General features: G+C 72.7%; 48 protein-coding genes and 1 pseudogene (1 of these 49 cut by a window edge). 28 read left to right on the forward strand and 21 right to left on the reverse strand.

The window, feature by feature from the left end; translation table 11 throughout:
• Positions 1–197: 197 nt before the first annotated feature.
• Positions 198–1,847, reverse strand: coding sequence for an MFS transporter (locus ACZ4YL_RS12210; RefSeq protein ID WP_468115908.1), 1,650 nt, complete (start codon positions 1,845–1,847; stop codon positions 198–200).
• Positions 1,848–1,955: 108 nt separating this feature from the next.
• Between ACZ4YL_RS12210 and ACZ4YL_RS12215 the strand changes: the two genes are divergently transcribed.
• The 3 genes from ACZ4YL_RS12215 to ACZ4YL_RS12225 all read left to right on the forward strand — a co-directional run bounded on the left by ACZ4YL_RS12215 (position 1,956) and on the right by ACZ4YL_RS12225 (position 3,632).
• Positions 1,956–2,537 (forward strand): TetR/AcrR family transcriptional regulator, encoded by a 582-nt coding sequence (locus tag ACZ4YL_RS12215; RefSeq protein WP_468115910.1) that lies wholly within the window; start codon positions 1,956–1,958, stop codon positions 2,535–2,537.
• A gap of 198 nt (positions 2,538–2,735) precedes the next feature.
• Complete coding sequence (locus tag ACZ4YL_RS12220; protein WP_468115912.1) at positions 2,736–3,029, forward strand: PqqD family protein; 294 nt, start codon at positions 2,736–2,738, stop codon at positions 3,027–3,029.
• A gap of 342 nt (positions 3,030–3,371) precedes the next feature.
• Positions 3,372–3,632 carry a thioesterase domain-containing protein gene (locus ACZ4YL_RS12225; protein ID WP_468116269.1) on the forward strand — a complete coding sequence of 87 codons (261 nt, stop codon included), beginning with the start codon at positions 3,372–3,374 and terminating at the stop codon, positions 3,630–3,632.
• A 503-nt stretch (positions 3,633–4,135) separates the two neighbouring features.
• On the opposite strand, the gene ACZ4YL_RS12230 is transcribed toward ACZ4YL_RS12225, so the two are convergent.
• The 5 genes from ACZ4YL_RS12230 to ACZ4YL_RS12250 all read right to left on the reverse strand — a co-directional run bounded on the left by ACZ4YL_RS12230 (position 4,136) and on the right by ACZ4YL_RS12250 (position 8,519).
• Positions 4,136–5,326: a cytochrome P450 family protein gene (locus ACZ4YL_RS12230; RefSeq protein WP_468115914.1), complete on the reverse strand. Its 1,191-nt coding sequence runs from the start codon at positions 5,324–5,326 to the stop codon at positions 4,136–4,138.
• Positions 5,323–5,466 carry a hypothetical protein gene (locus tag ACZ4YL_RS12235; protein ID WP_468115916.1) on the reverse strand — a complete coding sequence of 48 codons (144 nt, stop codon included), beginning with the start codon at positions 5,464–5,466 and terminating at the stop codon, positions 5,323–5,325. Before ACZ4YL_RS12235 ends, ACZ4YL_RS12230 begins: the two co-directional genes overlap by 4 nt.
• 253 nt (positions 5,467–5,719) lie before the next feature.
• Complete coding sequence (locus tag ACZ4YL_RS12240) at positions 5,720–5,872, reverse strand: hypothetical protein (RefSeq protein WP_468115918.1); 153 nt, start codon at positions 5,870–5,872, stop codon at positions 5,720–5,722.
• Between the two features lie 180 nt (positions 5,873–6,052).
• Positions 6,053–7,312 (reverse strand): peptidoglycan-binding protein, encoded by a 1,260-nt coding sequence (locus ACZ4YL_RS12245; RefSeq protein WP_468115919.1) that lies wholly within the window; start codon positions 7,310–7,312, stop codon positions 6,053–6,055.
• A gap of 229 nt (positions 7,313–7,541) precedes the next feature.
• Positions 7,542–8,519 (reverse strand): helix-turn-helix domain-containing protein, encoded by a 978-nt coding sequence (locus tag ACZ4YL_RS12250; RefSeq protein WP_468115921.1) that lies wholly within the window; start codon positions 8,517–8,519, stop codon positions 7,542–7,544.
• A gap of 402 nt (positions 8,520–8,921) precedes the next feature.
• Here ACZ4YL_RS12250 and ACZ4YL_RS12255 point away from each other — a divergent pair, with 402 nt between their 5' ends.
• Positions 8,922–11,264: a DUF2786 domain-containing protein gene (locus tag ACZ4YL_RS12255; RefSeq protein ID WP_468115923.1), complete on the forward strand. Its 2,343-nt coding sequence runs from the start codon at positions 8,922–8,924 to the stop codon at positions 11,262–11,264.
• Between the two features lie 159 nt (positions 11,265–11,423).
• Here ACZ4YL_RS12255 and ACZ4YL_RS12260 read toward each other — a convergent pair whose 3' ends face one another.
• The 5 genes from ACZ4YL_RS12260 to ACZ4YL_RS12280 all read right to left on the reverse strand — a co-directional run bounded on the left by ACZ4YL_RS12260 (position 11,424) and on the right by ACZ4YL_RS12280 (position 17,671).
• Positions 11,424–11,660 (reverse strand): MbtH family protein, encoded by a 237-nt coding sequence (locus ACZ4YL_RS12260; RefSeq protein ID WP_468115925.1) that lies wholly within the window; start codon positions 11,658–11,660, stop codon positions 11,424–11,426.
• Between the two features lie 156 nt (positions 11,661–11,816).
• Positions 11,817–14,027, reverse strand: a complete 2,211-nt coding sequence (locus ACZ4YL_RS12265; RefSeq protein WP_468115927.1) for a protein kinase domain-containing protein — start codon at positions 14,025–14,027, stop codon at positions 11,817–11,819.
• Between the two features lie 4 nt (positions 14,028–14,031).
• Positions 14,032–14,967: a protein kinase family protein gene (locus ACZ4YL_RS12270; protein ID WP_468115929.1), complete on the reverse strand. Its 936-nt coding sequence runs from the start codon at positions 14,965–14,967 to the stop codon at positions 14,032–14,034.
• A 106-nt stretch (positions 14,968–15,073) separates the two neighbouring features.
• Positions 15,074–17,179, reverse strand: coding sequence for a protein kinase domain-containing protein (locus ACZ4YL_RS12275; protein ID WP_468115931.1), 2,106 nt, complete (start codon positions 17,177–17,179; stop codon positions 15,074–15,076).
• 33 nt (positions 17,180–17,212) lie between these two features.
• Positions 17,213–17,671, reverse strand: coding sequence for an Lrp/AsnC family transcriptional regulator (locus ACZ4YL_RS12280; RefSeq protein ID WP_351154435.1), 459 nt, complete (start codon positions 17,669–17,671; stop codon positions 17,213–17,215).
• Between the two features lie 151 nt (positions 17,672–17,822).
• On the opposite strand from ACZ4YL_RS12280, the gene ACZ4YL_RS12285 reads away from it, so the two are divergent.
• Both ACZ4YL_RS12285 and ACZ4YL_RS12290 read left to right on the forward strand, forming a co-directional pair.
• Positions 17,823–18,824, forward strand: coding sequence for an asparaginase (locus tag ACZ4YL_RS12285; RefSeq protein WP_389119089.1), 1,002 nt, complete (start codon positions 17,823–17,825; stop codon positions 18,822–18,824).
• Positions 18,825–18,889: 65 nt separating this feature from the next.
• The gene (locus tag ACZ4YL_RS12290) at positions 18,890–22,180 is read left to right on the forward strand and encodes an NACHT domain-containing protein (protein ID WP_468115933.1); all 3,291 of its coding nucleotides are present in this window, start codon (positions 18,890–18,892) and stop codon (positions 22,178–22,180) included.
• A gap of 34 nt (positions 22,181–22,214) precedes the next feature.
• On the opposite strand, the gene meaB is transcribed toward ACZ4YL_RS12290, so the two are convergent.
• The 4 genes from meaB to ACZ4YL_RS12310 are packed head-to-tail and all read right to left on the reverse strand — an operon-like array spanning position 22,215 to position 28,488.
• The gene (gene meaB / locus ACZ4YL_RS12295) at positions 22,215–23,204 is read right to left on the reverse strand and encodes a methylmalonyl Co-A mutase-associated GTPase MeaB (RefSeq protein WP_468115935.1); all 990 of its coding nucleotides are present in this window, start codon (positions 23,202–23,204) and stop codon (positions 22,215–22,217) included.
• A 10-nt stretch (positions 23,205–23,214) separates the two neighbouring features.
• Positions 23,215–25,401 carry a methylmalonyl-CoA mutase gene (scpA, locus tag ACZ4YL_RS12300; protein ID WP_468115937.1) on the reverse strand — a complete coding sequence of 729 codons (2,187 nt, stop codon included), beginning with the start codon at positions 25,399–25,401 and terminating at the stop codon, positions 23,215–23,217.
• Positions 25,398–27,263 (reverse strand): methylmalonyl-CoA mutase family protein, encoded by a 1,866-nt coding sequence (locus ACZ4YL_RS12305; RefSeq protein ID WP_468115939.1) that lies wholly within the window; start codon positions 27,261–27,263, stop codon positions 25,398–25,400. Before ACZ4YL_RS12305 ends, scpA begins: the two co-directional genes overlap by 4 nt.
• Positions 27,247–28,488, reverse strand: coding sequence for an ROK family protein (locus ACZ4YL_RS12310; protein ID WP_468116271.1), 1,242 nt, complete (start codon positions 28,486–28,488; stop codon positions 27,247–27,249). The genes ACZ4YL_RS12305 and ACZ4YL_RS12310 overlap by 17 nt, the downstream gene beginning before the upstream one ends.
• A gap of 870 nt (positions 28,489–29,358) precedes the next feature.
• On the opposite strand from ACZ4YL_RS12310, the gene ACZ4YL_RS12315 reads away from it, so the two are divergent.
• The 9 genes from ACZ4YL_RS12315 to ACZ4YL_RS12355 all read left to right on the forward strand — a co-directional run bounded on the left by ACZ4YL_RS12315 (position 29,359) and on the right by ACZ4YL_RS12355 (position 37,810).
• Positions 29,359–30,342: a TauD/TfdA dioxygenase family protein gene (locus tag ACZ4YL_RS12315; RefSeq protein ID WP_468115941.1), complete on the forward strand. Its 984-nt coding sequence runs from the start codon at positions 29,359–29,361 to the stop codon at positions 30,340–30,342.
• 21 nt (positions 30,343–30,363) lie between these two features.
• Positions 30,364–30,936, forward strand: a complete 573-nt coding sequence (gene ssuE / locus ACZ4YL_RS12320; protein ID WP_468115943.1) for an NADPH-dependent FMN reductase — start codon at positions 30,364–30,366, stop codon at positions 30,934–30,936.
• Between the two features lie 41 nt (positions 30,937–30,977).
• Positions 30,978–32,012, forward strand: a complete 1,035-nt coding sequence (locus tag ACZ4YL_RS12325; RefSeq protein ID WP_468115945.1) for an ABC transporter substrate-binding protein — start codon at positions 30,978–30,980, stop codon at positions 32,010–32,012.
• Between the two features lie 6 nt (positions 32,013–32,018).
• Entirely contained in the window at positions 32,019–32,840 is an 822-nt protein-coding gene (locus ACZ4YL_RS12330) for an ABC transporter ATP-binding protein (protein WP_468115947.1), read from the forward strand.
• The gene (locus tag ACZ4YL_RS12335) at positions 32,837–34,447 is read left to right on the forward strand and encodes an ABC transporter permease (protein ID WP_468115949.1); all 1,611 of its coding nucleotides are present in this window, start codon (positions 32,837–32,839) and stop codon (positions 34,445–34,447) included. Before ACZ4YL_RS12330 ends, ACZ4YL_RS12335 begins: the two co-directional genes overlap by 4 nt.
• A gap of 102 nt (positions 34,448–34,549) precedes the next feature.
• A complete protein-coding gene (locus ACZ4YL_RS12340) occupies positions 34,550–35,881 on the forward strand; it encodes an LLM class flavin-dependent oxidoreductase (RefSeq protein ID WP_468115951.1) in 1,332 nt (443 codons plus the stop codon).
• On the forward strand, positions 35,878–37,185 hold the full coding sequence (locus ACZ4YL_RS12345) for an FAD-dependent oxidoreductase (protein WP_468115953.1): 1,308 nt from the start codon (positions 35,878–35,880) through the stop codon (positions 37,183–37,185). Before ACZ4YL_RS12340 ends, ACZ4YL_RS12345 begins: the two co-directional genes overlap by 4 nt.
• On the forward strand, positions 37,119–37,460 hold the full coding sequence (locus ACZ4YL_RS12350) for a hypothetical protein (RefSeq protein ID WP_468115955.1): 342 nt from the start codon (positions 37,119–37,121) through the stop codon (positions 37,458–37,460). Before ACZ4YL_RS12345 ends, ACZ4YL_RS12350 begins: the two co-directional genes overlap by 67 nt.
• Positions 37,457–37,810: a 4Fe-4S dicluster domain-containing protein gene (locus tag ACZ4YL_RS12355; RefSeq protein WP_468115957.1), complete on the forward strand. Its 354-nt coding sequence runs from the start codon at positions 37,457–37,459 to the stop codon at positions 37,808–37,810. The genes ACZ4YL_RS12350 and ACZ4YL_RS12355 overlap by 4 nt, the downstream gene beginning before the upstream one ends.
• A gap of 77 nt (positions 37,811–37,887) precedes the next feature.
• On the opposite strand, the gene ACZ4YL_RS12360 is transcribed toward ACZ4YL_RS12355, so the two are convergent.
• Both ACZ4YL_RS12360 and ACZ4YL_RS12365 read right to left on the reverse strand, forming a co-directional pair.
• On the reverse strand, positions 37,888–38,808 hold the full coding sequence (locus tag ACZ4YL_RS12360) for an NADP-dependent oxidoreductase (protein ID WP_468115959.1): 921 nt from the start codon (positions 38,806–38,808) through the stop codon (positions 37,888–37,890).
• 42 nt (positions 38,809–38,850) lie between these two features.
• Positions 38,851–39,570: a DUF2470 domain-containing protein gene (locus ACZ4YL_RS12365; protein WP_373038421.1), complete on the reverse strand. Its 720-nt coding sequence runs from the start codon at positions 39,568–39,570 to the stop codon at positions 38,851–38,853.
• A 155-nt stretch (positions 39,571–39,725) separates the two neighbouring features.
• Here ACZ4YL_RS12365 and ACZ4YL_RS12370 point away from each other — a divergent pair, with 155 nt between their 5' ends.
• The 4 genes from ACZ4YL_RS12370 to ACZ4YL_RS12385 all read left to right on the forward strand — a co-directional run bounded on the left by ACZ4YL_RS12370 (position 39,726) and on the right by ACZ4YL_RS12385 (position 42,647).
• A complete protein-coding gene (locus ACZ4YL_RS12370) occupies positions 39,726–40,121 on the forward strand; it encodes a cell division protein SepF (RefSeq protein WP_030012729.1) in 396 nt (131 codons plus the stop codon).
• Positions 40,122–40,188: 67 nt separating this feature from the next.
• Positions 40,189–41,622 (forward strand): AAA family ATPase, encoded by a 1,434-nt coding sequence (locus ACZ4YL_RS12375; RefSeq protein WP_468115962.1) that lies wholly within the window; start codon positions 40,189–40,191, stop codon positions 41,620–41,622.
• Positions 41,619–42,038: a nucleotide pyrophosphohydrolase gene (locus tag ACZ4YL_RS12380; protein WP_468115964.1), complete on the forward strand. Its 420-nt coding sequence runs from the start codon at positions 41,619–41,621 to the stop codon at positions 42,036–42,038. The genes ACZ4YL_RS12375 and ACZ4YL_RS12380 overlap by 4 nt, the downstream gene beginning before the upstream one ends.
• A gap of 123 nt (positions 42,039–42,161) precedes the next feature.
• A complete protein-coding gene (locus ACZ4YL_RS12385; protein WP_030009162.1) occupies positions 42,162–42,647 on the forward strand; it encodes a DUF6099 family protein in 486 nt (161 codons plus the stop codon).
• A 46-nt stretch (positions 42,648–42,693) separates the two neighbouring features.
• Here ACZ4YL_RS12385 and ACZ4YL_RS12390 read toward each other — a convergent pair whose 3' ends face one another.
• A complete protein-coding gene (locus ACZ4YL_RS12390; protein ID WP_468116273.1) occupies positions 42,694–42,873 on the reverse strand; it encodes a hypothetical protein in 180 nt (59 codons plus the stop codon).
• Between the two features lie 288 nt (positions 42,874–43,161).
• Between ACZ4YL_RS12390 and ACZ4YL_RS12395 the strand changes: the two genes are divergently transcribed.
• The 7 genes from ACZ4YL_RS12395 (at position 43,162) to argF (ending at position 52,721) form a co-directional block, all read left to right on the forward strand.
• Entirely contained in the window at positions 43,162–44,085 is a 924-nt protein-coding gene (locus ACZ4YL_RS12395; RefSeq protein ID WP_468115966.1) for an LLM class F420-dependent oxidoreductase, read from the forward strand.
• Between the two features lie 240 nt (positions 44,086–44,325).
• Positions 44,326–45,234 (forward strand): homocysteine S-methyltransferase, encoded by a 909-nt coding sequence (gene mmuM / locus ACZ4YL_RS12400; protein ID WP_468115968.1) that lies wholly within the window; start codon positions 44,326–44,328, stop codon positions 45,232–45,234.
• Between the two features lie 212 nt (positions 45,235–45,446).
• Positions 45,447–46,991, forward strand: coding sequence for a 3' terminal RNA ribose 2'-O-methyltransferase Hen1 (locus tag ACZ4YL_RS12405; RefSeq protein WP_468115970.1), 1,545 nt, complete (start codon positions 45,447–45,449; stop codon positions 46,989–46,991).
• Positions 46,988–49,579 (forward strand): polynucleotide kinase-phosphatase, encoded by a 2,592-nt coding sequence (locus ACZ4YL_RS12410; RefSeq protein WP_468115972.1) that lies wholly within the window; start codon positions 46,988–46,990, stop codon positions 49,577–49,579. Before ACZ4YL_RS12405 ends, ACZ4YL_RS12410 begins: the two co-directional genes overlap by 4 nt.
• A gap of 215 nt (positions 49,580–49,794) precedes the next feature.
• Positions 49,795–50,271: a hypothetical protein gene (locus ACZ4YL_RS12415; RefSeq protein ID WP_468115974.1), complete on the forward strand. Its 477-nt coding sequence runs from the start codon at positions 49,795–49,797 to the stop codon at positions 50,269–50,271.
• Between the two features lie 46 nt (positions 50,272–50,317).
• Positions 50,318–51,544, forward strand: coding sequence for an arginine deiminase (locus tag ACZ4YL_RS12420; RefSeq protein WP_301365636.1), 1,227 nt, complete (start codon positions 50,318–50,320; stop codon positions 51,542–51,544).
• Positions 51,545–51,692: 148 nt separating this feature from the next.
• On the forward strand, positions 51,693–52,721 hold the full coding sequence (argF, locus tag ACZ4YL_RS12425; RefSeq protein ID WP_468115977.1) for an ornithine carbamoyltransferase: 1,029 nt from the start codon (positions 51,693–51,695) through the stop codon (positions 52,719–52,721).
• A gap of 48 nt (positions 52,722–52,769) precedes the next feature.
• On the opposite strand, the pseudogene ACZ4YL_RS12430 reads toward argF, so the two are convergent.
• Positions 52,770–52,961: pseudogene (locus tag ACZ4YL_RS12430) on the reverse strand (ATP-binding protein); the annotation flags it as partial.
• Between the two features lie 60 nt (positions 52,962–53,021).
• Between ACZ4YL_RS12430 and ACZ4YL_RS12435 the strand changes: the two are divergent.
• Both ACZ4YL_RS12435 and ACZ4YL_RS12440 read left to right on the forward strand, forming a co-directional pair.
• A complete protein-coding gene (locus ACZ4YL_RS12435; protein WP_468115979.1) occupies positions 53,022–53,849 on the forward strand; it encodes an enoyl-CoA hydratase family protein in 828 nt (275 codons plus the stop codon).
• A gap of 4 nt (positions 53,850–53,853) precedes the next feature.
• A complete protein-coding gene (locus ACZ4YL_RS12440; protein WP_468115981.1) occupies positions 53,854–56,103 on the forward strand; it encodes a bifunctional salicylyl-CoA 5-hydroxylase/oxidoreductase in 2,250 nt (749 codons plus the stop codon).
• A gap of 18 nt (positions 56,104–56,121) precedes the next feature.
• Here ACZ4YL_RS12440 and ACZ4YL_RS12445 read toward each other — a convergent pair whose 3' ends face one another.
• Both ACZ4YL_RS12445 and ACZ4YL_RS12450 read right to left on the reverse strand, forming a co-directional pair.
• On the reverse strand, positions 56,122–56,640 hold the full coding sequence (locus ACZ4YL_RS12445) for an InlB B-repeat-containing protein (protein ID WP_468115983.1): 519 nt from the start codon (positions 56,638–56,640) through the stop codon (positions 56,122–56,124).
• 60 nt (positions 56,641–56,700) lie between these two features.
• Positions 56,701–56,745 carry the end of an SgcJ/EcaC family oxidoreductase gene (locus ACZ4YL_RS12450; RefSeq protein WP_468116275.1) on the reverse strand. It continues 372 nt past the right edge of the window, so 45 of the gene's 417 nt are visible here — the last part of the coding sequence; its start codon lies beyond the right edge, outside the window; the stop codon is at positions 56,701–56,703.

Raw genomic sequence — 56,745 nt, forward strand, 5'->3', positions numbered from 1 at the left:
GCACAAACACACACACCCCCCCCCCCCCCCCCCCCCCCCCCCCCCCCCCCCCCCCCCCCCCCCCCCCGGCACTCGTATGTGGCGGGACCGGGAGCAGCGGAAGGTCCGTGCCGGATCACGGGGGATGAAAACCGGCACGGACCGCTTGTGGGGCTGATCGGGCAGTGGCTACCGCGGCCCTGGGGGCCGCGGTGGCGTCACCGCCGCGTCAGCGAATCTTGCTCGTCCGTTCCGTACTGCTGCGGGTACCCGGCGTGCTGTTGCGGGTACCCCGCCCCGTGCTGCGGGTCTCCTGCCCGGTGCTTCGGCTGCGGCGCGTTCTCCGGCTGCTGCTTGCCCAGCCGGACGTTGCGCAACAGCGTGGCGGCCAGCAGCGCCATCAGGACCAGGATTCCGGAGGCGGTGTACATCGCCGCCTGCAACCCGTGGGTGAACGCTTCCCGCGAGGCCGTCGCCAGTGCCTGACCCACCGCGTCGGGCAGTCGCCCGGCGACGTCCAGGGCCCCGCCGAGAGTGTCCCGCGCCGTGTCGAGTGCCGCCGGGTCCAGGTTCTTCGGTGCGGTGTCTGCAAGGTCGGCCCGGTACATGGCCGTACCGACGCTGCCCAGGATGGCGATGCCGAGCGCGCCGCCGAACTCGGTGGCGATCTGCGACAGACCCGAGACGGTACCCGCCTTCTCCGGCGGTGCGGTCGCGATGATCATGTCCGACGAGGTGGTGAGTACGAGCGTGATGCCACCTGCCATCGTCGCCGTACCGGCGACCAGCGCCGCGACTCCGGTACTGCCGTCCAGCTGGCCGAGGATGACGAAGCCGACAGCGCCGATCAGCAGACCGAGGCCGACCACGAACGCCGGACGGACCTTGCGGACGATCAGCGGAGCCAGTCCGGCCGCGGTCATCGCCGCGCCGGCGGCGGGCAGGGCGTACAGACCGGCGATCAGCGGCCGGACACCCGCCACCATCTGGAGGTACTGCGTGGTGAAGAGGCTGGAGCCGACCATCGAGAAGACGCCCAGGGTGTTGGCGGAGATCGACGCGGAGAAGCCCCGGTTCTTGAACAGCTGGATGTCGAGCATCGGCTGTGTCAGGGAACGCTGCCTGCGGATGAAGGCGTAACCGAGGGCGAAGCCGACCAGTATGGCCGCGACGGGCAGCCAGCTCAGCCCCTCCTGGGCGATGTGCTGCACACCGTAGATGGTCGGCAGCATCGTACCCAGGGACATCAGCGCACTGGTCACGTCGAACCGGCCCGGGTTCGGGTCGCGGGACTCCGGGAGCAGCAGCGGGGCCAGGATGATCAGCAGCACCATGATGGGCAGGTTCACGAGGAACACCGCGCCCCACCAGAAGTGCTCGAGAATCGCGCCGCCCATCAGCGGGCCGAGCATCGCGCCACCGGCGAACGCGCCGGTCCAGACGGCGATGGCCACCCGGCGCTGATCCGGGTTGTGGAACATGTTGCGGATCAGGGAGAGCGTCGACGGCATGAGCGTCGCGCCACCGACACCGAGCAGAGCGCGGGTCGCGATCAGCATGTCCGCGCTGGTCGAGTACGCCGCCAGAACCGACGCGGTGCCGAACGCCGCTGCGCCGAAGAGAAGCAGCTTCCGCCGGCCGATCCGGTCCCCGAGCGTGCCCATCGTCAGCAGCAGCCCCGCCAGCATCAGCGGATAGATGTCGAAGATCCACAGTAACTGGGAGCTGCTGGGCTCCAGGGAGTTGCTGATGAAGGGCAGCGCGTAGGACAGCACGTGCATGTCAAGAGAGATGAGCAGGACGGGAAGTACCAGAACGGCAAGGCCGATCCAGGCCTTCCGGTCGGCAGATTGCGTGTCTGCGGTCATGAGCTGAACCATACGTACGTCTGAGTCGCTTGTCTAGTACGAGCGATTACGAAGAGCGTCTAGGACGGATGTATATGACGGACGTGTGTTCTTGGCTATGATGGCGATGTGGGAAATCGAGAAGACTTGCTGGTAGGTGCCAAGAAATGCCTCTACGAGAAGGGGTACGCCCGCACGACGACACGGGACATCGTCGCCGCGTCGGGTGCCAACCTCGCCTCGATCGGCTACCACTTCGGCTCGAAGGAGGCCTTGCTGAGCGAAGCCGTGATGGAGGCGTTCGAGGAGTGGGGTGAGGAGCTCAGGGACCTCCTCGCCGACACGGCGGACGCGGAACCCGACCTCGATGCGGTGTGGGAGCGGGTGTCCGGATTCTTCGTCACCCATCGGCCGCTGCTGCTCGCCAGCATCGAGGCATTTGCTCAGGCCAATCGGGTGCCCGGGCTGCGTGAGCAGCTCGCCGAAGCCTATGAACGGGCTCGGGTGGCGCTCGTGGAGCCGCTCAGGCACGCCCTGGCCGGCGAGGGTGGCGAGGTCGACGAGAAGACGGAACGGGCCGTTGGGTCCTTCCATCTGGCCGTCATCTCCGGCCTCGGTCTGCAATGGCTGCTTGACCCGGACAACGCCCCATCCGGAGCTGAACTCGCCAAGGCGCTACGGGTGTTCGTCAGAGCCGTCGACGTTGACTAGGTCGCTGTCGCTGCCAACGCCCCCTGTGGAGGTGGAATTCCCCACCTCCACAGGGGGCGTTGGGGGCATTGGCGGCTTCTCGTGGCGCCGGTGGGACCATGGCCTTACATTGAGCGACGGCCCGTGTGCCGGGAGTGGTGAATTCCGGTACGGGGGCGTCCGAGGCTTGCATCGGCTACCCCTGAGGAGCAGCAGCACATGGAGGAAGAGAAGAAAGAGGTATGGGCGCGGGTGAGGCCCGTGTCCGACGTGATCGCCGCCGTCGCGGCCGACGGCGAGCTGGAGTTAGTGAACGGCGCGACCGGCGAACGGTTCACCTGCGACCCTCAGGGGGCAGCGATGTGGGTCGCCCTCCAGCAGCACGAATGGCGGCTGGATGCCACGGCGACGGAGCTGAGCAGGGCCTGGATGATGGATTCGCTGCGGGTACGGGTCGCCCTCGGTCGCTGGGTGGAAGAGCTCCAGATCGCAGGGCTGGTCGAGGAAGCCTGACCCGCCGCACCACGCCCTGCGGGGCACGGGGAAGACGCTGAACCATCGCGCGCACCCGCAGAACCACCTCGCCCCCGGTAACCGGCACCCGGACCGACACCGGCACACGGACCGTTACCCGAACCCCCGCCCGCACCCGCACCTGCGCCGCGCATCCGACGGCAGCCGGAAGGCGACCGAGCGGCCCATCGCCGCTCCGCCGACTGCGCATCGACCCCGCCTTCCAGGCCCGGTACGACGGGCGGGACCGCTGGCTCAAGCGGGTCAGCGTCACCCGGGACCTCCGTCGGCAGCCCGCGACAGCCGGTTCAACGAGCCCCCCCCGCGACCGAGTCCGAACCGCTGGTCGAGCACCTCCTCGCGGAGATCACCCCGTACCTCGACACGCCCTTCTGCCTCTTCGGGCACAGCATGGGCGGACTCCTCGCCCACGAACTGGGGCGACGTCTGGAAGAGCGGAGCCACCCACCCGAACTCGTCCGCCTCGCTGCCGTACGGCCCGGCGCAGCTTGTGCTGAGCCGGTACATGGTCATGGTGGAGGGCGTCGTAGTACGCGGCCCTCCATCTTCCACGGGTCTGCGGGCCGGGGTCGGTCACGGTGATCTGCCCGGAAGAGGCGCGCCGCGATCTCTCGGAGCAGGGACGTTTGCTTGTCCGTCACGGTGTACTTCACGGCTCCGAACTCCATTTGTCGAGCTGCATGGCGACGGCCACGACAGGACCTGGCAACCGCCGTCGGATCGGACATCCACCGTCCGTCCCGCGTACGGGTCGGCTCGTACGGTCCCGGTCTTCCGGGCCGGTCGCTGGTGTAGATGGCTGCTGTGCAGCAGGTCGTACTGAGGTGCCGTGACGCTCGTTTGACGCTCAAGGCCTTCAGCGGACTGCCTGATCGGTTGGAGAACCGTTGTCTGACCGGCGTGTTCTTAGTCATCCGCTCCGGGCGACGTCTTTCCGATGACGCACCACGTGGAGTGCGTGGCGATCCTGGAGCCCATCGCGAAGGGCGCCTGACCCGCCCCGCTTCCAGGCCCGCCGCGGGTTCCCCGAACCGGGAGTCCGCGGCGGGCTTTTGCCTTCCCGGTGCGTCAGCCGCTGGGGCGGGTCAGGCCAGGGTGAGGGGGAGGGTGGTCAGGCCGCGGGTGAGGCGGGTCCGGCGCCAGGTCAGGGATTCTGCGGGGACGGCCAGGCGGGTGTTCGGGAAGCGGGACACCAGGGTGCGGAGGGCGGTTTCCGCCTCGGCCCGGGCCAGGGGGGCGCCCGGGCAGCGGTGGATGCCGTGGCCGAAGGAGAGGTGGGCGCCGGCGTCGCGGTCGAGGTCCAGGTGATCCGGGTCGGGGAACGCCGCCGGGTCGCGGTTCGCGGCCCCGGGGGCGATGAGCACCGGGAAGCCCGACGGGATGTCGACGCCGCCGATGCGCAGGTCCTCCGTGCTGTGACGGAAGGTGGCCACGCTCACCGGGGAGTCGAAGCGGAGCAGTTCGTCGAGGGCGCCGGGGATCCGGTCCGGGTCCCGGCGCAGGCGGTCGAACGCCTCCGGGTGCCGGAGCAGGGCCAGGACGGCGTTGCCGATGAAGTGGGTGGTGGTCTCGTGCCCGGCGACCAGGAGGAGGGCGGCCAGCGAGACGGTCTCGTCCCGGTCGAGGCCGCCCTCGTCGCAGTCGCGCAGGAGGGAGTGGAGCGGGCCGTCGCCGGGGGTGGCGCGGGCCGTGTCGACGAGGCGGGTGAGGTAGTCGCCGATGTGGTGTGATGCGGCGTCGACGCGGGCGGTGTCGGTCCCGTCGAAGAGGTCGTGGGATCGGGCGGCGAGGGTGGTGCGGTCGGGTTCAGGTACGCCCAGCAGTTCGCAGACGACGGTGACCGGCAGGGGGACCGCCAGGTCCGTCACCAGGTCGATGTCCGTGCCGGGTCGCCACTGGGCCGTGAGGTCGTCCACGACGCGGGTGATGAACGGGCGCAGTTCCCGGACGCGGCCGGTCGTAAACAGCCGGGTCGCCACCCGCCGGTGGCGGGTGTGCGCGGGCGGGTCGCTCGCCAGCATGTTGCGGGAGATCGCCGGGTGCAGGTCGCGGTTCGAGGGCCGGTCGGCGAAGAAGCGGGCCGTGTCCTTGGACAGGCGGGGTTCGGTGAACGCCTCGCGGGCCTCGGGGTGACCGGTGATCAGGTACGCGTGGTGTCCGCCGGAGCCGGTGGGGATGCGTCGGACCGGGCAGCCTTCGCGCAGCCGGTCGTACGTGGGGTAGGGGTCGGCGAAGAAGCGCGGGTCGCGCAGGGGGTCCTGCCGCGGGGCGGTCACGAGGCCACGCCCGCGTTCTCGGGTGCCGGGTGCCGCGCGTAGGCGTCCGCCACGAGCAGCAGCCACGCGGTCTCCGCCGGGAGGAGTCGAAGTGCCTCGACGCGCGCCTCACATGTGGCGCGAAGCTGCTCAAGGTTCATGTTCTCACTCTGGTGACGCCGGGCGGGGGTGGTCGGCCGGGGCGGATCTCTCCCTGGAAGCCCGGTACGCGCGCGCCCCAATGCTGACATGTTCACGACGCCGATTCGAGGGCGGGGTGTCGTCGCGGTCGGGCCGTGCGGCCGGGGATGCCGGCCTTGTGCCGGGAAACGCCTGATGCCCCCCTGTCGATGAGCGGCCACAGGGGGTGTCGTGTCGCGGCGGGGACCGGGTGATCGCCGTCCGGCGCGCGGTTCAGTCGTCCAGGTCGAGGCCCTGCGCGGGGTCGTCGGTGGTGAGCCCTTCGAGCTTCCGGGCCTGTTCGATCACCGTGGACAGCATCTTCAGGCTGTCGACGCTCAGGCCGTTGGCGCGCAGGGCCACCTTGCGCACGTCCTGATCGCGCATGGCGGCGAGGAGGTCGATCTCGGCCCTGGTGCGTTCGGCCGCGTCTAGGCGAGGCGGCAGGGAGTTCCCGCCCGCAGGCCGTCCCGGGGACGGTCCATCGCGTCCCGACCCCTTCCGGGACATGCGAGGGAGGGGCCCGTGCCGCCCGGCACGGGCCCCTGACATGAAGCGGGGGGTCGCTCAGCCCCCCGAGGGCGAGACGATCGCGTACGCGGGCCAGCCGCCGACGAGCCGGCGGGTGACGCGCTCCACCCTGTCGTTGTGGTTGCCCTCGATCGTGGTGACGGTCCCGTCACCGTTGTCCTTCTCGATCACGCCGACGTGGACGCTCGTGGAGGTGCTCGAAGGGCCGGTGCCGAAGAGGATCACATCGCCCGGCTTGGGCGCGGCGTTCCGCAGGTCCGTACGGAGCGTTCCGTGGTCGCGCCCGTAGTAGTAGAAGTCCCCGCTGAACGCCGTGTGGTAGTTGATCCCGGCCTGCTGCCAGGCCCAGCTGGCGAAGTGCGCGCACCAGGCCTCACAACGTCCGTACGGGTTGCAGTTGTTGCCCCACTCCTCCTGGCCGAGCTGCGAACGCGCGGCCTGGATGATCTTGTCGCGGACGCTGCCCGACAGCGGGGGTACGGGCACGGTCGGGCTGCCACCGCTGGGCCCGCCGCCGGGGCCGGTGCTGCCGATCTCGCGGGCGATGCCCATGGCCGCCATGGTCCGCGGGCCGGCTATGCCGTCCACCTCCAGGCCGTGCCCGGCCTGGTAGGTCTTCACGGCGCCCAGGGTGTTGGGGCCGTAGTCGCCGTCGGCGGACGTGCCGGCCGCGCTCTGCACCCGCTGCACCTTCGCCGTCAGGGCGCCCTTGGTCTGGGGGCCGGCGATGCCGTCCACCTCCAGGTCGTTGTCGCTCTGGAAGGACAGCACGGCGTTCTTGGTGCGGGGGCCGTAGGCGCCGTCCACGCCGCTCAGCGGCAGATAGCCCAGACCGGCCAGGTTGCGCTGGAGGAGCTTGGTCTCGGAGTCGGTGCCGGTGCCCGGTCCGCTGGAGACGATCCGGTCGATGTTCATCTCGCCCATGGTCTGGGGGCCGGCGATGCCGTCCACCTCCAGGCCGTGGCGGGACTGGTACGACTTCACGGCGTTGAGCGTGTTCGTGCCGTAGTCGCCGTCGGCCTGCGTGCCGGCCGCGGACTGCACCTGCTTCACCTTGGCGAGCAGGGCTGCCGTGGTCTTCGGCCCGGCATCGCCGTCCACGTCGAGACCGTTGTCCCGCTGGAAGTGCCGTACGGAGTCCTGCGTCTGCGGCCCGTACGCGCCGTCGACACCGCTGCGCGGGAGGTAGCTGAGGCCCGACAGGCCCCGCTGGAGCAGGCCGGTGTCAACGGCGTGCGCGGCCGGCACCGGTCCGGTCAGCAGCGCCGTCAGAGCGGCGGCGAGGGTCAGGAACATGGCCATCAGCCTTCGGGCTGACACCGCCGCCCGGTCCGGGGGCCGGGTGGTGAGGGATGGGGAAGCGAGCGAAGACATGAGCGAAGTGGGCCTTTCGGCTGTGTGGTGACGGTTGGTCACCAGCAGCTTCGAGGCCCGCGCCGCGTCCCCTCCAGTACCCCAGCGTCTCTGGGACGATCCCGGGACGTCCCTGGGGCGAGACCACTTCCACCCCTCGCCGCGCCGGCCGTCAGGGCTGCTGGACGGCCCCTTCGGGCGCGCACTGCATCTGCTTCTCCGCCGGTATCGCCCCGCACACGCTCATCGCTTCGAGGGGAGCCTCGGCGGAGACCGCGAGCATCTTGGTGTACGAGTCGTGCTCGAAGCGGATCAGAGCTTCCAGCTCCGTCCCCCTGGCATCCCTGATGATCACCTTGTCGCCGACGGCCCCGCCCTCGATGCGTCCCCATACCGATTGGCAGGCCGCGCTGTAGCGGAGCTGGATGTGCATGCCGCGCAGGAAGGTGCTCTTGGCCGTGGTCGCGTCCCAATGGCATTCCATGGCCTGGGGATCGTGGCGCAGGCAGGTGTCGGACTTGCACTTGACCTGGATGTCACCGGCTCCCGGAACGAGCGTCGCGGTCTCGTCGCCGCCGCCGCTCTTCCTGGTGTCGGACGGTTCACCCGCCGCACCCGGAGAGCGGCTTCCCGCCGTGGTGGAGGAGAAGGCGAGACCGGTCGCGACCGAGCCCAGCAGGGCTCCCGCGGTGATGTAGCCGATCACCCCGAATCTTCGTCTCCATTCGGCCCGGGGTCTCTCGCGCGGCGGCCGGACCGCCGCCCGTGGGGCGTCCTGAGCGGCGGCCGCCGTCGGCGCCTCGTGTGCGGCCTCCGGCGCGCTCTGTGCCGCTGCGCTCTGCGCCGGCGCGGTCTGCACCGGTGCGGCCGTGGCCGGGGCGCCGCTCGCCGGTGCGGAGACGGCCCGCGCCAGCAGGTCGAGCAGCGGCTCCGGGTCCGTGCCTGCCACGGCCGCGAGCTGCTCGACGGCCACGGTGGTCGGCAGCTGCTTCCCGTTGAGGAATCGCTCCCACGACGAGCGGCTGTAGTGCGTCCGGTCGGCCAGTCGGCCGAAGCTGAGTTGCGAGGCCTCCTTGATCCTGCGCATCTCCGTGCTCAACTGGGCACGGGCCGACTCCGTACCGTTTATTGCCTTTGTCTGGTCAGACATCAAAGGGCCCCCCAACTCGCTTATGCGCCACACAGCTTCCCCGAGACGGCGTGGCGCGAGGGACAGGATATGCGGCGCCGCCGACAGTTCCGGACTCGGCGACGGGTACCCGGAACCCTTGGGGGCACCGCCATCGGACGTCCCCCCGGCGGGGAGGGCCGGAGCACGGGACATCCCAGGGAAGCCACCCCTTGTGGGCGGATCGCACGACGGTTTCCGGCCTCGGGCGTGTCCCTGGGACATGCCGCCGGCCTCCGGGACGGCGGGCCCGAAGCAATGATGATGCGGCGCCGGGTCGTTCGCACCCGCCGATCCCACCTCCCCCTCCCTCCCCCGGTTGTCCGGCCTGGTGCGATGGCCCGTTTCGGGGGCGGTGATCGCGAACCTTCCTAGGATGTGCATGTGAACGAGGAGGGGGACCACGTGACGGTCAGAGGTGCGGACGGGTCGGCGGAGCACGACTTCCAGCGGGCTCGAACCCAGTGGCTGGGCAGCCGGGTCGAAGAACTGGCGCAGGTGATGGAGGCAGCCGGATCCGACCTGTACAAGTTGCTTCCCACGGATCTCGGTGATGAGCGGCTGGTCGCTGCGGTGATCGTCGCGAGGCTGGCGGCGGACGAGGCGCGGGCCCAGCATGTGAGCGAGAGCGTCGGCTGGTTGGAGCGGCTGATTCCTGGAGGGCACCTCCACGACGTGGAGGGCGCCGTACGGCAACTCCGGTCCCGCATCGCGTGGGGCGGCGAGCCGGCTCTCTGGTCGTGGAACGCCATTGGGTGGGAGGAGGTGCTGCTGTGGTGGTGGCGTCGGCATCAGCCTCGTACGGGCGATCAGGCGCGGGACTTCGCCGGGTGGCGGGCGCGCTGGTCGGCGGACGTCCCGTGGAACGGCGCCGTCGACCGTCCCCAACAGGCGCCGCACGGGCACGGCCGGGAACTGGTCACACCCGCCGAGTTCTTCGTGGGGGAGCCGGAACCGCTGAGGCTCCTGGCGCAGGCCGTTCTGAACGCGCCGGCCACGGTTGCGGCGGTCCAGGACGCCGTCATGTTGCGGGAGGAGCACCTCCAGGGGGCAGAACATCTGGAATGGGTGGCTGAGCAGCAGGCGCGCATCGAACTGCTCGAAACCTGGAGGCGGGAACAGCAGGCAGAGGGATCCGAGGCCGCGCGCGCGTTCCTCGTCGAACTGTCCGAGGCCTGCAAGCGGTACATGTCGCTCGTGCTCCAGCCGGTGATCGATGCGCTCTCGGCGTGTGAGCGGGCCTTGCTGGCGGACAGCAGGCACGGTGCCCGACGGTCGGCCGCCGACTACCTGGGGGCCTTTCTCGACTCCCAGGAGCAGCCGGGCGAAGAGGGCTGGGACGACGGGCGGCTGAGCGCGGATGTTCTGCGGTTGGCAGGCGAAAACCGCCGACAAGGCAACCTGACATGGCATGACATGTCAGGCTCGGTTCCGGTCTGGTACCACATGGTCACTTCGAGGGAGGAGCGGGCGGCGGCCCTGGCCTACTCGGGCCAGCCGACCGCCTCCGTCCTCCGAGTCGTTGCCGGTGAGGTGGCACCGGCCACGGCCTTCGACCTCTTCGACGACACCTGGGCCGAGAGCGAGGAATGGTACCCCCGGCCCGGCATCGAGATCCGATACGACGAGGACAGCCCTGCGGGCCTGTGTGCGTTGCTGGCGCTCTGCCAACTCGGCCAGGCGAAGCTTGAGTTCCTGATCGAGCAGCCTGACGGGAGTGTTCAGTGGCTTCGGTCGTTGCGTGCCCACGTCCGCCCGGACGACGCCGTTGAATGGCGGCGCTGGGCGCTGAGCCGCCTGGCGGGACTGGTGCCCGAGCCGGAAGACCTTGCGGAGGCGCTCGCGCAGGAGCAGAGCGGCCTGCCCTCCGGGGACGAGGACGAATGGGATGACTGGGGTCTCGGGGACCCCCATCCGCGATCCGATGGCGCGCCGGCGCCCGAGGCGCCCGCTCCCGAACCTGCCTCCGCCCGGCGGAGCACGGCTCAGGGACTTCCCGAGGCGCTGCTCGACAAGGTCAGGGCGTTGCTGCGGAAGGCGGAGAGCCCGGCCGCCGGTGAGGAGGAGGCACGCGCCTACCTGGACAAGGCCACCGAGCTCATGGCCAAGTACGGCATCGAGCAGGCGATGCTCGACGACGGGGCCGAACATGCCGGCCCCGTGGACCGGGTCGTCGACCTGTGTCCTCCGTACGTCAAGGAGGTGCGGCGCCTGCTCAGCTGGATCAGCAACGAGATGCGCTGCCGGTCCGTGTACCCCGGAGGCAAGGACAACAAGCACCGCGTGCACCTGTTCGGCTTCGAGTCCGACATCCACGCATCGGAGGTGCTCTTCGCGAGCCTGCGGCTGCAGATGCTGGACGGAGCGGACCGGGCCGACCGCCTGCACCGCCCGGTCGGCGAGGACGCGCGGGCCTACAAGCGGTCCTGGATGCTCGGCTTCATCCGCGAGGTGACCGCGCGGATCGGCCTGGCCCAGCAAGCCGCGAGGACTGCCGCCGAGCGGGAAACCGAACCTGCCGTCGGGGAGGCAGGTGGCCGCAGCGTGGCGCTGGTCCTGGCCGACCGTACCTCGGAGGTCGACTCGCGGCTCGCCACGCACTACCCGAAGCTGAGGAAACCGAGTCCGACCAAGTTCAAGGGCACGGGCTACCGGCAGGGAATGGCGGACGGGCGGAACGCGGACATCGGCAGTCCGGCGTTCGGTGAGGGGGGCCGGCCGGCGTGACCCGGTCGCCGAGTCCGACCGCCGTCGGACTCGGCACCCGCCCTCGCCGGGGCGCGGTCCGTCCATGTCGCGGGCGCCACCGCCGTCCGGGCCCGACCCGGCTCCCCCCGGCCCACTCTTCGGTCTTCTTCGGCCGTTCCGCGGAAGGCCGCGGTCAGCTCACGCGGAGCCGACGGAAGCCGGGTCCGCGGTCATCGCGTCGCGCAGGCTCTTCGGTCGCAGGTCGGTCCAGTTCGCCTCGATGTGTTCCAGGCACTGCCGGCGGCTCTCCTCGCCGAACACGATGCGCCAGCCGGCGGGAATCCCGGCGAACACCGGCCACAGCGAGTGCTGTTCCTCGTCGTTCACCAGGACGTAGAACCGGCCGTCTGCGTCGTCGAACGGGTTGCTGCTCATGAATGCGCTCCAATTCAAGCCGTTCACGATGGAGTTGGCGGGGCCGCCGCGCCCGATCATGGCATCCTTCGGGCGCCCCGTGGAGGCCGTTGTACGGATGATGTCCCCGCCGACGGCCCCCAGAGCCGTCGGCGTACGGGCTTTCCCGCTGCGGCCCTAAGGGAGCGGGAGGGCGATCAGCTTCTTCTCCTCGCGGAGGTAGAGCCGCTTGCCGTCCGGATCCGGCGTCAGGGCGTAGGCGCTCGTCCCGTAGTGCCAGACCGGGGCCTGGGTACGGATGCGGACGGCTCGCAGGCCCGTAGCCTCCATGGTGTAGATGTGGCTCGGGGTGACCACAGGGGCGATGTCGCGATTCGGTTTCGCGCCCTCCGGCAGGATGTCCGTCCACTGCAACGTGCCGAAGACGGCGCTGATGGCGACGATGCCGCGCGAGCCCTCCACGGCGTAGACGATCCCGTCGCGGACGGTCGGCATGCCGTACCGGCGCCGGCCGCCCACCTCGCCCGCGTCACGGTCCGCGCCGAAGACCCAGACGGACTCGCCGTCGGTGAGCCGCAGCGCGTGCACCCCCTTGGCGCCGATGTACACGCGGTCGTCATCCGTGGCCGGCCGGCCCGGCGTGGCGCCGGGTGCTTCCACCGACACGTTCCAGCGCTCGGCGCCGCTGCCGGCGTCGTGCACGGACACCCGCAAGGCGCCGCTTGTCTCGGCGTGCTGCCACAGCAGTACGCCGCCGCGCACGGCCTTGACGCCGATGGGGGTCGGGCGTCCCAACTGCACCTGCTCCTCGGTGGGGGCCGCCGTCGGCTGCCGCCACAGTTCCTTGCCGGTCTTCAGGCTCGCGGCCACCACGGACCACTGGTCGCTCCCGGCCGCCTTGGCGTAGAGGAACACGGTGTCGCCGGCCACACCGAGGATCTGGTTGAGCGTGTTCGTGCCGTCGTACGCGGGAAGCCGGACGACCGGTGCCTGCTCCTTGCCGTTCTCCAGGGACAGGGGCAGGGGTACCACCGTGAGGGCCTTGTCCGCGGCGTCCGGCTTCCCGACCGCGTAGAGGACCTTGCCGTCGGTGGCGACGCGCCAGACCTGCGCGAACCCCTGGACGTCCCTCAGGTGCTTGCCGTCCTGCTGGAAGATCCCGCTGGTCGTGGGCCCGGTGGCCATGACGAGCAGGCTGTTCACCGGCAGCGGGGGGCTGCCCACCACGGGGCGCTCAAGGTCGGCCTTCCACAGCGCGTCCGGCGCCGGCTCCAGGGCCTGCTGCCCGGCGCCCGCGGCCCCGCCCCCGTCTTCGCCGCGGCTGCCGAGCCAGGCCCACACCCCGCCCCCCGCCGCGAGCGCGACGGCGCCGACCGCGGCCCCGGAGACCGCGAACAGCCTGCGGCGTGACATGTCGGCGCCGTCGGCGATGACGGTGTCCGCCTCCCCGTGGGGGGCCGGCAGCCGGTGCGGCGGCTCCTGCCACACGGCCGCGGCGCGCCGCGCGATGTCCGCGAGCACCGGCTGCGGCAGCCCGTCCGCGAACGGGCCGCCGCCGGGCGCCAGCAGCCCGGCCAGCTCGGCCGTCGTGGGCCGCTGCGCCGGGTCCTTGGACAGGCAGCGGGCGAGTACGGGAGCCAGCGCCGCCGGTACGCCGCTCAGGTCGGGCTCCGCGTACCGCACCCGGTACAGCAGGTCCGCTGCCTGGCCGCCGCCGAAGGGGCCGTGGCCGGACGCCGCGAAGACCAGGACGCCGGCCAGCGCGAACACATCACCGGCCGGGGAGTGTTCGAGACCGCCGGCCTGCTCGGGCGACATGAAGGCGGGCGTGCCGGCCGCGGCTCCGGTGCGGGTCAGCCGTTCGTCGCCGAGGGCGCGTGCGATACCGAAGTCGATGACCTTGGGTCCGGCGGCCGTGACCATGACGTTGGACGGCTTGAGGTCGCGGTGCACCACGTCCGAGCGGTGCAGCTGCCCCAGCGCCCGGGCGAGCTCCGCGCCCAGGGCGCGGACGCACGGCTCGGGCAGCGGGCCGGCCAGCCCGACCGCCTCGTCGAGCTGCGGCCCGATGACGTACTCGGTGGCCAGCCACGGCGTCGCCGCCAGGGCGTCCGCGGCGAAGACCCGGGCCCCGTAGCGGTCGCCGATGACCCGGGCCGCGTCCGCCTCCAGCCGGAACCGGGTCCGGAACGTGGTGTCGGCGGCGATCCGGGTGTGCACGGTCTTGAGCGCGACCGTCCGCCCGGCCGCCGAACGGGCCAGGTAGACCGTGCCCATGCCGCCGCTGCCGAGCCGGGCGAGCAGCCGGAAATCGCCGAGGTGCTGCGGATCGTCGTGCGTGAGCGGTGCGAGCGGGGCGCGGGTGGCGCGGGGTGCCGGGACGGACATCGGGTCAGTGCACCTTCTGGGCCATGGCGAACGGCTGTTGCGGGGACGGGAGTTCTGCGGCGAGCAGCGCGGCGGACTGGGCGGCGAGCGCGGCGACGACCCGGCCCGGCAGCGGTACGGCTGCGTGGTCGAGGACCGTTCCGGCCTGCGCGTACGGGTCCTCGGACGGGGCGGGTCCCGCCCCGGGGGCCACGAGTTCGCCCAGGACTTCCCGCGCGGACTGCGGCCGGACCGCCGGGTCGGACGACAGGCAGGAGCCGACCAGGGTCCGCAGACCCGGCGGCAGTTCGCCCTGCTCGGGCACGGTGTGACCGGTCGAGGCGTAGGCCAGGACGGCCCCCAGCGCGAAGACGTCCCCGAGTGGCTGCGGGCGGCCCCCCGACGCCTGCTCCACGGCCAGGCAGCCCGGATCGAGCCCGGGCAGCCCCGTCCGCCGCGTCCCGTCGGGAGCCGCGGCCCGTACGGCACCGAAGCAGGTCAGCAGCGGTCCGCCCGGGGTGACCAGCACGGCGGCCGGCGACAGCCCCGCGTGCGTCAGCCCTTGGGCGTGTACGGCGGCCAGCCCCTCCGCGAGCGCGGCGCCGAGCCTGCGGACGGTGTTCTCGGGCAGCGGCCCTCCGTACGCTGCGAGCACGGCCGGCAGCGGCAGCGCGGGCGTGTACGGGGCCGTGTACCAGGGGAAGCCGGCCGTGCCGCCCACCTCCGCGAGACGCAGGAACCGGGGCACGGACAGCCGCCGGGCGCCCTCGGCCTCGATCGCCCACCGGGACGGATCGGCGCCGACCCGGGGCACGCAGACGAGGACCGTGCGCTGCCCGTCGGCGGTGCGCCCGAGGTAGCGGCGTTCGGGAACGGTGCGCTCGGCGGACTCGGAGTCGAGCCGGGCCAGGATCACGTACGGCCCGACGTGCGACGGGTCGTCGTGACGAAGGCGTTCCATGTGCGCTCTCCCGGGTCGGTTGATCGGCCCCGAGCCTAAGCGGTGCCTGCCGGGGCGGCTGAACCGGGCGGGAACCGCGTGCGGGGGAACGGGCCGGGAGCGTGCCTCACTTCTCGACGGTGGGCATGGCCGTGAGCCTGCCGTCGTTGACGAGGAAGACGCGGTTCCCGGCGCCGGACATGCCCCAGGGGCCGCGCGATTCGGGCGACCAGGTCCAGTACCGCCGGCCGCTCACCATGTTGTGGGCCGAGACGCCCTGACCGTCCCCCTGCACGACCCACAGCGTGCCGGCTTCCACGTGCGGGGGAGTGTGCGGCACCGGGCCCTTCGCGCTGCGGTCCATCGCAAGTGCCCCGCCGAGCTCGGTGTACACCTCGCACAGCGCCGTACCGTCCATCGCGAACACCTTGTCGCCCCACGCGGCCGCCGGGCCCCAGCCGCCGGCTCCCGTCTGCGGGGCTTCGGTGGCCTTGGTCTCCTTGTCCTCCCACACCGCGGCGCCCGTCCTGATGTCCAGGGCCGCCAGGCTCCGTCCGCCGAGGTAGACGACGTCCTTCACGACGAGCGGCCGCAGGGCGGACCTCGCCTGGCCGCCGAGCCGCCAGGCCGTCGCTCCGGAAGCGGTGTCGACGGCGACGACATCGCCGTCGGCGCCGAAGACGACGAGCCGGCCGCTTGCGACCGCGGCCCGCGGCCCGGGTGCCTTCACGGCCGCCTCGGGAAGCGGCACCGTCCAGCGGACCTTGCGCCCGGCGGTGTCCACGGCGCGCAGCTGCCCGCCCCGCGTCACCAGGTAGACCGCCGACGCGTCCGCGGCCAGGATGCGGCCGGTGTCGGCGTCCCCCACCGACCACACCTGCCTGCTGGTGGAGCCCTCGAAGCCGAGCAGCGCCCCACCGGATCCCGCGGTCGCGAACCGGTTGTCCGGGAGTCCGACGAGGCCGGCGGCCGGCCGGACGCCGGGCAGCCGCCACTTCTCCTTGCCGTCGGTGGTCAGGCGCGCCGCGAGGCCGCCGCCCGCCGCCGCGAAGACGACCACGTCGAGGACCGGCAGCGGGGTGGTGACCACGCCCTCGACCGGCCCCGCCGCCACGGGCAGCGGACCCCACAGCTCGCCGGGAGGCGTCCCGTACTTGCCGACGTTGATCGACAGCGGCTCGGCGTCCCTGGCCGGTCCCGCCGCGGGGATCTTGCGCGGCTCCTCGCGCAGCATCCACCACGCGCCCCCGGCCCCGCCCGTGGCGGCCAGGACGCCCCCCGCCGCGAGCGCGGTGCGTAGCAGCCGCCTCCGGGAGGGCCCGCTCCCGGAGCCCTGCCCAACGACCGTGGCCTGCCGGTGGGCCTCGGCTCCCCGGTGCTCGATGTCCTGGGCCAGCGGCCCCGTGCGCCAGACCCGGTCGGCGCCGGGCGGCGGGGCGAACGCGCCCGCGATCTCGTCGGGTGCCGGGCGGTGCGCGGGGTCCTTGGCGAGGCAGGGCGCGATCAGCTGCCGCAGCTCGGGCGGTACGGAATCCAGTCGCGGCTCCCCGTGCACCACCTCGTACTGCACGGCGGCCACGTGCGTACCGTCGAAGGTGCGCTGCCCGGTGGCCGCGTACGCCAGCACCGCGCCCAGCGAGAAGACGTCCGCGGCCGGACCGACGCGCCGGCCGAGCACCTGCTCCGGAGCGCCGTACCCGGGGGTGACCGGCACCTGGCCGGTGGTGGTGAGCGTCAGCCCGTGTTCGGGGCGCGCGATGCCGAAGTCGATGACGCGCGGTCCCGCGGAGGTGAGCACGATGTTGGCCGGCTTCAGGTCGCGGTGCACCAGCCCGGCGGCGTGGATGTCCCGCAGGGTGGCGGCGAGGGAGGCGGCGAGGGCGCGTACGCCGTCGGCGCCGAACGGCCCGTACCGGCGCACGGCGTCGTCGAGGGTGGGACCGGACAGGAACTCGGTGGCGATCCAGGGCCGGTTGCCGGTGTCCTCGGTCCGTGCGTCCAGGACCCGGGCGACGCCGCCGCTGGTGACCGCCTGGGCGGTGTGCGCCTCGCGCAGGAAGCGCTGGGCGAGGTGCGGGTCGTGTGCGAGCTCGGGCAGCAGCACCTTGACGGCCGCCGTCCGGCCGCTGTCGTCCCGGCCGAAGTACACCTTGCCCATGCCGCCTTCGCCGAGGACGCCGAGGACGCGGTACGGGCCGAGCCGGACCGGGTCACCGGCACCGAGGGGTTTCATGACGTACTGCCTGCTTCCTGTCGTTCACGGGTGTCAGCGGAAGTCGACGGGCAGGCCGTCCGGTTCCTTGATGCGCTTCATGATGATCTGCGAGTTGACCTCGGTGATACCGGTGAGGGCCGTCAGCTTCTCGATCCACAGGCGCTCGTAGGCCCGCAGGTCGGCGACGGCGATGCGCAGCAGGCAGCCGGGGCTGCCGAAGAGGCGGTAGGCCTCGATGACGTCCGGGATGTCCTGGAGGGCCGCCTCGAAGGCCTCGACCGCCTCCCGGTCGCGCCGCACCTCGACCGAGACGAGCACCTCGAAGCCGCGGTCCACCGCCTCGGGGGAGATCACGGCGCGGTAGCCCTGGATCACCCCGTCCTGTTCCAGCTGGCGCACCCGGCGCATGCAGGGGGAGGGGGTCAGTCCCACGCGCTGGGCGAGTTCCTGGTTGCTCAGGCGGCCGTCGGCCTGGAGCTCGCGCAAGATATCTCGGTCAATGGCGTCCATGACGCAATTATCACCCAGTGTTTGTGCACGGACCTGAGGGAAATCGCAATCACATTGCGCGTAGATCGCTCTATCATTGCTGCTTTGAGTACATATGTACGAGTGACGTATGAGTGACACGAGTGACACGAGTGAAGGGCGGCCACGGCCGATGGGACGGATCGTCGTGATCAGCACCGGCGGGACCATAGCCAGCCGCTGGCAGGGTTCCGGCTTCGCAGCGGACGCCGACGGGAACGAGGTGATCGCCACCGCACCACTTCCCGAGGGCATCACCGTCGAACTGGTCGACCTGTTCAGCGTGAACAGCCCGCGGCTCACCACCGCACACCAGCTCACCCTGCTCCGCACCGTGCACGAGGTGCTCGCCGACCCCGGCGTGGACGGCATCGTCGTCACGCACGGCACCGACACCCTGGAGGAGTCGGCGTTCCTCCTCGACCTCCACCACCATGACCCGCGCTCCGTGGTCTTCACCGGCTCGCAGCGCCCCATGGGCACCGCCGACGGGGACGGGCCGGGGAACCTCTACGACGCCCTGCTCACCGCCGCGAACACGCGCGGGCTCGGCGTACTGATCGCCTTCGCCGGGCGGGTGCACGCCGCCCGCGGCACCGTGAAGACCCAGGCCGTGGAGCTGGACGCGTTCGCCGACCCCTCGAAGGAACTCTTCGGGAAGATCGGCTTCGGCAAGGTCACCGTCCTGCGCACCCCGCAGCGCCCGGCGCCGCTCCCGCTGCCCGCGATGCCGGAGCTCCCGCCGCGCGTGGACGTGGTGGTGCACCACGCCGACGGTGACCCGGTCCTGCTGAACGCCGCCGTCGAGGCCGGCGCGCGCGGCATCGTCCTCGTCGGGACCGGCGCGGGCAACGCCACCCCGGAGATCGTGGAGGCCGTCCGCGCCGCCGTCGGCCGCGGGGTCCTGGTCGCCCTGACCACCCGCGTCATGGCCGGACCGGTCACCGAGATCTACACGCACGGCGGCGCGGTGGACCTGGTCGCCGCCGGCGCCGTCCCGACCGGCACCCTGCGCGCCGGCCAGGCCCGCATCGCGGTCCTGTCCGCCCTCCTCGCCACGGACAACAAGGTCGAGCAGGCCCGCATCCTGCGCGAAGCGCTGGGCGCGCCCGGTTCGGTGCTCGTCGGAGCGTAACCCTCCGGGGCAGCGTGCGCGGCCGCTACGATCCGGGTAACGGTCGCTACGCTGCGGGGGGTTGCATGGAGCCCGGGACCATCGGCGTCCGGCTGGCCTCGGCGGCCATCGGGCCCCTCGTCAGGAAGCTGTTCGTCAGCGAGGGCGGTGGGGCCGGCCTCGTCGACCGGCCGATCCGCATCTCGGGCCACGTGTCCTTCACGGGGGAGAAGCGCTCGCTCACCGAAGCCGACCTCGGGACGCTGGCCGCCAAGCTGGTGGAACAGGCCCTGCGCACCGGCGAGCGCCCGATCGCCGCCGACGAACAGCAGGCGGTCACCGACGCCCTCGCGCAGACCCTGCGGGGCCTCGGCGAGCTGGCGATGACCGACCTGGACGCCGTCCGCCTCGGCTCCGCGGCCTTCGCCCGCGAGCTGCGCGCCGTCAGCGGCCGCCCCGAGCGGGAACTCACCACCGACGCCACGCACTTCTACGAGCGGCTCGTCGACGCGGCCTGCCTGCACATCCTGCAGTTCTTCACGCAGCGCTCGACGTTCGTGGCCCACGCCCTGGTGGAGCAGACCCGCGGGATCGCCGAACTGACGGCCAAGGTCGACGAACTGATCCGCCGCGATCCGCTGCCGGGAGCCGAGGACGCCGCGTTCGAGCAGCTGTACCTCCCGTACGTGCAGAAGAAGCACGGCAAGCTGACCATCTACGGCATCGACCTCGGCAACTCGCCCACGCGGTGGCCACTGGACGCGGCGTACCTGAGCCTGGAGGCGACGCCGGTGACGTGGCACCGGTGGCTGAACGACCGCGGCCCGGCCGCCGCTCACCTGCCCGCCGATCAGGCCCTGGCAGGCGGCTCCCGCGTCCTCCTGCGCGGCGGTGCGCGCTCCGGACGGACCGCACTCCTGCAGTGGCTCGCCGCCGCCCCCCGGCACGCCCTGCCCGCGGATCAGGCCCTGGCCGGCAGTCACCGCGTCCTCCTGCGCGGGGAAGCCGGTTCCGGCAAGACCACCCTGGTGCAGTGGCTGGCCGTCACCGCAGCCTGCCGCAACCTCTCCCCGCAGATGGAGTACCTCTACGACCGCATCCCCTTCGTCCTGCCGCTGCGCACCCTGACCCGCCACGGCGAGCGGCTGCCCGCTCCCCGCGACTTCCTGACTGCCGCGGGCTGTCCGCTCGGGTCCTCCCAGCCCGACGGCTGGGCCCACCGCGTCCTCATGGCGGGTCGGGGTCTCGTCCTCGTCGACGGCATCGACGAGATCCCCGACGCGGAACGGGAACGCACCCGCGGCTGGCTGCGGGATCTGATGGACACCTACGACGGTGACAACCGGTGGCTCGTGACCTCACGCCCCTCCGCCGTGGGGGCCGAGTGGCTCGCCGAGGAGGACTTCACCGAACTGACGCTGTCCACCATGACTCCGTCGGACATCGCCACCTTCGTCCAGCGGTGGTACGCCGCGGCGCGGGACGGCGGCGCGCAGGACGCGGACCTCCGCATGTACGAGTCCCAGCTGCTCACCGCGGTGCGGACCAGAGCGGACCTCGGCCGCCTGGCCACCACCCCCCTGATGTGCGGACTGCTCTGCGCCCTCCACCGGGACCGGCGCGGCTACCTCCCGCACGGCCGCAAGGACCTCTACGAGGCCGCGCTCTCCATGCTGCTGGGCCGCCGCGACCGGGAGCGGGACCTCAAGGGCCCGGATCTGCGGGAGGAGCCCCAGCTCGACCTGTTGCAAAGGCTCGCGTACTGGCTGGCCAAGAACGGTCGCACGGCGATGGACCGTTCCCGCGCCGAGGACGTCGTCGCCAGGGCACTGCCCTCCGTCCCGGAGGCGGCCGCCCTGGGCGGAGCACCCGAGGTCTTCGAGTACCTCCTCCGGCGCAGCGGACTCCTGCGGCAACCGGCGCCCGGCACGATGGACTTCATCCACCGCACCTTCCAGGACTTCCTCGGTGCGCGGGCCGCGGTGGAGGAGGGCGACTTCGGCATGCTCATCTCCCATGCCGACGACGACCAGTGGGAGGATGTCATCCGGATGGCGGCCGCCCTCGCCCGCCCCGCCGAGCGCGTCACGCTGCTGCGCGACCTCCTCGACCGGGGAGACGCCTCCACCGACCAGCGCGCCCGGGCCCGGGTCCACCTGCTCGCCGCCGCCTGCCTGGAGGACATCAGCAGCCTCGACCCCGCCACGCGCGCGGCAGTGGAAGAACGCACCGCCACCCTCGTCCCGCCGTCGGACGAGGCCCAGGCACGCGCCCTCGCGGAGGTCGGCCGGCTGGTGCTGGGCCTCCTCCCTGGCCCCGAGGGGCTCGACCACGAGAGCGCGTACCGCGTGGTGGTCGCGGCCTCGCACGTGAAATCGGACGCCGCGATGCCCTTCCTCGCACGGTTCGCCACGCACCCCCGGCTCCGGGTCCGTTCGGAGCTCCTGTGGGCCTGGTCGCGCTTCGAATGCGGGACCTACGCCGAGGAGGTGATCGCACACCTGGATCCGACCGGTCTCCTCTACATCGTCCGCTCCGATGCCCAACTGCACGAGCTGGACCGTCTTGACTCCCCGCCGCACCGCTTGGACGTCAGGCACCGAGTGTCCCTCGACGCACTGTCCCACTACGTGCGACGGCACGGTCTGACGGACCTCGCGCTCACGCACGACCGGGTGTCGGATCTGGACTTCCTGCGAGGACAGTCCGCCCTGGAGTCCGTCGACATCAAGGGCTGCCCGCAGCTGACGGACATCTCCGGGCTCGGCGGCCTGCCGGTCAGGAGACTGGACATCGAGGGTGCCGGGCCGGACATCGACCTGAGTCCGGTGGCGCAGCTCGGGCAATTGACATCCTTCAGCATCTACGGGGAGACCGGCACGCGCTGGTCCACACAGGTCCTGCCCGCCCACGCCCCCTTGCACGAGCTGGCGGTGTACGGCTACACGAGCTCCCCCCGGGGGCTCGAAGGCCTCGGCGCGTTCCCCGGGCTGACGGTGCTCGAACTCACCGGGGCATCCGCTCCTGCCTCGGAAGCCGACTGGCAGGAGGTCCGAGCGCTCAACGCCCTCGCCCACCTCAAGGTGTCCACCAGCTCGCTCGCGACCCTTCCGGCGGACGCGAGGCTGACCTGCGTCACCGGTCTGACCCTTCTCGACGACGAGGAAGAGGTCCTACGGTCGGCGATCCGCCGACTGCCCGCATCGTTCCCCCGACTGAAGCAGTTGCTCCTCTTCGACATATCCTCGAAGGGGAATCTGGACATCGCGCCGCTCGCGGAACTGCCCGAACTCCAGGCGGTCCGCATCTTCGCCGGTACCGGCACCATCAGCGGCGCCGACCTGCTGCCGCCGTCGGTGTGGCTGCGATACGACTGACCGGACGGCGCCCGCGCGGGGCGCCGTCCCGCCCTCAGCTCCCCGCGTTCCCGAACGCCGCCAGGATGCGGTCCGCCGCCGACGTCGGCGTCACCGTGCCCGCCCGGACCGCGGACTCCAGGCCCGGCGCGAGGTCCCGTACCGCCGGGTCCGCGCGCAGGCGTTCCAGCAGTTCGTCGCGGACCATCGACCAGGTCCACTCCACCTGCTGCGCCGCCCGCTTCGCCGCCAGCCGGCCCCCCGCGTCCAGCAGGGTCCGGTGCTGCTCCAGCCGGCTCCACACCTCGTCCAGCCCGGCCGACTCCCGCGCGCTGCACGTCAGGACCGGTGGCGTCCAGGCCGCGTCCACCGGGTGCATCAGCCGCAGCGCGCCCGACAGTTCCCGGGCCGCGGCCTTCGCGTCCCGCTCGTGCGGGCCGTCCGCCTTGTTCACCGCCAGGACGTCGGCCAGCTCCAGGACGCCCTTCTTGATGCCCTGCAGCTGGTCGCCCGTACGGGCCAGGGAGAGCAGCAGGAAGGAGTCGACCATCCCCGCCACCGTGGTCTCCGACTGGCCCACGCCGACCGTCTCGACGAGGACCACGTCGTAGCCCGCCGCCTCCATCACGATCATCGACTCGCGGGTGGCCTTGGCGACCCCGCCCAGCGTGCCCGCCGACGGCGACGGCCGCACGAACGCCGCCGGGTCCACCGACAGCCGCTCCATCCGGGTCTTGTCACCCAGGATGGAGCCGCCCGTGCGCGTCGACGAGGGGTCCACCGCGAGGACCGCCACCCGGTGGCCCAGCCCCGTCAGCATCGTGCCGAACGCGTCGATGAAGGTGGACTTGCCCACCCCCGGCACGCCGCTGATGCCGATCCGGCGGGCCCTGCCCGCGTGCGGCAGCAGCTCCGTCAACAGGCCCTGCGCCAGCACCCGGTGAGCGGGCAGGGTGGACTCGACCAGGGTGATCGCGCGCGCTATGAACGCGCGCTTCCCGTCGAGGACCCCCTTCGCGTAGGCCTCGATGTCGATCTTCGGCACCGGCGGCCGCCTACAGCTCGTGGCCCAGGTCCGCGGCCAGCCGCGTCACCAGGTCGTGGGCCGCGTCCGGGATCACCGTGCCCGGCGGGAAGACCGCCGTCGCGCCCATCTCCAGCAGCGTCGGGACATCGGCCGGCGGGATCACCCCACCCACGACGATCATGATGTCCTCGCGGCCCTCCTCCGCCAGCTGCTCGCGCAGCGCCGGTACGAGGGTCAGGTGGCCGGCCGCCAGCGACGACACGCCCACCACGTGGACGTCCGCCTCGACGGCCTGGCGGGCCACCTCCGCCGGGGTCTGGAACAGCGGGCCGACGTCCACGTCGAAGCCCAGGTCGGCGAAGGCGGTTGCGATCACCTTCTGGCCGCGGTCGTGCCCGTCCTGGCCCATCTTGGCGACCAGGATGCGCGGACGGCGGCCCTCCGCCTCCTCGAACCGGTCGACGAGCGCACGGGTGCGCTCCACGGACGGGGACTCGCCTGCCTCGGTGCGGTACACACCCGAGATCGTACGGATCTGGCTCGCGTGCCGCCCGTACACCTTCTCCAGTGCGTCCGAGATCTCACCGACGGTGGCCTTGGCGCGCGCCGCGTCCACCGCCAGGGCCAGCAGGTTGCCGTCGCCGCGCTCGGCCGCGTTCGTCAGCGCCCGCAGGGTGTCCTGCGTGACCGCCTCGTCGCGCTCCTCGCGCAGCCGCCGCAGCTTGGCGATCTGCTGCGAGCGCACCGAGGAGTTGTCGACCTTCAGGACGTCGATCGCCTCGTCGTTCTCCACCCGGTACTTGTTCACGCCGATCACCGGCTGCCGGCCCGAGTCGATCCGCGCCTGCGTACGGGCCGCGGCCTCCTCCACGCGCAGCTTCGGGATGCCCGCGTCGATGGCCTGTGCCATGCCGCCGGCCGCCTCGACCTCCTCGATGTGCTGCCAGGCCCGCCGCGCCAGGTCGTACGTCAGCTTCTCGACGTACGCGCTGCCGCCCCACGGGTCGATCGACCGGCAGGTCCCCGACTCCTGCTGCAGCAGCAGCTGGGTGTTGCGGGCGATGCGCGCCGAGAAGTCCGTCGGCAGCGCGAGGGCCTCGTCGAGGGCGTTGGTGTGCAGCGACTGGGTGTGGCCCTGGGTCGCCGCCATCGCCTCGATGCAGGTGCGCGTCACGTTGTTGAAGACGTCCTGCGCGGTCAGTGACCAGCCCGAGGTCTGCGAATGCGTGCGCAGCGAGAGCGACTTGGCGTTCTTCGGGTCGAACTGCTTGACCAGGCGCGCCCACAGCAGCCGGGCCGCGCGCAGCTTCGCGACCTCCATGAAGAAGTTCATGCCGATCGCCCAGAAGAACGACAGGCGCGGTGCGAACGCGTCCACGTCCAGCCCGACGGCCTGCCCGGCCCGCAGGTACTCCACGCCGTCGGCGAGGGTGTACGCCAGCTCCAGGTCGGCCGTGGCCCCGGCCTCTTGGATGTGGTAGCCGGAGATGGAGATCGAGTTGTACCGCGGCATCTTCTGCGAGGTGAACGCGAAGATGTCGGAGATGATCCGCATCGAGGGCTTGGGCGGGTAGATGTAGGTGTTGCGGACCATGAACTCCTTGAGGATGTCGTTCTGGATGGTCCCGGCGAGCTTGTCGGGGGAGACGCCCTGCTCCTCCGCCGCCACGATGTAGAGCGCGAGAACCGGCAGCACCGCGCCGTTCATCGTCATCGACACCGACATCTTGTCCAGCGGGATCCCGTCGAACAGCTGCCGCATGTCGTAGATCGAGTCGATCGCCACGCCCGCCATGCCGACGTCGCCCGTCACCCGGGGGTGGTCGCTGTCGTAGCCGCGGTGCGTCGGCAGGTCGAAGGCCACCGACAGGCCCTTCTGGCCGGACGCCAGGTTGCGCCGGTAGAAGGCGTTCGACTCCTCGGCCGTGGAGAAGCCGGCGTACTGCCGGATCGTCCAGGGCTGGTTGACGTACATCGTCGGGTACGGGCCGCGCAGGTACGGGGCCACGCCCGGATACGTCCGCAGGAAGTCCAGGCCCTCCAGGTCCCGCCCGGTGTACAGCGGCTTGACGCCGATGCCCTCGGGCGTCTCCCACAGCAGGTCGGCAGCCTCGGTGCCGGTGGACTCCTTCACCGCGGAGCGCCACTGCTCCTCGGACACCCCTGCGACGGCGGTGGGGTCGAGCGCCAGCTCGGAGAAATCGGGGATGCTCAAGACGGCACTCCCATCCGGTCGAGTACGGAGGACAGCACGGCGACGGCGTCACAGCCGGCGAAGACGTACTCGTCCACGGAAGCCTCAGCGGTGCCCGGCCTGCCGGCGAGGAAGACGGTCGTGGCGCCCGCCGCGCGCAGCGCCTCGGACACCGCCGCGGCCTGCTCCTCGTACAGCGCGTCGCTGGAACAGAGCACGGCCATGCCGTCCGCACCGCTCGCGGCGTACGCCTCGGCGGCCGTCGTCGGATCCACCGACACCGGATCGTGCACGGGTTCGATGCCGCCCGCCTGGAAAAGGTTCGAGGCGAAGGTGGCGCGCGCGGTGTGCGCGGCCGCCGGGCCGAGCGCGGCGAGGAAGATCCTCGGCCGGGCACCGGTCGCCGCCAGGTGTGCGTCACTGCGGGCGCGCAGGGCCTCGTACGCCTCGTCGCGCCGTACGCGCGGGAGTCCGCCGGTGGGTCCGGCGGGCGCGGGCTCGCGTACGACCGGCTTCTCCGAGAGCAGCGGGAACTCGCTGACACCGGTGATCGGCTCGCGGCGCCTGGCCAGCTTCTTGGAGCGCGCGGCCCAGGTGGCGGCGAGCCGCTCGGCGACCAGCCCGGAGCGCAGGGCGGCGGCCTGGCCGCCGGCCTTCTCCACGGTCTGGAAGAACCCCCAGGCGGCGTGGGCCAGTTCGTCGGTGAGGCGCTCCACGTAGTACGAGCCGCCGGCCGGGTCGATCACCCGGGCCAGGTGCGACTCCTCCAGCAGGATGGTGGAGGTGTTGCGGGAGATCCGGCGGGCGAAGGCGTCCGGCAGACCCAGCTCGTTGTCGAAGGGAAGCACGGTCACCGCGTCCGCGCCGCCCACACCCGCGGCCATGCAGGCCACGGTGGTGCGCAGCATGTTCACCCAGGGGTCGCGGCGGGTCATCATCACCGGCGAGGTCACCGCGTGCTGGAGCTGGGCACCCGCCTCCGGGGCCCCCGAGGCCTCGGCGATACGGGCCCACAGCCGGCGCGCGGCGCGCAGCTTGGCGATGGTCAGGAACTGGTCCGCGGTGGCGGCGTAGCGGAACTCCAGCTGTCCGAGCGCCGCTTCGGTGCTCAGCCCGGCCCCGGTGAGGGCGCGCAGGTAGGCGACACCGGTGGCCAGGGACAGGCCCAGTTCCTCGGCGGCGCTGCCTCCGGCCTCGTGGTACGGCAGCGCGTCCACGGTCAGGGCGCGCACCCCGGGCCAGCCTGCGGCGGCCTCCCGGGCCAGCTCGACGGCGCCGGCCACGTCCAGCGCCTCACCCGTGCGGGCCTCGTGGCCCAGCGGGTCGGCGCCCAGCGAGGCCCGAGCGGCCTCGGGGGCCACCGCGCTCCCGGTGAACAGGCGCAGCAACGCGCGCGCGGCCTCCGCGTAGTGGGCTCCGGCGTCCAGGGTGATGGGGGCGAGGTCCAGGTAGACCCCGTCCAGTGCGCGGGCGAGGCCCTCGACCGGGAGACCGCCCCGGCCCACGGTGAGCCAGAGGGAGGTGACCCCGTTCTCCAGATCGGCGAGGGCCGCCTCGTTCACGCGTACCGGATCGGTGCCCGCGAGGCGCTGGCGCACGTCCCAGCCGTTCGCGGTGGTGCCTTCCGGCCTGCCCCCGCGGACGAACGGGGCGAAGCCGGGGAAACCGGTGTCGGGAGCCGCCCCGTCGGGCGGCGCGGTGTACAGCGGGCGCGTGGTGAGCCCGTCCTCGATTGGGGTGGACAACGCGTCTTCTGCGGCCTCGCCGGAGACTTCCTTGCCCGACTTGCGCAGTACGCCTTCTACAAGGCGCTGCCACTGCTCATGCGTCGCGTCAGGGAACTCGGCGGCCAGGGAGAGCCCGTCGTCAGGCAGGACCGTCATGGCTCGAATGTAGGGGAGCGCGCTCAGGTGGCACCATACCGGTGGGTGTGATCTCGCACTCTCGGGCCATGCCGAAGGGGTCCTGGAACACCCGGCTGAGCAGCACGGTTGCCGCCGCCTCCGGGAGTACGGCAGGTCCCGCGTGCGGTACCACGATCCGCTCGGGATCGTCGCAGACGTGCGAGAGCTCCATCGCGGCGGCCCGGATCTCCTGCAGATATCCCTCGTCGAGGACGCTCGCCAGCTCGGTCACGACCATGACCGCCGGATTGAAGACATCCAACAGAAGAGCCGCCGCGCGGCCCACCGCGCGGGCGCGCTCGCGCAGCAGCCGGTCGGCGCGCGGATCGCCGGTGGCGGCCGCGTCCACCAGCAGGTTCACCGAAGGGTCCGGCACGATGCCCCGGCGCACGGCCTCGGCGCCCAGCGCGGTGTCGGACGCCGTCGCCTCCAGGCAGCCGGTACGCCCGCACGCGCACAGGGCCTGCGAGCGCGGCACCGGCAGATGGGCCACGTCGCCGGCCGCAGCGCCCGGCCCCTGGTGCACGGTCCCCTCGATCCCGAAGGCGGCGTCGACGACCCGGCCGATGAACAGGTGCACCAGGCTCCGGCGGGCCTCGGGCCGGCCGAAGAGGATCTCGGCCCGCGCGACGGCCCGCGCATGGTTGTCGATCCACACCGGCAGCCCGAGCGCGGCCGACAGCTCGGCGGCGAGCGGCTTGCGGCTCCAGCCCAGCGCGGGATGCCGTACGACCGTCCCCTCGTCCGGGCCGACCCATCCGCCCAGGGCCGCGCCGACCCCGAGGAGCGGCCGCCCGGAGTCGTACGCGTCGAGGAAGCGGCGGAGTTCGCAGGCGATCGCGGCGGACAGCCCGTCCGACGGGAGCCCCTCGTGCGGGAAGGCCCGCCGGGCGAGCAGCTGCCCCCGGAGGTCGACGAGGCTGAAGGTCGAATGCGGCACCCCGATGTGCAGCCCGGCGGCGACCGGCCCGCCGACGGCCCCGGTGTGCAGGTCCAGCGGGATCCTCGGCCGCCCCACCCCGCCGCCGGGCCCGGGCAGCTCGCGCAGCAGCCCGCCGCGGAGCAGCCCGGTGGTCTGCCGGGACACGGCGGCGGGACTCAGCCCGCACAGCGGGGCGATCGCGCTGCGCGCGACCGGCCCGTGGTCGAGCACCGTCCGCAGCACGGTGGCGGCATTGGCTGCGGTCCGGCTGTCACCGGCCATACGCGTCACGCGGTCTCCTCGGGGGGAAGGGGAAGGGGAAGGGGAAGGGGGTGTCCCCCGATCATGCACGGCCGATCACGCATGGCGGTTGCGTTGCGGGGCCATGAAATCCGGCCACGGTTTTCGGCCGCCGGGGCGGGGTGGCGTACGAGGGTGAAAGAGCAGGTCGTAGGGGTGTACGGGCCGGGTTGGGGTCCGGGCGCGGGGGCGTTCGGCGGCCACGGACGGGGGTTGACCACGACCGGGCCCGCTGACACGCTCCGGGACATGTCCGCGAACGCACTCCTCGCCCCGCGGCTCCACACCCCCGGCCTCTGTACCGAGCCGGGCGAGTGTCCGGGCCGCTGTCCGGCCCCCGGCCGCGCCTGACCCCGCCGCTCCGGCGCCCCGGCCCGCCGGGTCCGCCCGGCCCCGGCCCGGCCCCGGCCCGCGTCGGTGCCCCACGGGGCCGCCGCCTCGCAGGGGCCTCCTGAGCCGCCGTCCGTCCCATCCGCGCCAGTCGCGGTGGGGCACCCCCAGGGGTGGTGCCCCACCGGGACGCCCGGCCGGGCCGGTCCCCGTGCCGGAGCCCCCGGGTGCCCCCGCCGGTGAGCCGGCCGGGGTGCGCTCCGGGAGGTTCCCGCAGCGGCGTCCGCACGGGCGGGCCCATGCCGGGGCGAGTGCGTTGCCGCTCTCCCCGGTTCCGGGCGGGGCCGGGGTCGCCCGAGGGGCCTCCGCGGCCTCGGGCGACCGGTCCCGCACCGCCTCGTACCCGTACCCATGCGCGTATCCCTACCCGTACCGCTCGGCGCAGCGCAGCGCCCGGCCACTCCGTAACGCTATTTCTTCCGCTGCGGAAATAATCCCCGCAGCCCCGACCAGGGAGTCCTCATGGCCACTGCCACCACCTCCACCACCGTCACCAGGATCGGCGGCCGCATCGGTGCCGAGATCGGGGGCGTGAAGCTCGGCGGCGACCTGCCCGACGGAACGGTCGCCGAGATCCGGGCCGCCCTCCTCGCCCACAAGGTCGTCTTCTTCCGCGGCCAGGACCACCTCGACGAGGCCGGACACGAGGCCTTCGCCCAGCTGCTCGGCGCGCCCGTCGCGCACCCCACCGTCCCCTCCGCGGACGGCCGTTACGCCCTCGGCATCGACTCCCACCACGGCGCCCGCGCCAACCAGTGGCACACCGACGTCACCTTCGTCCCCGCCTACCCCGCCTTCTCCATCCTCCGCGCCGTCACCATCCCCCCGTACGGCGGCAACACCCTCTGGGCCAACACGGCCACCGCCTACAGCAACCTCCCCGAGCCGCTGCGCGCCCTCGCCGACAGCCTGCGCGCCGTCCACTCCAACGAGTACGACTACGCCGCGCTCAAGCCCGACGCCCTGCCCGAGGCCCTGGCCCAGTACCGCGAGGTGTTCACGTCCACCAAGTTCCTCACCGAGCACCCGGTGGTCCGCGTCCACCCCGAGACCGGCGAACGCACCCTGCTCCTCGGCAACTTCGTCCAGCGGATCAACGGACTTACCGGCCGTGACTCCCGCGCCCTCCAGGACCTCTTCCAGGCGCACATCGAGAGCCCCGAGAACACCGTCCGCTGGCAGTGGCAGGCCGGCGACGTCGCGATCTGGGACAACCGTGCCACCCAGCACTACGGCGTGGACGACTCCGACGACCACGAGCGCACCCTGCGCCGCGTCACCGTCGACGGCGACGTCCCGGTCGGCCCCGACGGCGAGCCCTCCCGCCTGATCAGCCCGGAGGCCGTCCCGGACCCCTCCTTCGGCATCGCCTCCGGCGCCTCCACGTCCACGTCCACGTCCGACGCTTCCGACGCCTCCGCCGCCACCTCCGCCGCCTCCGCCTGACGACATCCAAGGAGCGCCCCCGTGCCCAACCTGCTCGCCATCACCGGCAGCCCCTCCGCCCACTCCCGTACCGCCGTCGTCGCCGATCACGTACTGCGCCGCCTGTCCCACTCCGGCTTCGAGACCGCGCACCTGTCCGTGCGCGAGCTCCCCGCCGCCGACCTCCTCGCCGCCCGCCGCGGCGAGCCCGAGATCCGCCGGGCGCTCGACGCCGTCGCCGAGGCCGACGGCCTGGTCATCGCGACCCCCGTCTACAAGGCCTCGTACACCGGACTGCTCAAGGCCTTCCTCGACCTGCTCCCGCAGGACGGCCTCGACGGCAAGACGGTCCTGCCGCTGGCCACCGGCGGCAGCCTCGCCCACGTCCTGACCATCGACTACGCCCTGCGCCCCGTGCTCGCCGCCCTCGGCGCCCGGCACGTCACCGCCGGCCGGTTCGTCCTGGACTCCTCCGTCGAGCGCGGAGCGGGCCCCGACCGGCTGCGGCCCGAGGCCGAACTGGACCTCTACCAGGCCGTCGACGAGTTCGCCGCGGCACTTCGCTCCGCGCCCGCCACTGCCGTCACCGCCGCAGCCCTCACCGCCACCCCGTAACACCGCCGCCACCACGCGACCCGCACCGACAAGGAACCGTCATGCCCGCAGCCTTCACCTCGACCACCACCTCCCGACGCCAGTTCCTCGCCCTGCTCGGCATCTCGGCGGCCGCGGTGAGCTGCGGCACGGCCACCGCGCGCAGCGGCGGTTCCGGCGCCCAGGTCAAGACCCTGAAGTACCAGGGCTCGGTCGGCGCCGTCACGCTCCCCGAACTCGCCGCCGACCTCGGATACCTGGGCGACCTCAAGCTGGAGTGGGTCGGCAACACCATCAGCGGCCCGCAGGACATCCAGTCCGCCGCCACCGGCCAGACCCACTTCGGCGGCGCCTTCAACGGCGCGATCGTCAAGCTCGCCTCCAGCAAGGCCCCCATCAAGGCCGTCATCTCCTACTACGGCGTCGACGAGCACTCGTACAGCGGCTACTACGTCCTGGAGGACAGCCCGATCCGCTCCGCCCGCGACCTCCTCGGCAAGAAGGTCGGCATGAACACCCTGGGCGCGCACTCCCAGGCCGTCCTCGACATCTACCTGAGCCGCAACGGCCTTGCCAAGGCCGACTCGTCCAAGGTCGAGTCCCTCGTCGTGCCGCCCGTCAACACCGACCAGGTGCTGCGCCAGAAGCAGATCGACGTGGGCGTGCTGGGCGGGATCCTGCGCGACAAGGCCGTGGCGGGCGGCGGGATCAGACCGCTGTTCAGCGACTTCGACCTGCTCGGCAAGTTCAGCGCCGGCTCCTACATCATGACCGAGCGGTTCATCAAGGAGAACCCGGACACCGTACGGACCTTCGTGACGGGCGTGGCCAAGGCCATCGAGTGGGCCCGCACCACCCCGCGCGAGGAGGTCATCGCGCGGCAGACCGAGATCGTCAAGAAGCGCGGCCGCAACGAGGACACCGCCACCCTCCAGTACTGGCGCTCGTACGGCGTCGCCGAGACGGGCGGCCGGATCGAGGACAAGGAGTTCCAGCTCTGGCTCGACTGGCTCGGCGAGCGCGGCGAGATCAAGCAGGGGCAGCTCAAGCCCGCCGACCTCTACACCAACGAGTTCAACGGCTTCGGGAAGGGCTGACCCGGCATGGCGAAGATCGTGTTCGAGGAAGTGACCAAGACCTTCCCGACCAAGGACAAGAAGAACAAGGAGCAGTTCACCGCGCTCGACGGCATCGGCCTGGAGATCGAGGCGGGGGAGTTCGTGGTGGTCGTGGGCCCCAGCGGCTGCGGCAAATCCACCCTCCTGGACCTGCTCGGCGGGCTGACCCGGCCGTCGTCCGGGCGGATCCTGCTCGACGGGAAACCGATCACCGGGCCCGGCCTGGACCGGGGCATCGTCTTCCAGCAGTACGCCCTGCTGCCCTGGCGCACGGCGCTCGGCAACGTGGAATTCGGCCTGGAGGCGACCGGCGTCCCGCGCCGCGAACGCAAGGCGAGGGCACGGGAGTTCCTGGACCTCGTCGGCCTCACCGGCTTCGAGGACCGGCACCCGCACGAACTCTCCGGCGGTATGCGCCAGCGCGTCGCCATCGCCCGCTCGCTGGCGTACGACCCGGACGTGCTGCTGATGGACGAGCCGTTCGCCGCGCTCGACGCGCAGACCCGCGAGTCCCTCCAGGACGAGCTGCGGCGCATCTGGCAGCGCACCGGCAAGACCGTCGTGTTCATCACGCACGGCATAGAGGAGGCGGTCTACCTCGGCCAGAAGGTGGCCGTCATGACCTCCCGCCCGGGCCGCGTCAAGGAGATCGTCCCGGTCTCCTTCGGCGACCGCGGCGCCGGTTTCCAGGGCGAGGACCTGCGTTCCAGCCCCGAGTTCGCCCGCTACCGCCACGAGATCTGGACCCTGCTCCACGACGAGGTGGCCCGTGCTCAGCAACTGGAGAAGGAGGAGGCCACCGTATGACCACGAACATCACCACCCCCGCCACCGATGCCCCGGCCGGGCAGGAGGCGGTACGGGAGGACACGGCGCCCGCGGCTCCCGCATCCGCCGACCGGGAGTCCCGCCGGACGCGGCCCGGTGTCCCGGCACGCCGCCTGCGCAGCGCCGGCCGGGCGACCACGGCAACGGCATCCCCCCTTCCGGAAGCCCCTGAGCTTTCGGAGGCTCCTGCGGCTCCCGAGGCTTCAGCAGCCCCCGAGGCCCCGGAGGCTCCGGCGGTCCGGGAGGCCCCTGTGGTCCCAGCGGTTTCAGCGGCCCAGGAGGCCCCGGAGGCTCCGGCGGTCCGGGAGGCCCCTGAGGTCCCCACGGCTCCCGCAGCCCCAGAGGCCCCCGAGGCCCCCACGGCTTCAGCGGCCCCTGAGGTCCCCGCGCTTGCGGAGGCTCCCGAGGCCCCGGAGGTCCGGGAGGCCCCTGAGGTCCCGGCGGTTTCAGCGGCCCCGGAGGCCCTGGAGGCTCCGGAGGACCCCGAGGCTCCGCCAGCCTCTGAGGTCCCCACGGCTCCCGCAGCCCCAGAGGCCCCCGAGGCCGCCACGGCTTCAGCGGCCCCTGAGGTCCCCGCACGTGCGGAGGCTTCTGCGACTCCAGCGACTCCAGCGACTCCAGCGGCCCCTGCAGTTCCGGAGGCCCCCGAGGCCCCGGACGGTCCCGCCATCGGACCGGAGGCCGCCCCGGCACCCAAGGCCGGCTCCTCCCCGGGCGCCCGCCGGAGCACCGGCACCGGCACCGGCACCGGCACCGGCACCGGCACCGGCACCGGCACCGGCACCGGCCACGCCCCGTCCCCCGTCCGGAAGGCCGCTGCGGCGCTGGGCCGCCGGCTGCGCGCCGCCGCCCTCCGCTCGGCGGCCCTCGTCGCCCTGCTCGCCCTGTGGGAGACCGCCCCCCGCCTCGGCCTGGTCGACGCCACCTTCCTGCCGCCGGTCAGCGAGGTCGCCGCGGCCTGGTGGGACCTCCTGGGCAACGGCCAGCTCGGCCAGCACACCCGGGCCAGCCTCGCCCGCTCCTTCGGCGGCTTCGGCATCGCCGTCGTCATCGCGGTCCCGCTCGGCCTGCTCATCGGCTGGTACCGGCCGGTCGCCGCGCTGCTCGGGCCGCTGCTGGAGGTCTTCCGCAACACCGCCGCACTGGCCCTGCTGCCCGTCTTCGTCCTGCTCCTCGGCATCGGCGAGACGTCGAAGGTATCGATCGTCGTCTACGCCTGCCTCTGGCCGGTCCTGCTGAACACCATCAGCGCGGTGGGCAACGCCGACCCCACCCTGGTCAGACTGGCCCGCTCGATGGACCTGTCCACCCCGAGGCTCTTCCAGAAGGTGATCCTGCCGTCCTCCGTACCGGCCGTCTTCACCGGAATCCGGCTGGCCGGCGCGGTCTCCATCCTCGTCCTGGTGGCCGCCGAGATGATCGGCGCCAAGGCGGGCCTCGGCTACCTGATCAACGCCTCGCAGTACAACTTCGCGATCCCGCAGATGTACGCGGGCATCATCACCATCTCCGCCGTCGGCGTGGCCTTCAACCAGCTGCTGGTCACGATCGAACGCCGCCTGAGCACCTGGCGCGTCCCCGCCTGACGCCCGTCCCGCCACCCCGCCACCCCGCCGCCCCGCCGCCCCGCCGCCCCGCGCCGTCCGGGCCGCCACCGCACGCAACGCCACCGAACACAGGGAACAGCCATGACCGCGAACCGCACCCTCCACCTCAACGCCTTCCTGATGAACGCCGGCCACCACGACGCCGCCTGGCGCCACCCCGACAGCCGGCCCGAGCTGATTACCGACCTGCGGTACTTCCAGGACCTGGCCCGCACCGCCGAACGCGGACTGCTCGACTCCATCTTCTTCGCCGACGGGGTCGCCCTCTGGGGCAAGGCCCGCCACAACGCCCTCGGCGGATTCGAGCCGCTCACCCTGCTCTCCGCCATCGCCGCCGTCACCGAGCACATCGGGCTCATCGCCACCGTCTCCACGACCTTCAACGAGCCCTACAACCTGGCCCGCAAGTTCGCCTCGCTCGACCACATCAGCGGCGGCCGGGCCGGCTGGAACATCGTCACCTCCGGCACCGTCGACGAGGCGCGCAACTTCAACCGCGACGAGCACCTGGAGCACCACCTCCGCTACGAGCGCGCCCGCGAGTTCCTCGACGTCGCCACCAAGCTCTGGGACAGCTGGGAGGACGACGCGATCGTCCTCGACAAGGAGCGCGGCATCTACGCCGACACCGGCAAGCTGCACCCCGCCGCCCACCGCGGCGAGCACTTCGGCGTCGCCGGACCGCTCAACGTCCCGCGCTCCCCCCAGGGCTACCCGCTGCTCGTGCAGGCCGGATCCTCCGAGGACGGCAAGGAGTTCGCGGCCCAGTACGCCGAGGCCGTCTTCACCGCCCAGCAGACCCTCGCCGACGGCCAGACCTTCTACAAGGACCTCAAGTCCCGCCTCGCCAAGTACGGCCGCGCCGAGAGCGACCTCCTCGTCCTGCCCGGCATCGCCCCCGTCATCGGATCCACCGAGGCCGAGGCGAAGGCCCTGGAGCAGCAGCTCACCGACCTCCAGGTGCCGGAGTACGGCCTCGCCCAGCTCTCCGGGATGCTGAACGTGGACCTCACCGGCCTGCCGCTGGACGGTCCGCTCCCCGACCTGCCCGAGGAGCGGGACATCAACGGCAACAAGAGCCGCTTCACCCTCGTCGCCGAGCTCGCCCGCCGCGACGGCCTGACCCTGCGCGAGCTGATCGCCCGCCTCGGCGCCGGCCGCGGTCACCGCGTCTTCGCCGGCACCCCCGAGCAGATCGCCGACCAGCTTCAGGAGTGGTTCACCCAGGGCGCCGCCGACGGCTTCAACATCATGGCGCCGGTCCTGCCCACCGGCCTGACCGCCTTCGTCGACCACGTCGTGCCGATCCTCCAGCGGCGCGGGCTCTTCCGCACCGAGTACACCGGCGCCACGCTCCGCGAGAACTACGGCCTCGCCCGGCCGGTCAACCGGCACACCCGGGAGGGCGTATGACCGAGTACGCCACCGACGTCCTCGTCGTCGGCGGCGGACCGGCCGCCACCTGGGCCGCCCTCAAGGCCGCCGAGGCGGGGGCCCGGGTCGTCCTCGCCGACAAGGGCTACTGCGGAACGAGCGGCGCCACGGCCGCGGGCGGCACCGGCGTCTGGTACGTCCCGCCCGAGCCCGCCGCCCGGGAGGCCGCCATGGCCTCCCGGGAGGGCCTCGGCGGGTACCTGGCCGACCGCCGCTGGATGGCCCGGGTTCTCGACGAGACCTACGACCGGATGAACGAGCTGGCCACGCACGGCCGTTACCCGTTCCCCACCGGCCCCGACGGGCAGCCGCTCCGCAACGGCCTGCAGGGCCCCGAGTACATGCGGCGCATGCGCATCCGGATCCGCCGGGCCGGGGTCCGCGTCCTCGACCACAGCCCGGTCACCGAGCTGCTCACCGACGCCGACGGGGCCGTCGCGGGCGCCGCCGGCCACCGCCGCCAGCTGCACGAGTCCTACCGGGTCCGGGCCGGCGCCGTGGTCCTCGCCACCGGCGGCTGCGCCTTCCTCAGCGGAGCCCTCGGCACCAACACCAACACCGGCGACGGCGCGCTCTTCGCCGCCGAGGCCGGGGCGGAGCTCTCCGGCATGGAGTTCTCCAACGCCTACGGGATCGCCCCCGAGGGCACCTCCGTCACCAAGACCGCCTTCTACTCCTTCGCCACCTTCTACCAGGAGGACGGCAGCGTTCTGGAGGGCGCGGCCAGCCAGGGCGGCCGCTCGGTGATCGCCCGCGAACTCCTCACCGGCGCCCGGGTCTACGCGCGCCTCGACCGCGCCGGCGAAGGAGCCCGGGCCGCGATGCGCCTCGCGCAGCCCAACTTCTTCCTCACCTTCGACCGGCTCGGCATCGACCCCTTCACCGACCGGTTCGCCGTCACCCTGCTCGCCGAGGGCACGGTCCGCGGCACCGGCGGCATCCGGATCACCGGCGACGACTGCGCCACCGGCGTCCCCGGGCTGTACGCCGCCGGGGACGCGGCCACCCGCGAGGAGATCTGCGGAGGCTTCACCGGCGGCGGCAGCCACAACGCCGCCTGGGCCATCTCCTCGGGCAGCTGGGCGGGCCGGGGCGCCGCCGGGCACGCCCTGTCCCTCGGCCCCGGCCGGGCCGCGGGCCGCCCCGTCACCGGCGCGGCGGTGCGGGCCTGCGCCCGACGGGGAGAGCGGCCGCCGGACCGGAACACCGCGAGGCCGTGGCGCTCGTACAGCGGGAGGTGCTCCCCTACGACAAGAACTACCTCCGGCACGGCGACGTCCTGACGGCTTCCCTCCGCACCCTCGACACGGCGTGGTCGCAGCTGCGCGCGGGCCTGCACGGCGAGGGGGCCGACCTGGTCAGGGCCCGGCAGGCGGCGGCGATGACGGCGCACGCGCGGTGGATGTACGCGGCCGCCCTCGCCCGGTCCGAGACCCGGGGGATGGCCAAGCGCCTCGACCACCCGGACCAGGACCCGGCTCAGCACCACCGGATCCTGGTCGGCGGCCTGGACCGGGTGTGGACCAGGCCCGCGGCGAAGGCGGTGGTGACGGCGTGATCGAACTCGTCTCGGCGGAGCGCTGCATCGGCTGCGACAAGTGTGTGGAGGTGTGCCCGACGGATGTCTTCGAACGGGGGCCCGAGGGGATTCCGCTGCTCGTACGGCAGGAGGACTGCCAGACCTGCTTCCTGTGCGAGGCGAACTGCCCGGTGGACGCGCTGTTCGTGGCCCCGCTGACGCATCCCCTTCCGGAGGATCCGGCCGTACGGGACGAAGCGGGGCTGGTGAGCCGCGGGCTGCTCGGCAGCTACCGGCGCCACATCGGCTGGGGCGAAGGGCGGACGCCCGGATCGCTGCAGGCGATCGGGCCGCCGCTGGGCCGGTCCGCGCCGCCGATCACGTCCTGAGCGCGTGCGCGCCGCCGGAGCCCCCGTGCTCCGGCGGCGCGCACGTGTGCCGCGGGGCCGGTCGGCCGGTCGGCTGGTCAGACGGTCAGGACGATCTTGCCGCGGGTGCGGCCCGCGGCGCTCAGCTCCCAGGCCCTGGCGGCCTCGGCGAGCGGCAGCGCGTGCTCCACGTTGACCGTGAGCTTCCCCGCGTCGGCCAGTTCCGCCAGGAAGGTCAGGTCGGCGGTGTCCGGGCGCACCCACAGCTGGTGGGCGCCCTTGGCGGCCGCGTTGTAGTCGGCGATGGAGACCACCCGGTGGCGCTCCCTGACCAGGGACTGGAGGGTCTCGATGACGTCGTCGCCGTAGAAGTCCAGGCCCGCGTCGATGCCGTCGGGCGCGAGCTCGCGGATCCGGTCCGCCAGTCCCTCCCCGTACAGCACGGGCTCCGCGCCGAGGGAGCGCAGGTAGTCGTGGTTGTGCGCGCCCGCCGTGCCGATGACCCGCAGGCCCAGCGCGACGGCGATCTGCACGCCGAAGGATCCGGTGCCGCCTGCCGCGGAGTGGATGACCACGGTCTCCCCGGCCTTGAGGCCGGCGCGGGTGAGGGACTGGTAGGCGGTGAGGCCGGCCAGCGGGAGGCCCGCGGCCTGCTCGAAGCTCAGCTCGCGGGGCTTGCGGGCGAGGGTGCGGACGGGGGCGGACACCAGCTCGGCGTACGTGCCGAGTTCGACCCACTCCTTGCGGACGTAGCCGTAGACCTCGTCACCGACGGCGTAGTCGAAGGTGTCCTCGCCGACCGCTTCGACGACTCCGGCCACGTCCCAGCCGGGTATGACCGGGTAGCGGACTTCGAGGATCGGGTCGAGGTATCCGGCGGCGAGCTTCCAGTCCACCGGGTTGACCCCGGCGGCCTTGACGCGGACGAGCACCTCGCCCGGGCCCACCTTGGGCTGCGGCAGGTCAACGAGCTGGAGTGTGGCGGGAGTTCCGTATGCGCTGTATGTGATGGCCTTCATGATCGTCCCCAACGCGGGTCCGCGGCCGGGTATTCCGGCCCGTCAGGCCGGCAGGGTGTTGCGGTGCGAGCTCCGCCGGGCCGCGCTGAAGAGGGCCTGGATCTGCGTACCGGCCTGCTCGACGTCGTCGAGGGGCGAGGGGAAGGGCAGCCGCACGTCGCGGTGTCCGCGCCGCTCCTCCAGCCGCAGGGTGATCCCGTACCGGTCCATGGCGACCGGCAGCGCGCGGAGCACGGTGGCGGTGGGCAGCGGCCGGACCAGCCGCAGCAGCAGGGTGACCAGGTCGTGGTGGTCGTCGAGGAGGTGCGTGAGCATGCCCGCCTCGTACGGGGACAGGGGGTCGGGGCAGGCCGCGTCCAGCTCTTCGAGGCCGACGTGCGAGCGGCCTTCCGGGGTCTCCAGGACGGCCCGGTCGAATTCCATGCAGGTGGAGTCGGCGCCGGAGCCTTCGGCCAGGTCGGAGTAGGGGGTGAGCAGGCGGCCCAGCACGGTGACGCGGGCGCGCACCCGGTCCCGTACGGGGGTGGGGGCGACGTCGGTGAACTCCAGCCGGATCGACGGCCGGTACTCGGACTCGCCGCCGGGCTCGGCGGGGTGCAGGTGCAGCCGTCCCATCGGGTCGCTGCCGTCGAGGTGGCGGACCTCGGAGCGCAGCCCGTCGGTGACCACGGTCATGGAGTGGGCGGCGGTCAGGATCGACCGGATGCGCTCGGCATCGGTGGGCCGGTCGGCCGGGGTGGCGGGGGCACCGAACAGGCGCATACGGATCTCTCCTCGTCCGAGTGACTTAGGCATGCCTAACCTAACCTATCCGGCTCTCCGGGAGTACCCGGCGTGCTCGTGTCGTTGTTGGGCTGAACGGGTGAAACGCGAGAGGATGGGGGGATGCACATGAAGCGCACGGCCGAGGCGGCCCGGTGAGCAGGTACGACGTCACCGACGAACAGTGGGAGGGGCTCGCGCAGGTGGTCCCCCTGCGCAGTCGCAACGAATGGCCCTCCCGGGTGGACCACCGCACGATACCGACGGCGCCCGGGGCGTCGGCGGCGGAGCAGCGGCGCTTCGTGGTGATCAGAGTTCAGATCTTCGCGGACGCGCGGGAGGTGGCGGAGTACCTGATCGCGCAGATCCCGGTCCTGCTCGACCTCACCGGGGCGGACAGCGAAGTGGCCAAACGGATCCTGGACTTCAGCAGCGGCGTGGTCTTCGGCCTGGGCAGCGGGATGCACCGGGTGGACCGGAACGTCTTCCTGCTCGCGCCGGTGGGGACCGAGGTCGAGGGGATCGCGGCCGCGGCCGTCCCCCGATCGTAGGAAGGTCCCCGCGAGGGAACGGTTCGCCGGAGCCACGGGGGGTCCGGCGGGCCGTACCGTCCCGCGCATGGACGCCACCCTGGACGCGACAACGGCGGGGCGCACCGCCGCCGGCGTCGTCGCGTTAGCCGACACCCGCACCGATTCCCCCGAGGCCGGACCGGCCGGCGAGCAGCCCGCCGCGGCGCCCCCGGCCCCGCCCGCCCCGCCTGCCACACCGACCGCTTCCGCAATTTCCGCGACTTCCGTGCCCGCAGCGGCCTCCGCGGCCTCCCCGGTGGCCGGACCGCGGTCCGATTCCGCCGGTGACCCGGCCGTGCCGGCGCAGGCGGGCCCCGGTGGCTCCGGGGGGCGCTCCGCCGAACCCGTGCAGCGGCAGCCGCGGCCCGTGGTCACCGAGCTGAGGCTCTCCGCCTTCGGTCCGCACCGCTCGGCGGTCTTCCCGCTCGGCCCCCTCACCCTCTTCGCCGGGCCGAGCGGCAGCGGCAAGTCCCAGGCCCTGGCCGCCTACGAGGCCCTGGCCGGGCTGGGTTCCGGGGCCACGCTGGAGGAGGCCTTCCCGGATGCGCGCGCCCGCATCCCCGACCGGGCCGTCCCCGACGCGCAGCGCCGGCGCGGGTTCCGCCTCGGCTGCACCGTGGACGGACCCGTCGGCCCGGTCCGGCTCGACCTCGCCGTCCAGGCCGAGCCCACGCTGCGGATCGTCGGCGAACGGCTCTCGCAGGACGGACAGGTCCTGCTCGCCACCGCCCTGCGCGACCCCGGCCGGCGCTCGGTCCAGGCCGCCTGGCTGACCGGCGGCGCCATCGGCGTCACCAGGGCCCCGCTGCCCGACGACCGGCTCGGCACGGCACTGCTCCCGCTCCGCGTCGCAGGTTCCACCGCGGGCCAGCGCCAGGTCCTGGCCGCCGCCGAGCAGGTGGTCGTGGCCCTGCGCGCGGTGTTCCCCTGCGACCCCCGCCCGGACCGGATGCGCGCCGCCGTTCCGCCGGGCGAGGGCCGGCTGCTGGGTGACTGCGCCAACCTGGCCGACGTGCTGCGCCGGACCCGCAGCGAATGCGGCACCCGCCACGCGCTGCTCGCGGAGGCGGCCCGCACCGGCTGCGCGGGGCCCGTCGCGGGGCTGGACGTACGGGCTCCCGCGGGCGGCGGCCCCGTCGCGGCGGTCCTGGACCGCGGCCCCGGCCGGCCCGCCACGGAGCTGGCCCGGCTGGGCGCGGGCGAACTCCGGTTCCTCGCACTGGCGCTGGTCCTGCTGACCGGGCCGGGGGTGCTGGCCATGGACCCGGCGGCCGAACTGCTCTCCGCGCGGCAGGCACTGACGGTGCTGGCCGACGGCTTCGACCGGGGCCTCGACCGGCGGCAGAGCGCCGAGCTGCTGCGCCTGGCCCTGCTGTCCTGCGGCCGAGGCCACATCCGGCTGGTGGCGGCGGTGGGGGAGGGGACCGCGGCGGCGGCCCGCGACCTCCCGGGCATCGCGATGGTAGACCTGAGGGCATGAACGAGACGCAGGAACAGCCCGAGCGGCGGCCGGAGTCCCCCGAGGGGCGGATCGGCGAGCGGCCCGACGAGCGGCTGGACCGACTGCAGCGCCGGCTCGCGCAGTTCGCGGTGGCGCGCGGCTGGGAGCCGTACCACACGCCCAAGAACCTGGCGGTGGCGCTCAGTGTGGAGGCGGCCGAACTGGTCGAAATCTTCCAGTGGCTGACACCCGAGCAGTCGGCGAAGGTCATGGAGAAGCCGGAATCGGCCCACCGGGTGGCCGATGAGGTGGCCGACGTGCTCGCGTATCTGCTGCAGTTCTGTGAGGTTCTCGGGGTGGATGTGCTGGATGCGCTCGCCGCGAAGATCGAGAGGAACGAACTCCGCTTCCCCGTGCCGGGTGCATCGACACCGAATCGTCACTCTTCGGAGTGATGGACTCATCCACAATCACGTTTGTGTCCACATTTTCCGAATACCCCTGGCTTTACTGGCTCGTTGCCCTCACTCTGGGTAGTGGTGAGGACGGCGGGATGTCGTGCGGACGGGGGACGGCATATGGATGCGGTACGGCTCATCGCGGCCGGTCGGCACGCGCTGGCACAGAGTGGCGCCGCGTGGGACATCGTGGGTGAGGCCTGGCAGGCCCAGGCGCTCGCCCAGGGCATAGGGAGCTATCTGGCGGTCACCGGGCCGCCGGAGCTGAGATCGGAGGCACGGGGACTGGGGGAAGCGGGAGGCAGAGGCTGCGGGGTGCTCGACAGGGCGGCCCTGCGCGGAGAGGGCAGCGCGCCCGAATATCCGCCGAGGGCCGCGCAGTTGAGCGAGGTGTCGGATGTCCGGCAGGCGCTGCTCGGACTCCAGGCGCTGCTGGGTGAAGTGGGGATAGCCCTGGTCGGGGTGGCCTGCGGGACGGACGACGAGGCCCTGTACTGGCAGTGCATAGAGTCGATCGACGCGGCCGACGAGTCGAGCGACCGGGTGCGGGCGATCCTGCGCCGCATGGTGGTCCGTGAGCGGGGGTCGGCCTCGGGCGTGGCCTGAGGGCGGCACAGAGGGGGTCCCGCCGTGCGCGGCGGGACCCGCACGGTCAGGACGACCGGTAGGACGGGCGCTCGCCCTCGGGGGTGCGGTCCGTGGAGGCCTGGAGATCGGCGTCGAGCCGGGACAGGTCGGCGTTCAGCGCGGCCATCAGTTCTTCCATCTGCTGCAGCAGGCCCTTTGGCGCGCCGCCGCCCTGGGCGGGTACCACGGGCTCCTGACCTGCCAGGTCGTGTGCTGCCTGTGCTGCCTGCGCTGCCTGTCCGGTCGCTCCGGTGTGTCGGTGCGCCTCCGGCACGGCCTCGTGGGACATGGCGGCCTCCTCGGCCCTGGCCCTTCCAGGGCGGAAGGGGGCGGTGGACGCACCGGCGGGACGCCGCCGGCGCGCGGGCCGGGCGGTCCGGCTCCGTCCGAGCCAACGATCCCCGTCCGGGCTGGTCACTGAAGGGCCCGGGGGGTGGACCGTCCGGTTGACGAAGATTCACCCTGCCGGGGCGGGAAGTGCAGGATGGGGGGTATGGATCTTCGCATTTTCACCGAGCCCCAGCAGGGTGCGAGCTACGACACCCTCCTGGCCGTCGCCAAGGCCACCGAGGACCTGGGCTTCGACGCGTTCTTCCGCTCCGATCATTATGTGCGCATGGGATCCGCCGACGGCCTGCCCGGCCCCACCGACGCCTGGATCACCCTCGCGGGCCTGGCCCGGGAGACCAAGCGGATCCGCCTAGGCACGCTGATGACGGCAGGAACCTTCCGGCTGCCCGGAGTCCTCGCCATCCAGGTGGCCCAGGTCGACCAGATGTCCGGCGGACGCATCGAACTGGGCCTCGGCGCGGGCTGGTTCGAGGAGGAGCACAAGGCCTACGGGATCCCCTTCCCGGCGGACCGGATGTCCCGGCTGGAGGAGCAGCTGGCCATCGTCACCGGCCTGTGGGCCACCGAGGCCGGCGCCACCTTCGACTACGCGGGCAAGCACTACCAGGTGGAGAACTCGCCCGCGCTCCCCAAGCCCGCCCAGACCAAGGTCCCCATCCTCGTCGGCGGCCACGGAGCCAAGCGCACCCCGCGGCTCGCCGCCCGGTACGCGGACGAGTTCAACATGCCCTTCGCGTCGATCGCCGACAGCGAGCGGCAGTTCGCCCGGGTCCGGGAGGCAGCCGAGGACGCCGGCCGCAAGGCCGACGACCTCCGCTACTCCAACGCCCTCGTCGTCTGCGTGGGCAAGGACGACGCCGAGGTGGCCCGCCGGGCCGCCGCCATCGGCCGTGACGTCGACGAGCTCAAGGCCAACGGCCTGGCCGGCTCCCCGGCCGAGGTAGTGGAGAAGATCGGCGCCTACGGCGCCGCCGGCTCCTCCCGCGTCTACCTCCAGCTGCTCGACCTCGACGACCTGGACCACCTGGAACTGATCTCCGCCCAGGTGCTCTCCCAGCTCCGCTGAGGGCCGTCCTGTCATACCCGGCGGATCAGCGCGCGGCGTCAGATGCGGTGCATCTCCCCATCTCCCCCGGCTACCGCTGGGAGGGGCCCCGGGCGGAGGGGCGCCCGCATACTGGGCGTATTCGGGTGCTCCGACAACCCAGGGTCCCCCCCGGACGGAGTCCGGGGGATGAGGTGCCGTAGCCGGCGTCGTGCGCCCGCCGGGGAGTACGGGACAACCCTCAGGAAGGCGGCGAAACCCATGCCACGCGCGTCCGGCCCGCTCGTCGAAGCCCTGGCCCGCAGGGCCGTACTCCTGGACGGCGGGCTCAGCAACCAGCTCGCCGCCCAGGGCTGTGACCTGTCCGGCGACCTCTGGTCGGGCCGGGTGCTCGCCGAGCGCCCGGACCAGGTGGCGGCCGCCCACACGGCGTACGCCCGGGCCGGCGCCGAGGTGCTGATCACCGCCAGTTACCAGGTCGGCTACGAGGCCTTCGCCGCCCACGGCCACGACCGTGCCGAGACCACCGCCCTGCTGCGGCAAAGCGTGCGCCTGGCCGCCCGGGCGGCCGAGGCCGCCGACCACGAGGTGTGGGTGGCCGCCTCCGTGGGCCCGTACGGAGCGGTGCTCGCGGACGGCTCCGAGTACCGCGGCCGGTACGGGCTGAGCGTGCGCGAGCTCGCCGCCTTCCACCGCCCCCGCATCGAGGCCCTGCTCGCCGCCGGCCCCGACGTCCTGGCCGTGGAGACCGTCCCCGACAGCGACGAGGCCGAGGCGCTGCTCACCGTCCTCGCCGAGACCGGCGCACCCGCCTGGCTCTCCTACACGGTGGCCGCCGGCCGCACGCGGGCCGGACAACCCCTCGGCGAGGCCTTCGCCCTCGCCGCCGCCTCCCCGGAGGTCGTCGCGGTCGGCGTCAACTGCTGCGACCCGGCCGATGTCCTGCCCGCGCTGGAGGCGGCGGCCGGCGAGACCGCCAAACCCCTCGTCGCCTACCCCAACGACGGCTCGGTCTGGGACGCCGGCGCCCGCACCTGGCGCACCCCCGACACCCCCGCCCCCTGGCCCACGCGGGCCTGGTGCACCACCGGCGCCCGCCTCATCGGCGGCTGCTGCCGCATCGGCCCGACCCGGATCGCGGACCTGGCCCGGACCCTCCGCGCAAGCTGACGGCCCCGCAGGCCGGCCGGGCTCACCGATCCCGGCCGGCCTGCGCCACTTCGGCCGGTAGCCGTCCCCCGGCAGCACATCGGGCAGGTGCATCCGCACGTCCCGTTCGCCGTTCCGCCACCGGACGTCGCGAACGGTCAGCTCGGGGCGCCCGCCGACCGAGAGGGAAAACCCCTGGTCGGCGCGGAGGGCCACGGACGATACTCGGTCACGTGTTCCTGACGATCTCCACCACCGGTTCCCCCGAACGACCCGCCACCGACCTGGGCTATCTGCTGCACAAGCATCCCGGCAGGACGCAGGCGTTCTCCACCTCCCACGGCACCGCTCACGTGTTCTATCCCGAGGCCTCGGTCCAGCGGTGCACGGCGGCCCTGCTGCTGGAGGTGGACCCCGTGGCGCTCGTGCGGCGCGGCCGGGGCAAGGGCCGGGGCGGGGCGCCGGACGCCGCGCTCGCGCAGTACGTGAACGACCGGCCGTACGCCGCGTCCTCGCTGCTCGCCGTCGCGCTCAGCGGAGTGTTCCGCACCGCCCTCAAGGGACAGTGCACCGCCCGCCCCGAGCTCCCGGAGCAGGCCCGGCCGCTGCGCGTCGAGATCCCCGTGCTGCCCGCCCGCGGCGGGGCCGCGCTCGTGCACCGGCTGTTCGGCCCGCTCGGCTGGGACCTCGTGGAGGCCGAGCCCGTACCGCTCGACGAGCAGTTCCCCGAGTGGGGGGACTCCCGCTACGTACGGCTCGTCCTGGAGGGCGAGCTGCGCCTCGCCGACGCCCTGCGCCAGCTCTACGTGCTGCTGCCGGTCCTCGACGACGCCAAGCACTACTGGATCTCCCCGGACGAGGTCGACAAGCTGCTGCGCGCCGGAGACGGCTGGCTCGCCGCGCACCCCCAGAACGAACTGATCACCTCCCGCTACCTGGCCCGCCACAAGCGGCTGACCCAGGACGCCATCGAGCGCCTGGAACTGGTCCGCCTCGCCGAGGCCGACGGCAGCGAGGTCGAGGAGCTCGACAACGCGGTGGACGAGACCCGCGACACCGAGGAGCGGCCCGTGCCGCTCGCCGTGCAGCGGCGCGAGGCGATCCTCGCCGCCCTGCGGGTCGCCGGCGCCCAGCGGGTGCTGGACCTCGGCTGCGGCCAGGGGCAGTTGCTCCAGGCGCTGCTCGGGGACCCGGCGTACTCCGAGATCGTCGGCATGGACGTGTCCGTGCGGGCCCTGCAGATCGCGGCCCGGCGGCTGCGGCTGGACCGGATGGGCGAGCGGCAGAGCGCGCGCCTGAAGCTCCTGCAGGGCTCGCTCGCGTACACCGACAAGCGGCTGGCCGGCTACGACGCGGCCGTGCTCAGCGAGGTCATCGAGCACCTGGACCCGGAGCGGCTGCCCGCGCTGGAGTACGCGGTCTTCGGCTCGGCCCGCCCCCGCACGGTCCTCGTCACCACCCCCAACGTCGAGTACAACGTGCGCTGGGAGACCTTGCCCGCCGGGCACGTCCGCCACGGCGACCACCGCTTCGAGTGGAACCGCGAGGAGTTCCGAGCCTGGGCCGACCAGGTCGCGCGGCGCCACGGCTACGGGGTCCGCTACGTGCCCGTCGGCGACGACGACCCCGAGGTCGGGCCGCCGACCCAGATGGCCGTCTTCACCCAGCACGACGGCACCGGCGGCACCGAGGCGACCGACACCACCGACGCGACCGAGACCACCGACACCGACACGATCCGCACCACCGGCACCCCGAAGGAGGGCGAGGCAGCATGACCGGCACCGAGACCCCCCGTACGCGCACACTTCCCGTCACCGACCTGTCCCTCGTCGTCCTGATCGGGGCCACCGGATCGGGCAAGTCCACCTTCGCCCGCAGGCACTTCAAGGCCACCGAGGTCATCTCCTCCGACTACTGCCGGGGCCTGGTCTCCGACGACGAGAACGACCAGAGCGCCAGCCGCGACGCCTTCGACGTCCTGCACTACATCGCGGGCAAGCGCCTCGCCGCCGGCCGCCTCACCGTCGTCGACGCCACCAGCGTCCAGGCCGACGCCCGCCGCCAGCTGGTCCAGCTCGCCCGCGAGCACGACGTCCTGCCGATCGCCATCGTCCTGGACATGCCCGAGGAGGTCTGCGCCGAACGCAACGCCGCCCGCCCCGACCGGGCTGGCCTGCCCCGAGCGGTCATCCAGCGGCACCGCCGCGACCTGCGGCGCTCGCTGCGCGGTCTGGAGCGCGAGGGCTTCCGCAAGGTCCACGTACTGCGCTCCGTCGAGGAGGCCGAGACCGCCGAGGTGGTCCTGGAGAAGCGGTTCAACGACCTCACCCACCTCACCGGCCCCTTCGACATCGTCGGTGACATCCACGGCTGTTCCTCCGAGCTGGAGACCCTGCTCGCCAAGCTCGGCTACGAGGACGGGGTCCACCCCGAGGGCCGCACCGCCGTCTTCGTCGGCGACCTCGTCGACCGCGGCCCCGACAGCCCAGGCGTCCTGCGCCGCGTCATGGGCATGGTGAAGTCCGGCAACGCCCTGTGCGTGCCCGGGAACCACGAGAACAAGCTCGGCCGTTACCTGAAGGGCTCCAAGGTCCAGCGGACCCACGGCCTCGCCGAAACCATCGAGCAGCTGGAGGGGGAGCCGGAGGAGTTCGTCCAGGAGGTACGGGAGTTCATCCGCGGCCTCGTCAGCCACTACGTCCTCGACGGCGGCAAACTGGTGGTCTGCCACGCCGGGCTGCCCGAGAAGTACCACGGCCGCACCTCCGGCCGGGTCCGCTCGCACGCCCTCTACGGGGAAACCACCGGCGAGACCGACGAGTTCGGCCTGCCCGTGCGCTACCCGTGGGCCGAGGACTACCGGGGCAAGGCCGTCGTGGTCTACGGCCACACCCCGGTCCCCGACACCACCTGGATCAACAACACCATCTGCCTCGACACCGGCGCCGTCTTCGGCGGCCGGATGACCGCCCTGCGCTGGCCCGAGCGCGAACTGGTCGACGTACCGGCCGAGAAGGTCTGGTACGAGCCGGTCAAGCCGCTCGTCGCCGAGGCGCCGGGCGGGCCGTGGGGGTCCGCCCGGACGGAGTCCGGGGGTGGCCGCCCGCTCGACCTGGCGGACGTGCACGGCCGCCGGGTCGTGGAGACCCGGCACCTGGGCAACGTGAACGTGCGCGAGGAGAACGCGGCGGCGGCCCTGGAGGTCATGAGCCGCTTCGCGGTGGACCCCCGCCTCGTCCCGTACCTGCCGCCCACCATGGCGCCCACGGCCACCTCCCGCGAGGACGGCTATCTGGAGCACCCGGCCGAGGCCTTCGCCCAGTACCGCAAGGACGGCATCGCCCAGGTGGTGTGCGAGGAGAAGCACATGGGCTCCCGCGCCACCGTCCTCGTCTGCAAGGACGCCGACGCTGCCCGGACCCGCTTCGGGGTCGACGGCCCGACGGGCTCCGTCTACACCCGCACCGGGCGGCCCTTCTTCAAGGACCCGGAGGTCACCGAGGAGGTCCTCACCCGGCTGCGTTCGGCCGTCACCGGTGCGGGCCTCTGGGAGGAGCTCGACACCGACTGGCTGCTGCTCGACGGGGAACTCCTGCCCTGGTCCCTGAAGTCCGCCGGCCTGCTGCGCAACCAGTACGCCGCCGTCGGCGCGGCCTCCGGCGCCGTCTTCCCGGGCGCCGTCGCCGCCCTGGAGGCGGCCACCGCCCGGGGCGTCGACACCGGCGAGCTGCTGGAGCGCCAGCGCGGCCGGGCCGCCGACGCGGCCGCCTTCACCGACGCCTACCGGCGCTACTGCTGGACCACCGACGGCCTGGACGGCGTACGGTTCGCGCCGTTCCAGCTGCTGGCGGTGGCCGGGCGGTCGCTGGCCGCGGTGCCCCACGACGAGCAGCTGTTCTGGCTGGACCGGCTGGTCGAGGCAGACGACGCCAGCAGGCCTGCCGGTACTGGACTGCTCCGGCGCACCGGCCGGATCCTGGTGGACACCGCGGACGAGGATTCCGTACGGGCCGGCACCGACTGGTGGCTGGAGCTGACGGCCGCAGGCGGCGAGGGCATGGTCGTCAAGCCCCTCCAGGCGTACGCCAAGGACGGCAAGGGCCGGCTGGTCCAGCCCGGGGTCAAGGTGCGCGGGCGCGAGTACCTGCGGATCATCTACGGCCCGGAGTACACCCGTCCGGACCACCTGGAGCGGCTGCGCGAGCGGTTCCTCGGGCACAAGCGCTCGCTCGCCCTGCGCGAGTACGCGCTCGGGCTGGAGGCACTGGACCGGCTGGCGGCCGACGAGCCGCTGTGGCGGGTCCACGAGGCGGTCTTCGCGGTGCTCGCACTGGAATCGGAGCCGGTCGACCCGCGCCTGTGAGCCGGCACCGCCGCGCGAGGGGGCCGCGTCAGCACGGCCCGTAAAGGGGTGGCCCCCGTACGGCCTCGAATTAGGTCGTATGGGGGAACTTTCGCGGAGAACTCCGGGAAAACCACCAGCGGGATCGTTCAACCAGGGCAGCGGAGTGTCCGCGACCCTGGAAGGACGGAACGTCACCTATGAAGATGACCGCGCGCGGAAGCATTGCGGCGCTCATGACCTGTATGGCTGCGGCCGGAGCGGCCACCCCGGCTGTGGCCCAGTCGGTGCCGGTCGATGTCCCGCTGGACGCCGTGAAGACCACGCTGGGCGTGGACACCCCGCGCGTGGGCACGGGCGTGCCGATGCCGGTCGTGGGAGCGCCCGAGGCGCCCCGCTTCCACAGGGGGAACATGCTTCCGACCCCAGTGCTCCCGTCGCTCCCGGTCAGCACCGAGCTCGGCAGCACCCTCGTCACCTCCCCGGTGCCGAACCTGCTGGGCAAGCCGGAGACGGACGGCGAGGGTTCCGTCGAGGCGCCGGCCACCGACCTGCTCGCCCGGACCCCGGGCCTGGTCGCCGGTGGTCTGCTGACGATGCCGGACGCCTCCAACTCCGGAGTGCCGAACCTGAGCACGCCCGAACTGGGCCTGACCACCCCGGAGCTCGCCGGGGGCCCCACGGCGCTTCTCGGCCTCACCACCCCTCGCTGAGCGGACGCCACGTCAAAAAGCCGTTCGGTCTGGGAATGTGTACGGCATGGGATTCCATGTCGACTCCGAGACCGGGCGGCTTCGCCGCGTCATCCTCCACCGGCCCGACCTGGAGCTGAAGCGGCTCACACCGAGCAACAAGGACGCGCTCCTCTTCGACGACGTGCTGTGGGTGCGCCGGGCCCGCCAGGAGCACGACGGCTTCGCGGACGTGCTGCGGGACCGGGGCGTGGAGGTCCACCTCTTCGGTGACCTCCTGTGCGAGGCCCTCGACATCCCGGAGGCGAGACACCTCGTACTGGACCGGGTCTTCGACGAGAAGGAGTACGGGCCGCTCGCCACCGACCACCTGCGGTCGGTCTTCGACGGGCTGACCTCGGCCGAGCTGGCGGAGGCCCTGGTCGGCGGGATGACCAAGCGGGAGTTCCTGGAGCGGCACGCCGAGCCGGTGTCGGTGCGCTTCCACGCCCTGGACCTGGACGGCTTCCTGCTGGGCCCGCTGCCCAACCACCTCTTCACCCGGGACACCTCCGCCTGGATCTACGACGGGGTGTCCATCAACGCGATGCGCTGGCCCGCCCGGCAGCGCGAGACGGTCCACTTCGAGGCGATCTACAAGCACCACCCGCTCTTCACCACCTCCGGCGCCTTCCACTACTGGTCGCAGGGGCAGGCCGACTACCCGTCGACGATCGAGGGCGGGGACGTCCTGGTCATCGGCAACGGGGCGGTGCTGATCGGGATGAGCGAGCGGACCACCCCGCAGGCGGTGGAGATGCTGGCGCGCGGCCTGTTCGCCGCTGGTTCGGCGACGTCCATCGTGGCGCTGGACATGCCCAAGTCGCGGGCCTTCATGCACCTGGACACGGTGATGACGATGGTCGACGGAGATACGTTTACTCAGTACGCCGGGCTCGGGATGCTCCCCTCCTACACGATCGAGCCGGGCGGCGGGCCGCAGGAGCTGAAGGTCACCGACCACCCCGAGGACCACATGCACCGGGCCATCGCGGGGGCGCTCGGCCTGGACTCGATCCGGGTGCTGACCGCGACGCAGGACGTGCACTCGGCGGAGCGCGAGCAGTGGGACGACGGGTGCAACGTGCTCGCCGTGGAGCCGGGGGTGGTGGTCGCCTACGAGCGGAACGTGACGACCAACACGCACCTGCGCAAGATGGGCATCGAGGTGATCGAGATCCCGGGCAGCGAGCTGGGGCGGGGCCGGGGCGGGCCGCGCTGCATGAGCTGTCCCGTCGAGCGGGACGCGGTCTGAGGCGGGCCGGGCCCGGGGTCTGAGGCGGGCCGTGCCTGGGGGAGGGGTTCCGGGCCCGGGGAAAGGTCCCGGGCCCGGTCTGTATATCAATACAGAGGATCGTATAGACTTCCAACATCCCCTGTCACCGTGACGCTGGAGCGACCCCATGGCCACCGACCTCGCCGGCCGCAGTTTTCTCAAGGAGCTGGACTTCACGGCTGCCGAGTTCCGCGGTCTGATCGAGCTCGCCGCCGACCTGAAGGCCGCCAAGAAGGCCGGGGTCGAGCAGCGCCTGCTCAAGGGCAGGAACATCGCGCTGATCTTCGAGAAGACCTCCACCCGGACCCGCTGCGCCTTCGAGGTCGCCGCTGCGGACCAGGGCGCGCACACCACCTACCTCGACCCCGCCGGCTCCCAGATGGGCCACAAGGAGTCGGTCAAGGACACCGCCCGGGTGCTCGGCCGGATGTTCGACGGGATCGAGTACCGGGGTGACAGCCAGCAGGCGGTCGAGGAGCTCGCCGCCCACTCGGGCGTCCCCGTCTTCAACGGCCTCACCGACGACTGGCACCCGACCCAGATGCTGGCCGACCTGCTCACCATGACCGAGCACACCGCCAAGCCGCTGAACCGGATCGCCTTCGCCTACCTCGGCGACGCCCGCTTCAACATGGGCAACTCCTACCTCGTGACCGGAGCGCTGCTGGGCATGGACGTGCGGATCGTCGCGCCCCGGTCCTACTGGCCCGCCGAGTCGGTGGTGGCCGCGGCGCGGGAGCTCGCCGCGGAGAGCGGAGCCCGGCTCACTCTGACCGAGGAGGTCGCCGAGGGGGTCGCCGGGGCGGACTTCGTCGTGACCGACATCTGGGTGTCCATGGGGGAGCCCAAGGAGGTCTGGGACGAGCGGATCGCGGTCCTGTCCCCGTATGCGGTGACCATGGACGTGCTGCGCGCCACCGGGAACCCGGACGTGAAGTTCATGCACTGCCTGCCGGCCTTCCACGACCTCGGCACCAAGGTGGCCCGGGAGATCCACGAGCGGCACGGGCTCGACTCGCTGGAGGTGACGGACGAGGTGTTCGAGTCGGAGCACTCCATCGTCTTCGACGAGGCCGAGAACCGGCTGCACACCATCAAGGCCGTGCTCGTCGCCACCCTCGCCCGGCCCGGCCGTTCCGGCCGGGGTGACGCATAGTCATACGCCGCGTCGTACGCCGCGTCATACGTCGTGCCGTGCACCGCGTCATGCGCCGGCGGGGCCGGTCCGCTGGGCGGGCAGGGTGAACCACACGGCCTTGCCGTGCGGGGTGGGGTGGTGGCCGCAGTCGGAGCTCAGGCTCCGGATCAGCAGCAGGCCGCGGCCGTGCTCCTGCCACGGGTCGGGCCGTCCGGCGTCCGGACGGGCCGACAGGTCGCCGGGCGGGCTGGCACCCCGCGGCGCGAATATGTCGTGCTTCTGTGACGGCAGTCACGATCTGGTGATATCTTCGGTGACGTGAGCCCCTTCACCGGTTCCACACCAGCGACCGAACGGTGGCACCACCTCCGGGTCACCCGGCAGGACGGCGTCGCCACCGTCACCTTCGACCGCCCCGAGAAGCTGAACGCGCTCACCTTCGGCGCCTACGCCGACCTGCGCGACCTGCTCGGCGAACTGTCCCGTGAGCGCTCCGTACGCGCCCTCGTGCTCGGCGGCGAGGGGCGCGGCTTCTGCTCCGGCGGGGACGTCGACGAGATCATCGGCGCCACCCTCGCCATGGACACCGCCGAGCTCCTCGACTTCAACCGGATGACCGGCCAGGTGGTGCGCGCCATCCGCGAATGCCCCTTCCCGGTGATCGCCGCCGTGCACGGGGTGGCCGCCGGGGCCGGAGCCGTCCTCGCGCTCGCCGCCGACTTCCGGATCGCCGACCCCACCGCCCGCTTCGCCTTCCTCTTCACCCGGGTCGGTCTCTCCGGCGGCGACATGGGCGCGGCCTACCTGCTCCCCCGGGTCGTCGGCCTCGGCCACGCCACCCGCCTGCTGATGCTCGGGGAGCCCGTCCACGCGGCCGAGGCCGAGCGGATCGGCCTGCTCAGCGAGCTCACCGAGGAGGGCAAGGCCCACGTACGGGCCGCGGAACTCGCCGCACGCCTGGCCGCGGGCCCCGCCCTCGCCCACGCGCAGACCAAGGCCCTGCTCACCGCCGAGCTCGACATGCCCCTGGCCGCGTCCGTGGAACTGGACGCCGCCACCCAGGCCCTGCTGATGCACGGCCAGGACTACGCGGAGTTCCACGCGGCCTTCACCGGGAAGCGGCCGCCGGAGTGGAAGGGCAGGTAGTCACATGGCCCCTGGTGCCATGCGGGTCGCCGTCGTCGGCGGGGGACCGGGAGGGCTGTACGCCGCCGCGCTGCTGGCCCGCCAGGGCCACACGGTGGAGGTCTGGGAGCGCAACGCCCCGGACGACACCTTCGGCTTCGGCGTGGTGCTCTCCGACGAGACCCTCGGCGGCATCGAGCGGGCCGACACCGTCGTCCACACGGCCCTGAGCGCGGAGTTCGTGCGCTGGGACGACGTGGACATCGTGCACCGCGGCCGACTGCTGACCTCCGGCGGCCACGGCTTCGCGGCCATCGGGCGGCGCCGGCTGCTGGAGATCCTGCACGAGCGCTGCGCGGGCCTCGGCGTCCGCCTCCGCTTCCGCTCCGAGGCCCCGGCGGCCGCCGAGCTCGCCGCCTCGTACGACCTGGTGGTCGCGGCCGACGGGGTGCACAGCGCGATCCGGGAGGCCGGCGCCGCGCACTACGGGCCGACACTGACCGGCGGCCGCTGCCGCTACATCTGGCTCGCCGCCGACTTCGCCTTCGACGCCTTCCGCTTCGAGATCGCGGAGACCGAGCACGGGGTCATGCAGCTGCACGCCTACCCCTACGCGGCCGACGCCTCCACGGTGATCGTGGAGATGCGCGACGAGGTGTGGCGGGCCGCCGGCTTCGACCTGTGCGACGAGAACGAGTCGGCGGCCCGCTGCGCCAAGATCTTCAGCGAGGCCCTGCGCGGGCGCCCGCTGCACGGCAACCGCTCCGCGTGGACGCAGTTCCGTACCGTCGTCAACGAGCGCTGGTCGCACGGCAACACGGTGCTGCTCGGCGACGCCGCGCACACCGCCCACTTCTCCATCGGGTCCGGCACCAAACTGGCCGTCGAGGACGCGCTCGCGCTCGCCGAAGCGGTGGGCGCCGCACCGGACGACGTCCCGGCCGCCCTCGCCGCGTACGAGACGGCCCGCCGCCCGGCGGTCGCCAGCACCCAGCGGGCGGCGGCCGCGAGCCGGCACTGGTTCGAGGAGATCGCCGGATACGTCGACCAGCCCGCCCGGCAGTTCGCCTTCAACCTCCTCACCCGCAGCCGCCGGGTCACGCACGACAACCTGCGGATGCGCGACGCACGGTTCACACGGGCCGTGGAAGGGGACTTCGGCTGCCCGGACGGCACTCCCGCGATGTTCACGCCCTTCACCCTGCGGGGCCTGACCCTGCGCAACCGGGTCGTCGTCTCACCGATGGACATGTACTCGGCCAAGGACGGGCTGCCGGGCGACTTCCACCTCGTCCACCTCGGCGGGCGGGCCCTCGGCGGGGCCGGGCTGGTGATGACGGAGATGGTCTGCGTGTCCGCCGAGGGCCGCATCACCCCCGGCTGCACCGGCCTCTACACCCAGGAGCAGGCGGCCGCCTGGAAGCGGATCGCCGACTTCGTCCACACCTCGGCGCCCGGTACCGCCCTCGGCGTCCAGCTCGGGCACGCCGGCCGCAAGGGCTCGACCCGGGTGATGTGGGAGGGCATGGACGCCCCCCTGCCCGAGGGCAACTGGCCGCTGGTGGCCGCCTCCGCGCTGCCCTACCGGCCGGGCGTCTCGGCGCTGCCGCGCACCCTCGGGCGCGCCGACCTGGCGGCGCTGCGTTCCGATTTCGCGGCCGCCGCCGTCCGCGCCGCCGACGCCGGATTCGACCTGCTCGAACTGCACTGCGCCCACGGCTACCTGCTCTCCGGCTTCCTGTCCCCCCTGACCAACCACCGCGACGACGAGTACGGCGGCTCCCTGGAGAACCGGCTGCGCTTCCCGCTGGAGGTCTTCGACGCGGTCCGCGCCGTGTGGCCCGAGGGCCGCCCGATGACGGTCCGCCTCTCGGCCACCGACTGGGCACCCGGGGGCACCTCGCCCGAGGAGGCGGTACGGATCGCGGCCGCCTTCGCCGCCCGCGGCGCGGACGCCATCGACGTCTCGACGGGCCAGGTGGTCGCGGACGAGGCCCCCGAGTACGGGCGCTCGTACCAGACCCCGTACGCCGACCGGATCCGCAACGCGCTCGGCGTCCCGGTCATCGCGGTCGGTGCCATCTCCTCCTGGGACGACGTGAACTCCCTGCTGCTGGCCGGCCGCGCCGACCTCTGCGCCCTCGGCCGCCCCCACCTCTACGACCCCCACTGGACCCTGCACGCGGCCGCCGAGCAGTCCTACGAAGGCCCCGGCGCACCCTGGCCGGCCCCGTACCGCGCGGGCAGCCGCAAACCGCCGACGGGCCGCGGCTAGGCCCCGTCGGCGGGACGGCTACGGCTGCGCGATCGGCACGAACAGGGCATTGATGGTCCGGTCCGCGTTCATGGTGAGCTGGTAGCTCGGGTTGTTCCCTTCCAGCTCGAAACCGTCCACCGCCCACGCGTCGAACCGGAAGCCGGGGTTCGGGATGGCGGTGACGGTGACCTGCGTGCCGGGGTCGTACGGACCGTACTCGCTGACCCGGACCGTGCCCGCACCCGCGGGGTCGTGGAGCAGGGTCAGGGAGCGGCGGTTGGTCACGAGCGACGCGCGGTATCCGGCCAGGATGTCCGCGTTCTGCAGCGCGACGGCGGCGTTGTTGTTCTGGGCGTTGCCCAGGATCTGGCCGTTCCAGGTGCGGTCGGGGGTGGAGTACGAGTTGACCACGTTGCACGCCTGGGGGCAGGCGTTGGAGTAGGCCATGAGCGTGCGGTGCTGGCCGTTGGGCGTGACCCAGCCGTAGTTGAACGTGCCCGCGGGGGTGGTTCCGTTCTGGCGCGCGACCGTCAGGCGGTCGTGCCGCCCCCGCACCGCCTACCGGCCGAGGTTCACCCGAATACGGGGGCGGCCCCCACAGCGAGGCCGGCCCCCCTAGGCCTTCGGGACCTGGGTGTTCTGGCAGACGGTCAGGAGCCA

Source organism: Streptomyces sp. NPDC030021 (assembly GCF_055574035.1).

Bases quoted from the DNA above. Each gene is read 5' to 3' on its own strand.
- ACZ4YL_RS12210 (WP_468115908.1), bottom strand. From the start codon at position 1,847: ATGACCGCAGACACGCAATCTGCCGACCGGAAGGCCTGGATCGGCCTT.
- ACZ4YL_RS12220 (WP_468115912.1), top strand. From the start codon at position 2,736: ATGGAGGAAGAGAAGAAAGAGGTATGGGCGCGGGTGAGGCCCGTGTCC.
- ACZ4YL_RS12235 (WP_468115916.1), bottom strand. From the start codon at position 5,466: ATGAACCTTGAGCAGCTTCGCGCCACATGTGAGGCGCGCGTCGAGGCA.
- ACZ4YL_RS12240 (WP_468115918.1), bottom strand. From the start codon at position 5,872: ATGCGCGATCAGGACGTGCGCAAGGTGGCCCTGCGCGCCAACGGCCTG.
- ACZ4YL_RS12245 (WP_468115919.1), bottom strand. From the start codon at position 7,312: ATGTTCCTGACCCTCGCCGCCGCTCTGACGGCGCTGCTGACCGGACCG.
- ACZ4YL_RS12250 (WP_468115921.1), bottom strand. From the start codon at position 8,519: ATGTCTGACCAGACAAAGGCAATAAACGGTACGGAGTCGGCCCGTGCC.
- ACZ4YL_RS12260 (WP_468115925.1), bottom strand. From the start codon at position 11,660: ATGAGCAGCAACCCGTTCGACGACGCAGACGGCCGGTTCTACGTCCTG.
- ACZ4YL_RS12265 (WP_468115927.1), bottom strand. From the start codon at position 14,027: ATGTCCGTCCCGGCACCCCGCGCCACCCGCGCCCCGCTCGCACCGCTC.
- ACZ4YL_RS12270 (WP_468115929.1), bottom strand. From the start codon at position 14,967: ATGGAACGCCTTCGTCACGACGACCCGTCGCACGTCGGGCCGTACGTG.
- ACZ4YL_RS12275 (WP_468115931.1), bottom strand. From the start codon at position 17,179: ATGAAACCCCTCGGTGCCGGTGACCCGGTCCGGCTCGGCCCGTACCGC.
- ACZ4YL_RS12280 (WP_351154435.1), bottom strand. From the start codon at position 17,671: ATGGACGCCATTGACCGAGATATCTTGCGCGAGCTCCAGGCCGACGGC.
- ACZ4YL_RS12285 (WP_389119089.1), top strand. From the start codon at position 17,823: ATGGGACGGATCGTCGTGATCAGCACCGGCGGGACCATAGCCAGCCGC.
- ACZ4YL_RS12290 (WP_468115933.1), top strand. From the start codon at position 18,890: ATGGAGCCCGGGACCATCGGCGTCCGGCTGGCCTCGGCGGCCATCGGG.
- ACZ4YL_RS12305 (WP_468115939.1), bottom strand. From the start codon at position 27,263: ATGACGGTCCTGCCTGACGACGGGCTCTCCCTGGCCGCCGAGTTCCCT.
- ACZ4YL_RS12310 (WP_468116271.1), bottom strand. From the start codon at position 28,488: ATGGCCGGTGACAGCCGGACCGCAGCCAATGCCGCCACCGTGCTGCGG.
- ACZ4YL_RS12315 (WP_468115941.1), top strand. From the start codon at position 29,359: ATGGCCACTGCCACCACCTCCACCACCGTCACCAGGATCGGCGGCCGC.
- ACZ4YL_RS12325 (WP_468115945.1), top strand. From the start codon at position 30,978: ATGCCCGCAGCCTTCACCTCGACCACCACCTCCCGACGCCAGTTCCTC.
- ACZ4YL_RS12330 (WP_468115947.1), top strand. From the start codon at position 32,019: ATGGCGAAGATCGTGTTCGAGGAAGTGACCAAGACCTTCCCGACCAAG.
- ACZ4YL_RS12335 (WP_468115949.1), top strand. From the start codon at position 32,837: ATGACCACGAACATCACCACCCCCGCCACCGATGCCCCGGCCGGGCAG.
- ACZ4YL_RS12340 (WP_468115951.1), top strand. From the start codon at position 34,550: ATGACCGCGAACCGCACCCTCCACCTCAACGCCTTCCTGATGAACGCC.
- ACZ4YL_RS12345 (WP_468115953.1), top strand. From the start codon at position 35,878: ATGACCGAGTACGCCACCGACGTCCTCGTCGTCGGCGGCGGACCGGCC.
- ACZ4YL_RS12360 (WP_468115959.1), bottom strand. From the start codon at position 38,808: ATGAAGGCCATCACATACAGCGCATACGGAACTCCCGCCACACTCCAG.
- ACZ4YL_RS12365 (WP_373038421.1), bottom strand. From the start codon at position 39,570: ATGCGCCTGTTCGGTGCCCCCGCCACCCCGGCCGACCGGCCCACCGAT.
- ACZ4YL_RS12375 (WP_468115962.1), top strand. From the start codon at position 40,189: ATGGACGCCACCCTGGACGCGACAACGGCGGGGCGCACCGCCGCCGGC.
- ACZ4YL_RS12380 (WP_468115964.1), top strand. From the start codon at position 41,619: ATGAACGAGACGCAGGAACAGCCCGAGCGGCGGCCGGAGTCCCCCGAG.
- ACZ4YL_RS12385 (WP_030009162.1), top strand. From the start codon at position 42,162: ATGGATGCGGTACGGCTCATCGCGGCCGGTCGGCACGCGCTGGCACAG.
- ACZ4YL_RS12395 (WP_468115966.1), top strand. From the start codon at position 43,162: ATGGATCTTCGCATTTTCACCGAGCCCCAGCAGGGTGCGAGCTACGAC.
- mmuM (WP_468115968.1), top strand. From the start codon at position 44,326: ATGCCACGCGCGTCCGGCCCGCTCGTCGAAGCCCTGGCCCGCAGGGCC.
- ACZ4YL_RS12410 (WP_468115972.1), top strand. From the start codon at position 46,988: ATGACCGGCACCGAGACCCCCCGTACGCGCACACTTCCCGTCACCGAC.
- ACZ4YL_RS12415 (WP_468115974.1), top strand. From the start codon at position 49,795: ATGACCTGTATGGCTGCGGCCGGAGCGGCCACCCCGGCTGTGGCCCAG.
- ACZ4YL_RS12420 (WP_301365636.1), top strand. From the start codon at position 50,318: ATGGGATTCCATGTCGACTCCGAGACCGGGCGGCTTCGCCGCGTCATC.
- argF (WP_468115977.1), top strand. From the start codon at position 51,693: ATGGCCACCGACCTCGCCGGCCGCAGTTTTCTCAAGGAGCTGGACTTC.
- ACZ4YL_RS12440 (WP_468115981.1), top strand. From the start codon at position 53,854: ATGGCCCCTGGTGCCATGCGGGTCGCCGTCGTCGGCGGGGGACCGGGA.